Raw genomic sequence first — 55,635 nt, forward strand, 5'->3', positions numbered from 1 at the left:
CCGCATCCCAGACCGAGTCGATGCGTGAGCTGCTCGCGGCCGACCGTGTCGGCACGCTGCAGCAGATGTCCGCCCTGGCGTAGCGTTCCCAACCGGGCATCCCGGCCCCACGTAACTCGGTGAGAGTGACGATGACGAGGTCGAGCGCGGCGCTACGGTGGCGCGCGAACCGGGTCAGATCGGTGCTGGCGTCGTCGGTGACGACCACGTACAGGTCGTGGTCGGAGTACGGGGTGGCCATGCCGTCGTGGGCTTGGGACCCTTTGAGGACGAGGCCGACTACGGCTGGATCAGCGGCGGCGAGTTCCACGAACGCGTCGTAGGTGAGGGGCTGCTGACCAGTCATGGTGGGATCTCCGGTGAGGTAACGACGGGTATGCCTGCTGGGGCGGCCCCGTCACGAGGCGCCCTTGCACTCTGCGGCTGCAGGCGGCTGCCGCCCGGAAGATCAACGCACATCTCCGCCGTTCCAACGCCACCGCGGGCTGACCGAGCAGGCCGCCGACGCCGCCCTCGACGAGGCATGCCGCATGCTGCGCCTGGCGAACCATCCGCGCCCAGTTCCTCAACCCGGCCGAGGCCGCCGCCCGCGACCAGAGGTCCTGTCGCGGGTTTTCCTCGCCGAGCTGCTGATGGCCCAGTGCGACGACCGCGCCCGCCAGCGCTCCGAACGGCGGATCAAGGCCGCCGCCTCCGCGGGAGAAGTCCGCGGCTGACAGACATCGCCGGACAGCTCGCCGGCGTCGCTCTCGACGCCGAAGGGGCCGAACGGGCCGGCCGGAATGCGGCGGCGGGGAAGCCGACCGTGCCCGCAGACACAGCACCCTGACGACCATCCGTAGACCGGAGCCGGCGTCCCCTGCCGTGACGGAGGCCGTCGGCACTTGTGCTCGGAGGCCTATCGAGCTCACCGCTTTTCCTCCCGCCGGGAGCAGGCAGGGTGTGGCCCACATCCGGAGCATAGAAATGTCGGAAATGTTAGATATTGCTCAGCCTCGGCTGAGGCGCATGCACCATGACGCGCATCAGCCCGCCACCCCACACCCACGACGCAGCCTGCCGTGGCTGTCTCAAGAGCTCCGTCAGGGAGCTGCACAGGCACAGCAAGAAGGGACGGCTCATGGACTACAACACCTTCCTCGACACCATCACCCGGCGCGCCCCCGTCCCACCGGAGAAGGCGGAGCCCCTCACCCGAGCCACCCTGGAAACCCTGGCCGAGCGGCTCACCAGGGGTGAGGCGGAGGACCTCGCGTCCGAGCTGCCCAAGCCACTGAAGGAGCCGCTGGTCTCTCCCACTCCAGAGGCCGAGCCCTTCGGACTCGATGAGTTCATCAATCGGGTGAGCAGGCGAGCAGGGGTGAGCCCGGACGAGGCCCGCGAGGGCGTACGGGCCGAGCTGAGCACCCTGAAGGACGCGGTCAGTGACGGCGAGTTCCGCCACGTGATGTCCCAGCTGCCCCGGGACTTCGAGGCTCTCGTCGGCGCCTCGGGCTAGAGGAGCCATGACCGACGAGGTCGGCACCATCATCGAGGAGACGGAACCGGCCGTACTCACGGCGGCCACCGTCACACTGGTCGAGGGGCCGACGTTCTGCGTCTCGGGCACCTCCGCGACATGGAGGCCGAGGTGCCGCAGGGGCTGTTCTTCCGCGACATGCGGGTCATCTCCGACTGGCACGTCCGAGTGGACGGCCACCGGCCGCATCACCTCACTGTGCTCTCCCAGGACCCCTACAGCACGACTTCGTCTCCCGCGTCCCGCCACACGGCTCGCAGAGCGAACTCCTGCTGGAACGTCGGCGCTACGTCGGCGAGGGGATGCGCGAGGACCTCCGGTTGCGCAACATCAGTACGCGTCCGATGACGGTGCCGCTCACACTGCGTGTGGGCGCCGACTTCGCCGAAGTGTTCGCGGTCAAGGAGAACCGCGTACGCCTGGTGGGCGAGGTCACGGCTACGCCCACCGGCGAAGCTCTGGAACTCGTGTTGCACTCGGGTTTTCCCTGCGCGGAGTGCGGGTGGAGAGCAGCGATGCCACCGCGCGGCCGGACGGGCTGGATTTCCTCGCCGAGCTGCCGGCGCGTGGCGAGTGGTGCACCACCGTCCTGGTCCGCCCCAGCGTCGAGGCCGAGGAGGCCGGCAGCGTCTTCCGTCCGGGGGTGGAGCCCGGCGAGTCCGAGCCGGCGCGCCGCCTGCGTGCCTGGCGCGAGAGCGCCCCGCGCATCACCGACAACTGGATTCGCCGCCGGAATGGGGCTCCGCCGGTCTTTTCGGCGTCGTGCAGCGATGATCGTGCTTGAGTACGCGGTGCACGGGCAGGCAGTCCAAACCGGGCGGACCTGCGACAACCACTTCGTCTCAGTGATCACGTCAAGGACCGTAAAGTCACGCACTGGCGGGACTACCTGGACCCCGTCGCAATCTTCAGCGCGATCGGATGGCTGCATGGCGGGCCTGGCGGAATGATCTCTACCCGACCCCGGGGCTGTTCAGGCGTCCGTTTCGCCGGCCTCCAGGACAGCCTCGACGTCGACTACGACATCGACCATGGCGCTGACGACGACTCCCCCCCGGTTGACCACGTCGTTCCAACTCACCCCGAAGTCATGCCGGTTGATGCGCGTCGTGGCGGCGAAACCGGCGCGTCGCCTGGGGCCGAGGTCCCGCCCCTCCTCCCACCAGGGGGTATCCCACTGTCCCAAGTACGTGACCTGGAACGTCAAGGGACGCGTTACGCCGCGTACTGTGAGGTCTCCGGTGATCTCGAACTCCGTTGCGCTCAGCTGATGAACGCGCGACCCGACGAACGTCCACGTCGGGTGGTGCTCGACATCGAAGAAATCGGCACTGCGCAGGTGGGCGTCGCGCTGGGGCTGACCGGTGTACACCTGGGTCGCGTCGATCGTCGCCTGGACGCGGGCCTTCTCCGGCTCGTCGGGATCGACCTCCAGCAAGCCGCGCATGTTCTTGAACTGCCCGCGCACGTAGGTGACCATCATGTGCCTGGCGCGGAACTCCGCGCCCGTATGGCCGGGCTCGAAGAACCATCTGGTCATGGCCATGGAAGCTCCCTGGCAGGCTGCCCCCTTCAGTCAACATGACGACAGAGGGCCACGGGGCTGCGATGGGCGACACGCGCTGCGTGACGCGGGGCCACGGCTTCCCTCAGGCCGGGACGACCGGCCAAGTCACCGGAGCGCGCAGTGCCGAGCAGTGGACTCACGTCACCGGTGCTCGGTCACGCCCTCGATGATGAGGGAGATGCCGATGCCCAGCATCCAGACATCCTTGGCCAGCGGGATTCCCTGCTCAGTGGGGCGCAGGCCGCCTTCTCGGCGCATGCCCGGCGTGCGCAGGTACAGCCCGACCGTGCCGGCGGAGAACGCGGTCAGCGCAGCCCCGGCGACAGCGGCAGGGACCACCGGCAGGAGCAACGCGGCGGCAATGGCGATCTCCCCAGTGGCGAGCAGCCGGGTGAACTGCTGGGCGTCGAGCTTTCCCAGGAACGGGTAGGTGGTGGTGGCGAACTGGTGCAGCCCCTCAGCGGTGGCCTGGTTCGCGCCACGTTTCGACAGCCCCGAGTTGAGGATGAACGTGCCGACGGTGAGCCTGAGCGGCATTTGCCGCGCTATGGATCGCCATGTCGTACCGGATGCCATGCCGAGCCTTCCAATCGGTCGCCCTCTAACCACCCTGACATCCATCCGAAGCATGTCAAACGCACAGCTCCTGTCGCGGCACCGAAGCGCGACTTGTTGCCCCACTCACGGGTTGGTATCCGCCGACCTCAACGGCTCTGATCGGGATGGTTCGCCGGGCGTTGTCACGTTGTTGGGTGTGTGACTGCCTGACGGTGCGTCGGGGCAGGGTTGGTGTGCTTGGGAGCGGGGCCTGTGCTCAGGCTGCGGTGGCGAGGCCGGCGACGCCGGTGATCTGCTTCCAGATTGCGAAGCGGACGGTCATCTCGGCTCGGTAGTCATGGGCGGGCATCAGATGGCGGCGGGGCCGGAAGTGGGGCGAGATACCGCTGAACGCGGACAGGAACCGCTGCGCTCCGCCTGCGGAGCGGAAGCCTTTCATCGCCCGTTCGCGCTGCCTGGTGGGCTGGTGGCTGTTCTCCGCCCGGTTGTTCAGGCCCTTGTGCGAGCGGTGCTCGACGGAGGGCATGACCTCGCGGTGGGCGGCGCCGTAGGAGCGGAGCTTGTCGATGACGATCACCCGCGGCACCATTCGGCTCTTCTTCATCAGCCTGCGGAAGAAGCGCCTGGCCGCGGCCTTGTCCCGGCGGTTCTGCACGAGGATGTCCAGGACGTTGCCGTCCTGGTCGACGGCCCGCCACAGGTATTGCAACCGCCTGTTGATCTTGATGAAGACCTCGTCCAGGTGCCACTTGTCACCGGGCCGGGGCTGCCGGCGGCGCAGCGCGCTGGCGTAGGTCTGCCCGAACTTGGCGCACCAGCGGCGGATCGTCTCGTAGGAGACGGTCACGCCGCGCTCGAGCATCAGCTCCTCGACCTCGCGGAAGCTGAGCGGGAAGCGGTGGTACAGCCACACACAGTGGGAGATGACCTCGACCGGGTACCGGTGCCCCTTGTACGACGGCGACCTGCTCTCCACGGGCACCCCTCCAGCACAATCAACCCGAAGATCATCCCACGCCATCAGCCAACGTGACAGCGCCGATCACCGGCGTCGCCGGCCTCGCCACCGCGGCCTGAGCACAGCCCGCCACCGGGCTCCACCACACCATGACACACCATCAGACACCTACCCACCCAACAACGTGACAGCGCCCCCTCGCCGCTTTGAGGATCTCGTTCGCCCGCTTGAACCTGGCGCTTTCCTTGCGGATTTGCTTCAGTTCCTCATGCTCGGCGGTGGTCAACCCGTCGTCCCGCTCGCCGGGGTCGACCTCGGCCTGGCGGACCCAGCCGCGCGGAACTTGTTTCCGTGCGGCTTCGGACGGCTCAGATCTCCTGGGGCTTGTAGGAGCTGTGGTCGCGCAGGATGACGCGGCGCAGGAGATCGACGGTTTTGGTGACGCCCTCGACGGGGGCCACAAGAACGTCCTCGTGCTCGATGCTCAGGACGTCGTCGTAGCCGGCTCGGCGCAGGGCGAGGCAGAAAGCGCGCCAGAACGCGTCGTCGTGGCCGTAGCCGAGGGTGACGTAGTTCCAGGAGCGTTCCTTGGCGGCCATGACCGGGAGGGTCTCCAGCCTGCTGGTCAGGGCCTGGCGGGAGGGTTCCAGCCGGGTGTCCTTGGCGTGTACGTGGTAGATCGCCTCGCCCAGGGTCTCGATGGCGGCCAGCGGGTCGGCGCCCATCCACATCAGGTGGCTGGGGTCGAAGTTGGCCCCGACCACGGGCCCGACCTCCTCGCGCAGGCGCAGGAGGGTGGGGACGTTGTAGACCGCCTGGTGGGCGTGCATCTCCAGAGCGAGCTTGGGTACGCCCCGGTCACGGGAGTGGGCGACGAGGTCTCGCCAGTACGGGAGTACGACCTCGGACCATTGCCAGTCGAGGATCTGTGTGGTCTCCGGCGGCCAGGAGACCGTGATCCAGTTGGGGTTGGCGTCGCCCGGCCCGCCCGGCAGCCCGGACATCATCACCACGCGGTCGACGCCGAGGAGCGGGGCGAGAGCGATCGTCCTGCGCGCGACCTGGTCGTGCTCGCGGCCGCTGGGCCCGGGGTGCAGGGGGTTGCCTGAGCAGGTGAGGGCACTGATCGTGAGCCCTCGGTCGGCGACCTTGGCCAGCAGTTCGCGGCGCGCGCCGGCGCTGTCGAGAAGCCGGTCGATGTCGATGTGCGGGGCGGTGGACCAGGCGCCGGTGGCGAACTCCACGTGGTCCAGGCCGAGTTCGGCGGCCATGTCCAGGGTCTCGTCGAGCGTGAGGTGCCCGACGCTGTCGGTGTTCAGACCGATTTTCATGAGGCGTCCCGTCTGCGGTGTGGTCGGGCGGGGAGAGGTCGTTCCCCGCTGGTTCGGTGTGCCGGCGGTGGGGGTCAGATGTAGAGGGCTGGGCGGTCGGCGAGTTCCACCTCGACGCGGCGGCCCTCGGTCTGGGCGCGGATGCCCGCCTCGCAGACCGCAGCCACGGCGTAGCCGTCCCAGGCACTGGGGCCGGTGACCTCGCGGCGCCGGGTGGCGTCGATCCATGCCTGGACCTCGCGGTCGTACGCTTCCTCGAACCGCTCGACGAAGCCGGGGGTGACCGTGCCGCCCCAGCGTCCGCCGGTGCTGACGAGCATGTCGTGCCGGTCGCCGATGCGGGCGATGCCGTGCTCGCACACCGCCTCGGCCTGGACCTGGTAGCCGTAGCGGGCGTTGACGTAGATCTCGACGTCGACCAGGGCGCCGCCGTCGGTTTCGAAGACGACGAACTGCGGATCGGCCAGCCCTTCGGGCGCGTTGCCGGAGGGCCGCGGCCGCAGCACCGTGACGGACGTGATCTCCTGGCCGAGCAGCCAGCGGGTGATGTCCATCTCGTGGGTCACGGAGTCGTTGATGAGCATGGCGCTGGTGAAGTCCGGCGGGCAGGACGGGTTGCGGTGCCGGTTGTGCAGCATCAGCGGCCGGCCCAGTTCTCCACTGTCCAACAGCGCTTTGAGCTTGATGTACTCGTGGTCGTAACGGCGCATGAAGCCCACCTGCACCCGGCGGTGCCCGAGCCGCTGCTCGGCCTCCAGCACGCGCAGGGCGGAGGCGGCGTCGGGGGTGAGGGGCTTCTCGCACAGGACGGGCAGGTCGTGCTCGAACGCGGTGAGCAGTGCCGCCTCGTGGGCGACGCCCGGGGAGGCGAGCAGCACCGCGTCAACGTCGGGTGAGGTCATCGCTTCGGCCACGTCGCCGTAGGCCGCGCATCCTTCGACGTCGGCGGCGACCGCCTTGGCGCGATCGATGTCGACGTCGACGACGGCGGTCACATGGGCGCCGCTGGTCACCTCGCTTATCCGCCGTACGTGGTCGGCTCCCATGCGGCCGGCGCCGATCACGGCGACTCCGAGGGAGGTGCGGTAGGTCATGTGGTTCCTTGGCTTGAGGGTGGGCGATGGCGGTGACGGTCAGCGGAGGGTCGGCCGAACCCACATGGGTCCGGCCGTGACCCGGGTCGTACGCGTCACCGTGTTCCCTTGGCCGCGAACGTGGCGACGGCGGCGACATTGGACTTGTCGACGAAGGCCGGGCCGGTCAGCACGGGTGCCACGCCACCGCCGCTGTAGTTGCCGTTGTTCTTGTAGAGCCAGAGGGAGTCGACCGCCAGGTAGCCCTGCAGATAGGGCTGCTGGTCGACGGCGAACTCGATGCTGCCGCCCTGGATCGCCTTCACGAGTTCCTTGTTGAGGTCGAAGGTGGCGACCTTGGCCTTGCTGTCGCCGTCGGACACCGCCTGCGTGGCGGTCAGCGCGATCGGGGCGGCGAGGGCGACGACGTAGTCGATGGAGGGGTCCTGCTTGAGCTTGGCGGTGATGGTCGACTTCACGGACGGCATGTCGGCGCCGTTGACGAACAGGTTTTCCGTCGTGCCCGAGAAGCCCTTCTTGACGCCCGCGCAGCGTGCCTCGAGGGCGACCTGGCCCTGTTCCTGAATGACACAGGCGACCTTCTTGGCACCGAGGGAACTCAGCTTCTTGCCGACCGCCTCGCCCGCGACGGTCTCGTCCTGGCCGAAGTACTGGAGCAGGCCCTGCTTCTGCCAGTCGTCCACACCGGAGTTGAAGCCGACCACGGGTATGCCGGCCTGCACCGCCTTGGCCACGGTGTCCTTCATGGCGTCGGGCTTGGCGAGGGTGACGGCGATGCCGTCGGCCTTCTGGTCGATCGCGTTCTGAACCAGGTTGGCCTGGTTGCCTCCGTTCGGGTCGGAGGAGTAGATCAGCTTGACGTTGTCCTTGGCGGCCGCGGCCTGGGCGCCCTTGCGGATGGTGTCCCAGAACGTGTCACCGGGGACGGCGTGGGTGATCATCGCGATGGTCATGCGGGGCGTGGTGGCCTTGCCGGCAGAGACGCCACCGGCGCTCTCCTCCGACTTCTTGCCACCCGAGTTGCTGGAGCACCCGGCGAGTGCCAGGACTGTACTGGCGGCCACGGCCACCAAGACGGTGAATCTGCGGGAGCGGGACGAAAGCGAGCGGTTCATTTCGGCACCTCACTGTGCTGACTTGCGGGAAGGGGTGATCCACCGGCGGGACGCATACACATCCCGTTGCGGGTCGGGCGGGGAGCTATTGGGTGGCCTGCTGTGTGACTCGGGGTGGGATCAGAGGGTGAACGCGGCGCGGAACCGCTCCATGGCGGTGTGACTGTCGCCGGAGGGCCATGCCTCCAGGGCGACCGTGCCGTCGTAGCCGAGGTCGGTAAGGGCGCGGGCGACGGCCGGATAGTTGATCTCTCCGGTGCCGGGTTCGCAGCGGCCGGGCACGTCGGCGACCTGGATCTCTCCGATCAGGCCGGCGCCGTGCGCGCGGCGGATCAGTTCGATGAGGTTTCCCTCGCCGATCTGGGCGTGGTACAGGTCCAGATTCATCCGCAGACCGGGCCGATCGACTGCCGCGACCAGTGAGAAGACGTCGACGGCCCGCGCGAACGGGACGCCGGGGTGGTCGACGGCGGTGTTGAGGTTCTCCAAGGTGAAGGTGACGCCCGCGCTCTCACCCAGTTCGGCCAGGCGGGTGAGCGTGCGGTGGGCGGTGATCCACATGTCGCCGGTGGCCTCGCCGGTCACCGGCACCACGGGCAGGCCCTCGCCGTCCAGGCCGGTGCCGTGCAGGTTGAGCCGGGGGCAGCCGAGATGCTCGGCGGCCTTGATCGATTCCCCGGCTGTGCGCAGGAGTTCGGCTGCGCCGTCCGGGTCGGTCAGGGTGCCGCGGATGTAGCCGGTCATCGAGGAGAACTCGGCGGGGGTCTGGGCCAGTGCGCTCACGTCGTGCCGGGTCCAGTCCCAGATCTCCACCTGGAAGCCGGCCTCGTGGATGCGCCGGGCCCGCTCCTCGATCGGCAGGTCGCGGTAGACCATCTCGGCACAGACCGCCAACGTGTACATCGCAGCTCCAGACTTATAACGTTCTAAGAGAACAGGAGCAGTACGCCAGGCACCGAGAGGACTGTCAAGGGTTTGTGCGGACATTTGATTTATAACGTTGTAACAACGCTGATCGGTGCGTGTCCTGCTTGGCCCGGTCTACGATCACCTCGAAGAAGCCCCTCGATCAGGAAGGCCGACGGTGCCATCGCGCTCTGCCGTCCCGGACGGAAAGCGGCCGACGCTCAGCGACCTCGCGGCGCGGGCAGGTGTCTCCGTGCCGCTTGCCTCCATGGTCATGCGCGGTGCCAAGGGGCCCAGCGCGGCGAGTCGCGAGCGGGTGCTGCGGGCCGCGCAGGAGATCGGCTACCGGCCGGACAGCAGGGCCCGCCTCCTGCGCAGCAGCCGCTCACACCTGGTGGGAGTGCAGTTCGACCTGCGACAGCCCTTCCACGCCGACATGGTTGAGGCGCTCTACGCCGCGGCGGGGGCGGCCGGCTACCAGATCGCGCTCAGCGCCGTCACTGCGAGCCGCAGCGAACAGGAGGCGGTGGAGATGCTGCTCGCCGACCGCTGCGAGGCGCTGATCCTGCTCAGCCCCCATGCCCCGGCGGCCCGGCTGGCAGAACTCGCGGCGCAGCTTCCCGTCGTCTCCGTAGCCCGCCGGCTGCGTCCGCTAGCCGACGGCGTCGACGTCGTCCGCGCGGCCGACGACGAGGGCGCCCGCCAGGCGGTCGACCACCTCGTGGCACTGGGCCACCGCGACATCGCCCACATCGACGGGGGCAGGGCGCCGGGCGCGGCCGACCGGCGCCGCGGCTACAAGTCGGCCATGCAGCACCACGGCCTCACCGACCGCGTCCGCCTCGTGCCGGGCGGGCTGACCGAGGACCACGGCGCGGCAGCCGCACGAACACTCCTCGCCGAGGCGGCCCGCCCCACCGCCGTCCTCGCCTTCAACGACCACTGCGCCATCGGCGTCCTCGACACCTTTCTGCGCGCCCGTATCCCTGTGCCCGACGAGATCTCGGTCGTCGGCTTCGACGACAGCCACCTCGCCCGCCTGGCCCACGTCCAACTCACCACGGTCGGGCAAGAAGCCCGCCAGCTGGCGCGCCGGGCCGTGAGCCGGGCCGTCGCCCGGCTGGAGGGTGGGGCGGCGGACGACGAACGAGAAGTCGTCGTCACACCACACCTCGTCATACGAAGCACCACCAGGGCACCTTGCCGCTCCTGACCCGCGTTGCTTCAGTCCCGGCCCGATTTGGTTGAAGTGCCGCCCTGACCTGCTACACGAGACGCGCCGGACTCACCACGTGTGATATCGCCTCATTACTGGTGGACCCGTTTTCAGGCGGAGGTGCCCGTGGCTGCGGTGCCGGACTTGGTCAGTGTGTACGTCAGTCGCGTCCCGCTCCAGAAGTGGAAGGTGAGGGTCACAGTGGTGTTGTCGGTGACACCGTCGAAGAAGGCGGTCGGCAAGGTGATCGTGCCTGCGGTGTAGTCCGGTGTGAAGGCCACATTGAACTGCTTGTACGTCGTCCAGGACTGCGGACCGGCGGCAGTGCCGTCGGCGTAGACGGCTTCCATGGTCGCCAACTTGTCTCCGTTGAACGCGGTGGGAATCACCAGCGAGGTCGTCGTACCCTTCGCGCTCGTCAGCACCGGCTTGTCATAGGTGATGACGTTGACGGTCCAAGGACTTCCGTCCGTGAACCGGAGGGAGAGAACGGCATTCGTGCCGTACTCCTGTGATGTGGTCAGTCGGCTGAGCGTCGCCGCTGCGATCGTCAGCGTGTTGCCGCTGACGGTAGTCCACGCCCCGGATCAGGGGGCGGGTGCCGGCATCGATCCTCGTCAGCCTGGTGCCGTTGAGGTTCAGCGTGATCGTCGCGTCCGTCGGGGTCTTGCCCTTGGGCACGAAGAGCTGATCGGTGGAGGCGGTGCCGGAGCGCCCGGTCCAGCTGGACCGTATCTGCGCATAGAGGCTCGGGTCGTTCCATTGCAGGGTGCGGCGGTTGAAGCGACTGCCGTTGTCCCACAGCATCGTGGTCAAGCCCCGGTGGCGCGCGTAGTAGCCGAGATACTCAAGGTACTTGAGCGTCTTGCACGTTCACCCCGTGTCGGCGGTGCTTGATGCCCCTATGTTCGTCAAGCTGCGATCATTAGGGTTGCTGAAGTATGAGGCTGCTGGTGACGCGTGATCATGTCGGCGTGGATCAGGTGGTACACCTCGCGGGCTGCGTAGCGTTTCAGGCAGCGCATGACCTCGCGTTTTCCCTTTCCTTCGGCGGTGCGTCGCTCCAGGTAGAGGCGAGTGCGCTCGTCTTGTCGCATGCGTGTGACCACGATGCGGTGCAGAGCGGCGTTGGCCTGCCTGTCTCCGCCGCGGTTGAGCCGACGGCGTTGGCTCTTCCCCGAGGACTTCTGAACAGGGCTGACACCGCACAGGGCGGCGAAGGATGCCTCGCTGGCCAGCCGTTCCGGGTTGTCGCCTGCGGTGATCAGCAGGGCCGCCGCACTGTCGGGTCTGATCCCGAGCTGCTCCAGCAGGCTGGGCGCAGTAGCCCGGACCGCTATGGTCATCCGCCTTCCGAGCTCGGTGGCTTCCTGCCGAAGCTGCACAACGCGCTTCGCCAGCAGCCGCAGCGTGAAGACCGCCGTGTCGGCTGCCGGATTGCCCTCGCGGGTGTCGGCCAGTCCTGCGCATCGGCGGAGCAGTAGCGAAGTCGAGAGCGGCTCCAGCTCCTCGGGTAGGGCGGACGGAGCGTTGACCAGCACGGACTTGAGCTGGTTGAGCGCTTGAGTACGGGCTTTGACCGCGGAGTTCTTCGCCAACCGGAGCATACGCAGTGCTTCCACGTGCCCGTCGCCGCTCTTCGGTAGCGCCCGTGCCATGCCCGACAGCGCGCCCCGGGCGGCGGCCTCGGCGTCGACGGCGTCGGTCTTGCCGCGGCGGCGCCGGGTGGATCGGTCGGGCTGGTTGACCTCCACCACCGAAACCTGCTGGGTCGCGAGGAAGCGGGCCAGGCCCGCGCCGTAGGAGCCGGTGCATTCCACCCCGGCGCGCAGCACCGTCCCGAATGGCGTGCCCAGTCGAGAAGGTGGCGGTAGCCGGCCGCCGTGGCCGGGAACTCCCCGCTGCTCAGCAGCCTGCCAAGGTGGTCAAGGACGGCGGCGACGTGCACGTCCTTGTGAGTGTCGACGCCGAGCACCACCATGCGCGGCTCGGCCGCAGCCTCGACATCGTGGATGGCAGGAAGGGCAGAAGGCATGCCGAGGGTGGTCACTGTGCTCCTGTTCGACGACGTACCGATAGTCAGCGCCGGTCGGTGGTGCGGTCAGAACTGTGACGGTGCCTTCGAGGCCAAGGCCCCTATCGGGACACGCTCCGCCGGCCCGGTGCCAGTGCGTCTCGTTCCGGTCCGGCTGACAGATCAAACACAAGGCACAAGTGGCCAGTGAGAGTACGAGTCAAGCCGTGGCCAGAACGACACGACCGCCATCCTCACAGTGGGAGTAGTCCGCGCGTGAGTCGCCGACGCGGTCGCATTCCGCCAGGGTGCCGTCGAGCAGGACGTGGTCGGGGTCGGCTTCGCGCAGCGCCCGCAGCAGGCCGGGCGCGCGGTCGGCGAGCAGGTCGACGACGGCTGCCGCGTAGGCGTGGGCGGTGCCCACCGAGATACCGAAGCCGACGGCGATCTGCGCGAGGGTGTCGTGCCGACGCAGGTACACCAGGCCGACGAGCGCACGCTGGTGCGGCGGGAGTTTGCAGCGGCGGTCACCCTCGCGGGTGACGATGAGCATGGTGACCCACTCGACCAAGGCGTGGGGCAGGTCGAGTGCGGCAGGATAGGAAACCAACGCGGCTCCTGTGCCTGTGGGTTGAGACTTCGAACACCTCCCCCAACGGCACGGGAGCCTCGTGCGTTGCGCACCCCGACGGCGTCACCCGATCAGTGGCCGCGCTGAAAAGGCTCACTGGCCATCGAGGCGCTTCCAGCGGCTGTCCCTTAACGCAACGTTGCTCAACACCTCGAAGCGTGAAGAACGGCCGCCCTGTCGTCCCGGGAATGAACCAAGATCAGAGGGTCAGGTGAACGGCCGAGGTTAAACACCAGGCTCAGCTTGACTCTGTTGGGGTTCTTGGATGGTGGGCTCGGCTGCCGAGGTTCGCCAGGACTTTGACCGGGGGATCTCGTTCTGGTCCAGGAAGGTCGGGAAAGCGGTCGGCGGTCTCGGCGGAGAGGCTTCCCCGGTCGCTGGCTGACCGCTGAGGCGTTCGATGTTTCACGGCGATGGCTGTGAGGACGTGTTGGGGAGTAGTCGTCAACGTGGGCAGGTGCTGCTGATCTCCGTACGACGGCACGGGCACCGCGGATTATCCGACAACATCCCGAGGGCCGGCGGCGATGTCGGCGGGAAGCCCGGGCACAGCGAAGGGCGGGCACGGGCACCGGCAGAACGCCGGTGCCCGCCCCTGTGTGCCGCGGAGTGACGGTCAGGCTCGGTGGTCTCCGTAATATCCGCCGACCTGCTCGTGGTAGCCGGGGTCGCCGATGTGCTTGTCCTTGTCGAACTCGGGGGAGTTCTTGATCTCGTCCTTGGTCCGGCCTACGTGGATCGTCTGCCCCGCGACGTCGATGGACGAGATGACACCGGCAGGGAGAAGAACCGTCTTGCCGAAGATCCACACTCCGGTGTCGACCACGATGTACCCGGCCCCGACGTCCTCCGAGTGCTTGTCGACCTTGCCGATCGAACCGTCACTCGCCTCGACCTTGAATCCGGTCAGGTCCGTCCCCGTCTGGTGGCCCGACTCGGCCGGGTAACCCCACATGTTGTCCGTCATACAAACCTCCCCTTGTAGCGCATGAATACCGAGGAAGCCCGTCCGATATTTCGGTGGGCGCCCCTCGGTAGGGCGAGTGCCCATCGTTTCGCGTCCCACACAATTTCTAATTTCGAGTATTGGGAAATATTAGGCGGCAAGAAAGTACCAGAATCAACACAGTCCCTTCCTGCTGCAGCGCAGCCGTCCCGAGTTGCGGCAGTACTCCGCCACGCGTACGGATCGGGGGTTCTGACTGCACCCGGCTGTACGACATGGCACTGCTGAACGTCTCCGCGATGAGCTTCGGCTCGCTGTCGGCCAATACCGTTCTGGCGCTCAACCAGGGTGCCGCGGCAGGCGGTTTCGCGCACGGCAGCGGCGAGGGCCGACTGTCGGAGTACCACCTGCGTCCGGGTGGTGACCTGGTCCGGGAGATCGGTGCCGGCTACTTCGGCTGCCGGACCCGGGACGGGGACTTCGATGGCGGGGAGTTCGTCGAGAAGGCGTCGGGCGAGAGCGTCAGGCGCGTCTTTGAAGCTGTCGCTGGGCGCCAAGCCCGGTATCGGGGGTGTACTGCGGGGGCCAAGGTGAACGCGGAGATCGCCCGGTGCAGGACGTCCTCGAGGGACGGACGGTGGTCTCACCGCCCTACCACTGGGCGTTCTCGACGCCTCGTGAACTGGTCTGTTTCATCGCACGGATGCGGGAGCTGTCCGGCGTCGAGCCGACCGGCTTCAAGCTGTCCCCCGGTTCGCGGTGCCAGTTCCTCGTCGTGTGCAAGGCGATGATCGAGGAGGGCACCGCACCCGACTTCATCTTCGTCGACGGCGCGGAGGGCGGCACAGGCACCACACCGCTCGAATGCGCCGGCCACGTCGGCATACCGCTCAGGGAAGTTCTGATGACCGTGCACAACGCTCTGGTCGGCGCGGGCCTGCGGGATCGGATCCGGATCGGCGCCAGCGGCAAGATTGTCACTGGGACGGACCTCGTCAAACGCCTGATCCAGGGCGCCGACCACGGTAACGCGGCCCACGCCATGACGTTCGCGGTCGGCTGCATCCAGGCCCAGCACTGCCACACGGACACCTGCCCCGCCGGCGTCACCCAGGACCCGCGGCGGGCCCGCGCGCTGGACGTCGGCGAAAAGTACACGCGGATGCATCGCCTCCAGGAGGCCACTGCCGCAGCGCACTGCAGATCATGGCATCCATGATCGGTCGAGTGCCGCCGCGAGGAGGAGGCCGCCTCCGCCGCGAGAGCCCATTCAACGCGACCTCTACGACGGGGTCGAAAGCCGTACGCCCGTCCCGGCCATCATCAGCCAGGTCTCCCTGGCCGAGCCGGGTCTGTGGTGACGGCGGCCTGGCATGCTCCTCGGCGGTCTCATCATCCTCAACTCTGCCGGCTGCTGGTCGAACTCGTCGTCTTCGACAACCGCCGTCTCGCTGATCGTGACCATGCCCGCCCGGGGAGCCTGGCAAGGGAATCCGGGGCGGGCTGTGGTCGTGGCTGATCGCCCGGCCTTCGGGGGATTGGTCAGCGACGGCGCAGAATCATGACGACAACGATGATGATAATGACAATGACGACGGTACCCAGGCCTATGTACACGATTTTCTCTTTCCTCCGGGGACCGGCATCTATCGGTGCCGCAGAAGGCCGAGTGCCCCCATCAATTCTTTTCAGCCCGCTCCGGCGAGTCTGTTGCCCTGCTGTGACATGTATCCGTGACTGCCGGCGACGAGTCCGTACTGGACCTGTTGTCCGCCCGCTGAATTCCTCGGTGTCTGTCAGGGTCTGATCAAGTTCCGTCGGCGCCCCACTCGATCCGGTTCAACGGCCGGTGGATGCGATCGGGACCCGCGTGCCCGGCTTCCTCCGCCAGCGTCCAGCCGTTCTTGCGCTGCAGCGGCGCAACCAGCCCCCGCATATGCGCCAGCGCCGACTGACGCGGCTCCTCCCGGTTGATGCACGAACCGCTCATGCGGAGCGTCCAGTTCACCCGCCCACAACCTGACACCGGCAAGGTCCCCACCCATAACCACACCAACGAGCGAACTGCCCAGCAGCCACGGCAAGCACCGTTGCAGTACCAGGGCGAGCGCCAGGGGCGAGCACGGCGAGGCGTCGGCCGCCGCTCTTGAGGAGGTTGCCCGCGCCACGGCTGTACCGGTCAACCGTGTGACGCGGCCTGATCCGATCCGGTCCTGAGCGACGGGCGCGGCCCGACCGTGTTCCGGCCGGGCCGCGCCCCGCAACCCGGTGATGTGCGACATGGACCTGCTGACGGCTCAGGGGGCGTTGCTCTACCCGGCTTCGGGGTCCCGTCGACGTGGAGCCTGCGCGGCGGGTCCGCCAGTAGACACCGTGGCCGACACCGTCGTACGTGAGGATCACCGCCTCGCGGCCGATCTGACGGGCCGCGTTGGAGGCCCAGTCGTGCGGGGTCGCCGGGCGGTCACCCCTCCCGCCAGGCCCTGCGGTGCCCCGTCACTTTCTTCGCGGTCCCGAAAGAGGGCTGCTGGCCTCCGGGCCCGGCATGACTGTTGCCCCTTGGCCAACGGATGAGAACGGCCGACCTGGGGCCGGCCGGGCCCGGGAGGTGCCGTCGGAGACGCTGACGAGAGGTCCGGCCACCGTCCCTAACCCGCCACCGCCCCCGGCGTGGTGTGGGTGACGCCGGCCGCTGCCGTCAGCCACCGCACCGGAACCGGCTCCTTCGGAGCGGCCGTGTGACAGGCGGGAGTGCCGGAATCAAAGCATCGACGGGTGCCTCTCAAGCGCACCGCGGCCCGGACGGCTCCCTGCACACCGCCGCAATGGACGGGATGGCCCTTGCAAGTGCCCCTGATCTGCGATGCTGCTCCGTTAGAGGACGGTGCTCTCACCAGGACCGGAACGAAGGCGGGTCCACGGACAGTCGCCTACCGAACCAGGCAGGGGCGCCTACTGTCGAACTTCCAGTCAGGAATGAGGTATTGCATCGTGACTGCATCGTCGCGGCCCCCCAACCCCTTTTCCTGGTAGAGATCGTGGGCTGCGAGGAGCCGGTCCATGTCGAGGTGGACGCCCAGCCCCGGCGCGTCCGGGACCGCGATCTCACCACCGGTGATGAGCGGCGGGGCGGTGGTGAGGCGTTCCAGCCCTTCCTGCCATATCCAGTGGGTGTCCAGGGCGTTGTACTCGCCGGGGGCTGCGGCGCCGCAGTGGGTCACCATGGCCAGGGAGATGTCGAAGTGGTTGTTGGAGTGGCAGCCCCAGGTCAGTCCCATCGCGTTGCACAGCTGCGCCACCCGGACAGAGCCCTGCATGGTCCAGAAGTGTGGGTCGGCCAGCGGGATGGAGACCGACTGGAGGGCCAGAGCGTGGGTCATCTGACGCCAGTCGGTGGCGATCATGTTGGTCGCGGTGGGAAGGCCGGTGGCGCGGCGGAACTCGGCGAGGATCTCCCGTCCGGAGTAGCCGTCCTCGGCTCCGCAGGGGTCCTCGGCGTAGGCGAGCGTGCCGACCAGCGGCCGGCACAGTTCGATCGCCTCGCTCAGTGACCACGCGCCGTTCGGGTCGAGGGTGATGCGGGCCTCGGGGAAGCGGTCCTTGAGAGCTCGTACGGCCGCGACCTCCTCGGCGCCATTGAGGACGCCCCCCTTGAGCTTGAAGTCCCGGAATCCGTAGTGGCCGTAGGCCGCCTCGGCCTGACGGACGATCGCCTCGGGCGTCAGGGCCTCCTCGTGCCGGACCCGGTACCACTCAACGGGGGAGTCGGGTTCCCGGACGTACTCCAGGTCGGTCCGGTCTGGGTTACCCACGTAGAAGAGGTAGCCCAGCACCCGTACGGAATCCCGCTGTTGCCCGTCGCCCAGGAGCGCCGCGACGGGCACGTCGAGGTGCTGCCCGAGCAAGTCGAGCAGCGCCGACTCGATGGCGGTGACCGTGTGGACGGTGGTGCGCAGGTCGAAGGTCTGGGCGCCCCGTCCGCCGGTGTCGCGGTCGGCGAACCGGTCGCCGATCTCGCGCAGGACGCGCTTGTACTCGCCCACCTTCGCCCCGACGACCAGCGGTTCGGCGTCGCGCAGCGTCTGCGTGATCTTCTCCCCACCGGGTACTTCGCCCAGTCCGGTGCGTCCCTCGGAGTCGGTGAGGACGACGATGTTGCGGGTGAAGTAGGGGCCGTGGGCGCCGGAGAGGTTCAGCTCCATGCTGTCCCGGCCTGCGACCGGATAGACGGAGAGCGCCGTGACGGTCGGCTGTCCGATACTCATCGGGTGTCCTTCTGCGGGTGAGACGTGCGGGTGATCAGAGGTTTCCGGTTCAGGGGGTTCCGGTTCAAAGGCTGAGGATGTCGAGGGCCCACTCGGCCGCCAGGACGCCGCCCAGGCCGAGCACGGCGAGCACCGTCGTGTAGGTGGTGCGGACCTTGATCGCCTCGACGACGGAGAGGTTGAAATACTCCTTGAACAGCCAGAATCCAGGGTCGTTGACGTGGGAGCACGCGATGGAACCGCAGGCGACGGCGAGCACCATGATCTCCGGGTGGACCCCGCTGCCCGCCAGGAGCGGCAGCACCACGCCGGAGGCCGTGACGACGGCGACCGTCGCCGAGCCGAGCGCGATGCGGAGGATGACGGCGACGAGCCAGGCAAGGACGATCGGCGAGATGGACCAGCCGTCCGTGGCGTCCTTGATGTAGTCGGAGATCCCGCCTTCGACGAGGACGTTCTTGAAGGCCCCGCCGGCGCCGATCACCAGAAGGATCATTGCCATCGCCTTGGCCGCTGAGGTGCAGGAGGCGCCGACGTCGTCCAGGCTGCGGCCGATCCGCGGTCCGAACGCCCACGCCGCCAGGCAAAGGGTCAGCAGCAACGCGATCGGGGCCGAGCCGATGAAGGCGACGGCGTGCAGGAGCGGACTCTCGGTGGAGGTGGCCATGTCGGTCACGGCAGCGGCCACGATCAGCACCACGGGGAAGAGCGCCACGAACAGCGACCAACCCAGCCCGGGCATCTCCTCGTCGGTGAACTCGCGCTCGCTGACCAGTCCCTTGGGGATGGAAGGGTTCATCGCCTTGATGAATGGAAGACGAGGCCAGGTCAGGGCGATGAGCGCACCGGCGGGAACGGCTATGAACAGGCCGTAGAACAACGTGAGCCCGACGGAGGCGTGGAAGGTCGCGGCGACCGCGGTGGGGCCGGGGTGCGGCGGCAGGAAGCTGTGCATGGTGGACAGGGCGATGGACATCGGCAGGCCGACCCACAGCAGCTTCGTTCCGGTGACCCTGACCAGGGTGAAGGCTATGGGCACCACGATGACGAACGCGACCTCGTAGAACATGGTCACGCCGATCAGCATGGACGTGACCACCATGGCCACCTGAACCCCGCGGGGGCCGAAAGCGTCCAGCAGCTTGCCGGCTATACGCTGAGCGGCGCCCGAGTCCCCCATGACGCGGCCGACCATGGCACCTAGTCCGATGGTGAGCATGGTGTCGCCGATCTGGCCCCCGATGCCTTCGGAGAGGACGTCCGGGATGGTCGCCACCGGGATTCCCCGGACCAGTGCTACGCCGACCGCCACGAGCAGGAGGGCCGCGAAGCCGTTGACTTTCAGCTTGGTCATGAGGAGCAGCAGAATCAGAACACTGATCCCGACTACGAGTATGGGCATGACAGTTCCCCTTTGAACTGTTGGCTGGGCAGGCGGACGCCCCGTCGGCTCCGGGCGGCCCGATCGGCGTACGGCGAGAACGGCCGCAAGTCTCGGAAGGCAGAGGGCACTGGCGCGTGGCAGAGCCGGGGGGCGGCCGGGCACGAGAGGTGACCGGGTTCGTCAAGCGGGTCGTCGTACGGCGCCGACCAGGCTCAGACCGTGGTCCAGCACCTTCTCCAGATCGGCGAGGTCGACCGGGCCAGGGTCGGTGAGCGGGGCGCGCACCGGGCCGACCGGGAGGCCACGCAGCCGGGCGGCGGCCTTGACCAGGGAGACGGCGTAACCCGGCACCCGGTCGCGCAGTTCGACCAGCGGGACGTAGAACTCGCGCAGGAGTTTGGTCACGCCCGCATCGTCCCCGTCCCGCAGAGCGGCGAAGAAGGCGTTCGCGATCTCGGGTGCGAAGGCGTGGACGGCCGACGAGTAGGCGGGCACGCCGACGGTGGCGTAGGCACGGGCCTGGATCTCGGCGGTAGAGGCGCCGTTGAAGAAGAGGAAGCCGTCGGGCGCGGCCAGTGTGAGGCGCTGGAGCCGGTCGAGATCGCAGTGTCCGTCCTTCAGACCGATGACGGTGGGGATTTGTGCGATCCGGCGCAGACTGTCGGCGCTGAAGGCGACCTGACCGCGCTGGTACGCGATGAGTGGCAGCCGGGTGCCGTCGGCGATGTGGCGCAGCTGCTCCACCAGACCGTCCTGTGGTGCACCGACCAGGTAGTGGGGCAGTACCAGCGCGGCGTCCGCACCCACTTCCTCCGCGATACGGGCGAAGCGCAGCGCCTGTGCCCAGCCGTAGCCGATGCCCGCGACCACCGGCAACCGCCCGTCGGTGACCTCGACCGTGGTCCGCACGACAGCCCGGTACTCGTCCTCGTCCAGCGAGAAGAACTCCCCGGTCCCGCAGGCCGGGAACACCGCGCCGGGTGCGCTGTCCAACCGGTCGGCCAGGTATGCCCGGTAGGCGTCCAGGTCGAGGCCGCCGTCGTCCCGGAAGCTCGTGAGCGGGAAGGACAGTACCCCGCTCGCCATTCCCTCACGGAGCCGCTGGACGACCCCTGCGACCTCGGTGCTGATTGCTGTCATGCCTGTCGCCTGTCCCTGTATGCAGATGCTGTCTATGTATGCAGATGGAGGCTAGGACCATGAACCTGACGGGTCAATGGGTGCGCAGACACGAATAGACGCGGATTTACGATGAGCGCATGTCAGAGACGAGAGGCGTTCGCGGGGTGAAGTCAGCGGCCCGGACCGTCGTGCTGCTGGGACTCCTCGCCGAGCGGGGTGAGCAGCCCTCGCGCCTGGATCAGCTCGCGGAGGAGCTTGGTGTGCCGCGCAGCAGCATGTACCAGCTGCTCCAGACCCTCGTCGAATACGGCTGGGTCCGCACCGATGCCACCGGCTCCCTCTACGGCATCGGCATCCGCGCGCTGCTCACCGGCACCAGCTACCTCGACGGCGACCGGCGCATCCGCCTGGTCCGCCCGTACCTCGACGAAGCGTCGGACGCGCTCGGCGAGACGATCCACATGGCACGACTCGACGGCACGGACGTCGTCTACCTCGCCACCCGCGAGTCCCACGAGTACCTGCGCACCATCAGCCGGGTCGGCCGTCGCGTCCCGGCCCATGCGGGCGCGCTGGGCAAGGCGTTGCTCGCCGAGCGCGCCGACGACGAACTGCCCTTTACGGATGGGCTGTTGACCACCCTCACGAAGAACACGCACACCGACCGTGCCGCACTGCTCGCCGACCTGTCCCAGGTGCGCGAGCGCGGCTACTCCATCGACCGCGAGGAGACGGTGCCCGGTATCGCCGGCTTCGGCTTCGCCCTGCGGTACGACACACCGGCCACCGACGCCATCAGTTGCTCGGTGCCGGTGGCCCGGTTGACCAGGGAACACGAGGCCCGCATCATCTCCGTGATGCAGGAGATGCGAGCGAAGATCGAAACCCGCCTGCCGCCCGTCTCCGGCGTACCCGACTGGCGCTGAGGCCGCGAGCATACGCCCGGCACTTCGTCGTTGAACCGCCGGCGTTCCACCGACCGGACACTCGCCCGCAGTTCCTTCGCTGCCGACGGGGTCGGCCGGGCCACGAGCAGGAAGTCGAGCAGCCGGTCGCCGCCCCGGCCGTCGGCGGTGCCGATCCGGGTCGTCAGGGCGGGCCTGGTGGCCAGGGAGTTCCCGTCACGTCCGGTCAGGGCGAGACCGCCCACGACCGCGCCGGCCAGGGCGCAGGCCGGCGCGGGCAGCAGGGACGACCGCCCGGCGTGGGAACGGGTTGCGGCGGGGTGTGCCAGTGGCCGTACGCAGGTCTTGGCGGATCCGGACCGTCATCTGCTCCTTGGGGAACTGGTGGCGGCCCGCCGGCAGATCCCGCTCCACAAAGGGCAGATGACGGTCCGGCGCCGGTCGTCCAGCCGCCCGGCGATCTCCTCCGCGTGGTCGGCGACCTCCGCGACACCCGTCCCGGCCGCCGCGTCCGCGGCTGCCCGGTACCGCCGGTTGCCGCGCTCGTGGGAGCGAGACGTACTTGGCGATGCCGAGCAGCCAGGGCCGCAGCGAACCGCCGTCGGTCAGCTGGAAAGACGTGGTTGCACACCGAGCGAGCGCACTCGTCGTAGAGCTCCGCGAAGGGCGTCCGGATCCCTGGCGCGTATCCGGGTTCGCACATCTGTGGTCACGCTCGCAACTGCCTTTGGGGATCAGTGGGTTCCAGTGGCGCGCATCACATTCTCCCCGCATGCCCCCGCTAATGTTGTGCACTTTCTTTACGGTAGTCAGCAGGCAGCCTAATTTCATGGTGTCCTTCCCCCGCTCAAGGGAGAGCACGATGCCTCCGGCCCCCACCGCGTCAGAACGCACCCTCCAACTCCGCCGAGTCGCCCTCTCCGGCATGCTCGGCACCGCCGTCGAGTTCTACGACTTCCTCGTCTACGGCACGGTCGCCGCACTCGTGTTCGGCGAACTGTTCTTCCCCGGCGCCGACCCCGCCGTGGGCACGATCGCCGCGTTCGGCACCTTCGCCGCCGGATACGTGGCCCGCCCGATCGGCGGCATCGTCTTCGGCCACTTCGGCGACCGCCTCGGCCGCAAGAACATGCTGCTGCTCACGATGGGCCTGATGGGCGGTGCCAGCTTCCTCATCGGCGTACTGCCCACATACGACACCGCCGGTGTCTGGGCCCCGGTCCTGCTGATCACCCTGCGCGTGGTGCAGGGCATCGCCATCGGCGGTGAGTGGGGCGGCGCGACCCTGATGGTCGTGGAGCACGCGGGCGAGCGCCGCCGCGGCCTGTGGTCGAGCTTCACCCAGATGGGAGCCCCGCTCGGCTCCCTGATCTCCGCCTCCGTGGTCGCCCTGGTCTCCACCCTCCCCAAGGACCAGTTCGCGGCCTGGGGCTGGCGCGTGCCGTTCCTGCTGAGCGTGTTGCTGCTCGGCGTCGGCCTGTTCGTCCGCCTCAAGGTGGTCGAGAGTCCGCTGTTCGCCGAGGTGAAGAAGGACCGCGCCGAGTCGAGGCTCCCCATCCTCGACGTCCTGCGCCGCCCGAAGCCCGTGCTGCTGGCCTGCTGCGTCGGCATCGGCGCCTTCACCGCCCAGTCCCTGCTGACCAGTTACCTGATCGCGTACGCCACCGGCATCGGCTATCCCCGCCCGCAGGTGCTCACCGCGCTCACCGTCTCGGCCGCGGTCGCCCTGGTGGTCCTGCCCTGCGCGTCCGCGCTCTCCGACCGGATCGGCCGCCGCCCGGTCGTCCTCACCGGCGCGATCCTGTCCGCGGCCACCGCCTTCCCCGTCCTCGCGCTGGTCGACTCCAGGTCGTCGGGAGCCCTGATCCTGGCCGTCGTCATCGGCCACGGCATCTCCCAGTCGCTGATGTACGGCCCGCTGGGAGCCCTGTTCAGCGAGATGTTCGGCACCCGGGTCCGCTACACCGGCGCCTCCCTCGGCTACCAGGGCGCGACCCTCGTGAGCGCCGGATTCTCCCCGTTGATCGCCGGCAGCCTGGTCGCGAGCAGCGGCAACGGCACCCCCGTCGCCCTCCTGCTGTGCGGCGGCTCGCTGATCACCGCGCTGACGGTGTGGTTCGTCCGCGAGACGAGCCGTACCTCACTCGGCGACGAGCCCACCCCCGAACTCCCCACCACCCCCCACCACACCGAGGAGATCACCGCATGAGGCACGGCACCCGCATCGCTTGCACGGCAGCCCTCCTGCTCTGCCTCACCACCGCACCCGCGGCCACGGCGGCGGACGCGGACCCCACCCACGTGGACGGCAGGCTCCCCTCCGGGGCCACGTACATGATGGACGTCCCGGCCACCTGGAACGGCACCGTCCTCCTCTTCAGCCACGGCTACAACGCCGGCCCCGCCAACCCCGCCCAGGACGCCCCGGACGCCCCCACCAAGGCCCTTCTCCTCCAGCAGGGTTACGCCCTCATCGGCTCCTCGTACGCCAGCACCGGCTGGGCGGTCACCGACGCGGTCCCCGACCAGCTGGCCACCCTGAAGGCCTTCACCACCCGCTTCGGCCAGGCCTCCCGCACCATCGCGTGGGGACGGTCGTACGGAGGCCTGGTCACCACCGCGATAGCCGAGCGCGCCCCAGACGAGATCGACGGCTCGCTCTCCATGTGCGGCCTGGTCCATGGTGGCGTGGCCAACTGGAACAACACCCTCGACCCGGTGTTCGCCCTCAAGACGCTCCTGGGCTCCGACGTCCCGCTGGTGAACCTCCCCAGCCAGGAGGCGGCCACCGACGCGGCGAACACCCTCACCGCCAAGGTCGACTCCGCCCAGTCCACGGCCGAGGGCCGGGCCCGTATCGCCCTCGCCACGGCCCTGCACAACATCCCGGTGTGGAACGCGCCCACCCAGACCCGCCCCGCCGCGAACGACTGGGACGCCCAGCAGGCCAACCAGTACGACGCCGTCAAGGGCCTGCTGAAGATGGCCGCCTTCAACCGCCGCCAGGAGGCCGAGGTGCGGGCGGGCGGCAACATGTCCTGGAACACCGGCGTCGACTACGCACGGCTGCTCGGGAAGTCCTCCGTCCGCAAGGAGGTCACCGCGCTGTACAAGAAGGCCGGCCTCTCCCTGACCAAGGACCTCGCCGCCCTCAACCGGGCCCCGCGCGTCACCGCGGACCCGGCCGCCGTCGCCTGGATGGGCACCACCAGCAGCTTCACCGGCAAGCTGGCCAAGCCCCAGCTCTCCATCCACACCATCGGCGACCCTCTGGTCCCCGTCCAGACGGAAAGCGCCCTGCGACGAGCCGTGACGGCCGCCGGCGCCGCCCCCCTCCTTCGCCAGGCGTACGTCGACAACGCCGGCCACTGCACCTTCAGCCCCGCCGAACAACTGGCCGCCCTCCACACCCTGGAGGACCGCCTGACCATCGGCAGCTGGCAGGGCACCGACCCGGCGTCCCTCAACTCCCGCGCCACCGAGGCCGACCCCACCACCCCCACCCGTTACATCACGTACCGTCCCACCCCCTACCTCCGCCCCTACGACCTTGCCCACCCCGCCGACCGCCGGTGACCTCGTACGACCGCCTGCCGCACGGTCGGCGGGCGGTCGTACCCTTGCCCCCGTGGAGGACGACGACATCCTGGACACCGCGGAGGGGCCGCAGCCGCGCCCGCAGTCGCTCATGCTCACCTTCTTCGGCAATCACGTCCTGGAGGAGGGGGACCTGGGCGTCTACTCGGGCAGCATCATCGACGTCCTGGGCCGCGTGGGCGTGGGTGAACAGGCCGTACGCTCCACCCTCACCCGCATGGTCAACCGAGGCCTGCTCCAGCGTCAGCGCGAGGGCCGCAAGATGTTCTTCGGCCTGACCCCGCAGGCCGGCCGCGTCCTGATCGACGGCCGCACCCGCATCTGGAAGCAGGGCGCCGTCAACGACGACTGGGACGGCTCCTGGACCCTGCTCGGCTTCTCCCTGCCCGACGCCTGGAAACGCCAGCGCCACGACCTGCGCTCACGGCTCAGCTGGTCCGGATTCGGCGCGCTGTACAGCGGCCTGTGGATTGCCCCCGGGCACGTGGGCGTCTCCAGGGTGGTCACCGACCTCGGTCTCACGGCCCACGTCAAGATCTTCCACGCCCAGGCCGCCGAGGTGACCGACATCGAGCAGATGATCTGCGGCACCTGGGACCTGGAGTCCATCGCCGCCCGCTATGTCGCCTTCGACAAGCGCTGGAGCGCCCACCTGGGAAACGGCACCGACCACGACCCGATCGGCACCCGGCTCCGCCTGGTGAGCGACTGGCTCCGGACCATCCGCGCGGACCCGAGACTCCCGGCCCGCCACCTTCCCCCGGCCTGGCCGGCCCGCCCCGCCCAGGAAACCTTCCACCGCGTCGCGCAACAGACCCACCCGGCGCTGACGGCAGCCCGAGCGACTCTGGAGACGACACATCTCCGCAGCTAGTCCAGTGCGATGAGGTGGCGGATCTCCGGGACGGTCAGGTCGATCAGGTCGCTGCTGCGCACTGAACGGTTCGGGTCGGTGTTCCGGACGGGCTTCGCGCTGACGGCGACGGCGGCGAGGAAGGCCAGCGCTGGCATCGCCAGGGTGAGGTGGCGATGCCAGGAGGTCCAGTGGCGAACCTGGATGCCCTCGTCTTGGCCGGGCGCGTGCTCACGTAATCGACTGCAGCGATGAACATTCAGATCCTCGCGGGGGACGCCGAGGGTGAAGGTGGCGTCTCCCTGGTAGATGTCGTCGATGCGGGTGGCGTCGAGGAGCGCGTGGTCGCCGACGGACATGATCACGCGGAGGCGGTTGGCGTTGTCGCTGGTGGAGCGGCCGTCGAGCGTGTAGGTGCGGTTCGTGCGGGACACCTGGCCGTTGGTGGTCACGGTCTGGTGGTCGCTCCACATACCGGTCTGGTCGTCGGTGTTCTCGTCCGGCGTCTACTGGTGGTCGATCGCGGTCGTGACGGTCCGCTCGACCGTCGTCGTGACCCGGCCGTGGGAGGTGTCCAGGTAGCCGGTGACCTTCAACCGGTCCTTGCCGTCGGTCACCAGGTGGCGCAGCGAACCGTCGGTGGGTCTTGATGGGCGCCTTGCGGGCCCACTTGCGTCTGACCCAGTAGGGGTCGTAGGCGTCGAAGGTGGTGAGCTTGATGTCCTCGATCCACTTGCACGCGGAGACGTAGCAAGCCGTGGTCGAAGGGCAGCGGTTCGTCGTTCATGCCGACGGCGAGCAGCGCGTCGCGGCCGTCCATGACGTCCTCGAGCGGGCTGCCGATGGTCATGCCGTCCACGGAGCGGGCCACGAGCTGATCGGCGGGCCCTCCCCTGGAGGGAGGCTGAATTCCGCACTCGGCCAGCAGGTCGGCCAGGCGCACGCCGATCCAGCGGGCGTTGCCCACGTAAGGGCCGCCGACCTCGTTCGACACACACGTCAGCGTGATGTCCCGCTCGACCAGCTCCCGCCTCAGCAGGTCCTCGAAGGACAACGTCACCGGGCGGGCGACACCGTGCCCATGAACGCGCAGGCGCCACGCGCTCGCATCCACCTTCGGCACGACCAGGGCGGTGTCGACCCTGTAGAAACCCTTGCCGGACGTCATGAAGGAGCTCACCCGGGGGATCCGCAGCTACGCGCCCGCGGGCACCTCCGCAGCCGGCGATGCCGGAGCGGGCACCTCCGCAGCCGGCGATGCCGGAGCGGGCAGGTGCAGTTTTCTGCGTGAGGTCACCGCGTCGCGGCCGCTCGCCCCGTTCAGGACCCGGCCGAACACTCCTGCACCCGCGGATGCGGCGGCTGCAGCGCTCGCCGCGAGGACGAACCCCCGCCGGTCCCACCCCTGCTGCCCGAGCGTCGCGAAGGCATACGGTGGCCCGATGCGCCGTCGTCCGGCTGATGCGCGACCTTGGCCTTGAGGGCGCCCGACGAGGGAGGAAGATCCGCGCCACCATCCGGGACGACGGCCACGGGCGGTGGGTGGCCGACTTCACCCAAGTGGCCACCTGGTCCGGGATCGTCTACGTCGCGTTCGTCGTCGACGTGTTCTCCCGGGCGATCGTCGGCTGGTCCACCGTCACCAGCAAGCGGGCCAAACTCGTCCTCGACCTACCTGTGGGGGCGGGACCGCGCCGGGACTCCCGTTGTTCCGGGCCGGTTCATCATTTGAATGCGGGCAGTCAGTACACGTCTTTCGCCTTCACCGCCCACCTCCTCGAGGTCGGCATCGAAGTCTCGATCGGCACCGTCGGGGACGCCTTGGAGAACACCCTCATGGAATCCCGGATCGGCCTCGTCGGCGTACGACGGCACGTGGAAGCGGCTCGGCTCACGTCTGGCGCGGCACCTCGCAGGCGCACTGCGTGAAGTCGCCCGCTGTACGCGGTGGCCCCGCGTCTGCCGTGGTTGGCGGGCGCGGGGCCGTTGGCGGGTGTATCAGCGGGAGGTGAGATTCCAGAGGTGGTCGGCGGTGCCGTTGTCGGTCCACTGGATGACCTGGGCGCCGGAAGTGGTGCTCATGTTGGTGACGCCGAGCAGACGGCCACTGTTGTAGTTGGCGATCTTGTAGTAGCCGCCCGGTGCCGGGATGACCTGCCAGAGGTGGTCGGCGGTGCCGTTGTCACCCCAGATGAGGGCGGTGCCGCCGTCGCTGGTGCCGGCGTTGGTGATACCGAGCAGCAGCCCGCTCTTCTGGTTGACGATCTTGTAGAGACCCGAGCCTGCGGACACGAGGGTCCAGTTCTGGTCGGTGCCCGTGGTGGACGTGGACTGCACGACCGAGGTGCCCTGAGCGGTGCCCGCGTTCTGTGTGTCCAGGGCGAGTCCGCTGTTCTTGTTGGTGATCTGGTAGCGCCCGGCCAGGGAGGTGTCGGTGCCGCTGGGGGTGATGACCAGGTGGTAGCCGTCGGAGGCGTTCATCGCCACCGGAACGGTGATCGAGCCGTTCGTGACCGTGTAGTCGGCGTCGGAGACGGTGATCGGACCGGGGGAGGCGGTCGTACGGCCGGTGTTCGGGCTGTACTCCAGCTTGACGTGGACCGTGGAGCCGAAGGCCGACAGGGACGACAGACCGTTGACCGTCACCGCGCAGGAGCCGCTGCAGCCGCCGGCGACGACGCTGATCTGGTTGCCGGAGCCGTTGAGGGAGGCGATGCCGTCGATGCCGGTCTGGGCGGGAGGCGTGGTGACGAGCATGTTCCCGGACATGTCGCCGTACCACTTGTACGTCCAGTACGAGCCGTTGGGCGAGCCGCCGGTGTCGGTCAGGGTGTCGCCGAGCGTGCCGTAGTGGTTCCAGAAGGCGAGTTCGGCGTCACGTACGCCGGCCCGCTCGAACTTCGCGGCGTAGCTGATGAGCGCGCCGGAGTTGCCCATCTCGGACGGCGTGCCGTACTCCTCGATGTCGATCGGGCGCGGGCTGAGGCCGAGGCTGGACTCCAGGGCGCGGTAGTCGGCGATGTGGGCGGCTATGTTCGCGCTGCTCTGCAGCTCGTGCCAGGCGATGACGTCAGGCACGGTGTTGTTGGCGATGGCGTCCTGGAGGAACGTCTGCATCTTCGCGCGGGTGTACGTCGCGAAGCTGGGACCCTGGATTGGGGTGGTGGTGTCCTTGGAGCGGATCTCCTTGTACGTCGTGCTCCATGCGGCGTCGAACGGGCCGGCGTGGGTGGTGTCCCAATTCGCGTCGGGCTCGTTCCAGATGGCCCATGCCGAGATGTTGGTGACGTTGGAGGCCTTCACGGCGGCGATCTGCTTGTCCACGGCGGACAGCCAGTCGCTCATGCTGACCCACTTGTAGGGGAAGTCCGGGTACCAGTCCGGCATCCGTGCGACCACCTTGGCGCCGGCGCGGGCCGCCTTCGGCGCCACGACCAGGGCGTCACCGGCGGGCTTGGGCTCGCCGTTGGGCAGCTGGGAGCCGCCCGGTGCCATCTGTACGAAGGTGTTCGGCTTCAGCGCCTGGACCAGGCTGTCGGCAGGGGTGGTGTCGTCGGCGAGGCCGTAGAGGCTGCCCGTGCCGACGTGGGTGACCGGGCGCAGGGTCTGGTTGGCGTTGACCACCAGAGTGGTGGAGGAGGTGGGGGTGGCCTGGGCGGAGGTGCCCGTCAGGACGACGGCCGTTGTGGCCAGGGCCGTGGCGAGGGCGGCGGCGGTGGCGCGGCCGAGGGTGGCTCTGCGGCGGTGACGGGAGCTCAGGTATGACATCAGCGGCTCTCCTGAGTGCTGGATGGGAGGTGCTGGTGGCGGGGTGCGCCGGGGTGGGGCGGCTCGGGGGATAGGCCGGACCGATCGCAGGGGACGTGAACCCATGTGACGGGTGGCAGTCCTACGTGGTGTACGAGCGAGGCGGCGGAGCACGGCCCCGCCTGGTTGGTGGGGCGGGGGCGGTGGGCACGGGTGCTCAGTCCTTGACCGCGCCCGCGGTCACGCCGGCGGCCACGTAGCGCTGGGCGAGGACGAGCAGCACCGCGGCCGGCAGGGACGCGACGACGGCGGTGGCCATGATCGCGTTCCACTCCTGGTTGTTGTTGCCGATGTAGTGGTAGATACCGAGGGTGATCGGCCGCCAGTCGCCGCCGCCGTCGAGGGTGTTGGCGAAGACGAAGTCGGACCAGGCCCACAGGAAGCTGAAGAGCGAGACCGTGACGATGGCGTTGCGGCTCACCGGCAGGACGACGGACCGGAAGGTGCGCCAGGTGCCGGCACCGTCGATGCGGGCCGCGGCGATGAGTTCGCCGGGGATGCCCGACATGAACGCCGTGAAGATCATGACGCCGAAGGGCACGGCGATGGTCGAGTCCGCGATGATCAGGCCCCACCAGGAGTTGAGCAGGCCGAGGTCGAGGAAGATGCCGTAGAAGCCCATCGCCATGACGATGCCGGGGATCATCTGGGCGACCAGCAGCACCAAACCGAGGAACCCTCCGCCGAAAGGCCGGAGCTTGGCCAGCGCGAAACCGGCCGGGGCGGCGAGGACCAGGGTGAGGACGACCGTGCCCAGACCGATGAGCAGGCTGGTGCCGAGGTAGGGCATCTGGTCGTTGAGCACCGCTCGGTAGCCCTCGAAGGTGGGATGCAGCGGCAGCAGATCGGGTGGACTCTTGCGCATGTCCTGCTGCGGGGTCAGGGACACGTTCAGCATCCAGTACACCGGGAACAGCATCACAGCGGTGAGCACGAGCCCGATGACGGTGTAACGGCGGGATCCGGTACGTGACTTCACGCTTCCTGCCTCCTCTGGACACGGATGTACAGCAGGCCGAAGACGAGGGCGATGAGGATGAGGATGTTGCCGACGGCCGCGCCCGGGCCGAACTTCGGCAGCAGGGTGCCGAATCCGAGCTGGTAGGACCAGGTGGCCAGGGTGGACGAGGCGTCACCCGGGCCGCCCTTGGTCATGATCCAGATCAGGTCGAACACCTTGAGGGTGTAGACGAGACCCAGCAGCAGCGTGATCGCGGACACCGGGCGCAGCAGCGGGAAGGTGATCCGCCGGAACTGCTGCCAGGCGCTCGCCCCGTCCAGGGACGCGGCCTCGTACAACTCACCGGGGATGTTCTGCAGGCCGCTGTAGAGGATGACGAGGTTGAACGGGATGCCGATCCAGATGTTGGCGATGATGACCGAGGGCAGCGCCCAGTCCGGTGAGTTGAGCCAGTCGACCGGGGCCACGCCCACGAAGTGGAGGGCGTAGTTGAGGACACCGGACTCGCTGTTGAACATCCACGACCAGGTCGACGCCGACACGATCAGCGGCAGCAGCCAGGGGATCAGGAACAGCGCGCGGAGGGTGCCGGCCAGCCGGAAGTGGCGGTTGAAGAAGACCGCGAGGGCGAGGCCGGCGGCGTACTGGAAGGCGATCGACACGAAGGTGAAGATCATGGTGTGGCGCATCGCTGGGCCGAACGTGGGATCGTCCAGGACGGTCCTGAAGTTGTCCAGCCCCGAGAAGGGCGCGTCGCCCGCCACGAACGAGCGAACGGTGTAGTCGCGCAGGCTCAGGTCGAGGTTGCGGTACAGGGGATAGACGTAGAACGCGGCGAGGTAGACGGCCAGCGGCGCGAGAAACGCCAGTGCGGTCAGCCGGCTCTTGCGCCGCTGGCGGCGCCGGAGCGCCGACACGTCCGTCGGGTCGGCGGTGCCGGTCGACCCGGACCTGACCGGGGACCGCTGTGCGCGGCGGTCGACGCGGGCGATGGTCATGCGAACTCCTGTGTGCGGGTGGCCTGCCCGGGGCGGTGGCGGTGTCCGGACGGTTCGGGTGTCGTGCGGTCCTGCCGGAGGATGCCCTGGGTGTCCACGAGGACCTCGAGTGTCAGCTCTTGCCCTTGTCGGCGGCCTTCTGCGCGGTCTCGAGAGCGGCCTGCGGGCTCTGGCCGCCGGACAGGGCGCTCTGCACAGCGGTCCACATCGGCTGGGAGATGGTCGGGTACTTGGTCCCCAGACCACCACTGGTGCGACCACGCGCCGCGGCCACCGCGTCGACCCACGGCTTGAGCTTCGGGTTCGCCGCGACCTGCTTGGCCTGCACCGCCGCGGTCGGGGCGACGTACGCCAGCGTGGTGTCCGTGGACAGCAGGTTGGCGGAGTTGGTCAGGCACGTGACGATCTTCTTGCTGACGTCGTAGCGTGCGCTGTCCTTCTGCACGGGCACCGTGACGAACTCGCCGCCGGTCGGTACCGGAGCCGCACCGCTGTTCTGCGCCGGGATGCTGATGACGCCGTAGCCGAAGCCGGCCTTCTCCGCGTTGCCGAGCTGCCAGGTGCCGTTCTCGCCGAACGCGTAGTCACCGGTGGCGAACTCCTGCCAGCTGGTGGTCTGGGTGTTCTGCAGAACGTCCTTGGGCGCGTACCCGGCGTCGACCCACTGCTTCCACAGGGACAGCGCGGCCACGCCCTTCGACGAGTCGAGCTTGGTCAGGTCACCGCCGGAGCCCCAGAACCACGGCAGGAACTGGAAGCTGCCCTCCTCGGTATTGATCGCGGAGAAGGTGATGCCCTTCTTGCCGGCGTCCTTGACCTTCTTCAGGGCCGCCGTCAGCGAGGCCCAGTCCTTGATGGAGGCGGGGTCGACGTGGGCGGCGGAGAGCACCTTCTCGTTGTAGTAGAGCGCGAGGGTGTTGGCGCCGATCGGCACGCCGTAGGAGGCGCCGTCGATCGTGCCCGCGCCGAGGATGTTCTTCTGGATGGGCTTCGTGTCCAGGCCGAGGTCGCTCGTCTTGTTGAGGATCCCCGCCTCCACCAGCGTGGAGACGACGGGGTTGTCGACGAGCATCACGTCGGGGGCGTTGCCCTGCTGGGCGGCGAGCAGGGCCTTGTTGCCCAGGTCGGTGGTGTCCATGCCGGTGCGCTTGATCTTGACCCCGGCGTCGGTGCCGCACTTGGTGACGAGCTTGCCCCAGGCGGAGGAGGCGTCGAACTGCGGGTACGGGTCCCAGAAGGTGTACGTTCCGCCGGCGTGGCCGGACCCGGAGGCGGACGAGTCGGAACCACCGCCGCAGGCGGCGACGGAGGTGAGCGTGCCGACGGCGGCAATGGCGGCGATCAGGGTACGGCGGGAGTTTCTCACGGTGACCTCGTTGTCTTTGGGGCGGCTCGTAGGGAGCGGTAGGAGGAGGAAGAAGGAGGGGAAGCGGAAGAGGAGGACGGGGAGGGGTCAGGAGGTCGGCAGCCAGATGCGCATGCTGCCGTCCTCGCGGTTGGCCCAGGCGTAGTAGGGGATGGCGGTGAGTTCGACGGGGTCGCCGTCCGTCTCGGGGGCCGCGCTGTCGGCGGAGGCGTACGGCCACCAGCCTGCGTCGGGGATGTGCCGCCGTCGGCCGGTCGCCGCGACCGTGGTGACGCCGCCGAGCAGGTCCGGGCGGTGCTGCACCGCGAGGGGGCGGGTGGTGTCGAGGACGATGTCGTCCAGATCGCCGCCGGGGTGGTCGACCCCTTCCAGGCAGTACACGAGCGGTCCACGCTCGATCGCCACGCAGCCGCGTACGGCGTCCACCCGGGGGTCCGCGGCGGTGAGGCGGGGCTCCAGGGTGAGTTCGAGGACGACCTGGTCGCCGGGCGCCCAGGTGCGCTCCAGCCGCATCCAGCCGTCGCTGACCGGCGCGTCACTCTGGTCGTACGCCGTGTCCCCGCACCGGACCCGGAACTCGCGGCACCACTGGGGGATGCGCAGCGAGAGGGTCCAGGGACGGTCGGCCGGGGTCTCCTCGACGGTCAGGCCGATCGTGCCCTGCCAGGGGTAGTCGGTCTCGGCGCGCACCGCGACCGGGGTCCCGTCGAGGTCGCCGGCGTAGCGCCCGGTGGCGTACTGGTGGATCTGCAGGCCGCCTGCGTCACTGGAGGCGAGGTAGTGCTCCAGGGAGGCCAGCAGCCGCATCACGTTGGGCGGGCAGCAGGCGCACCGGAACCAGCGGGTGCGGCGGGCCGACTGGTCGCCGCCGGGGTCGGTGTGCCCGTCGCGGACCTGGAGCGGGTTCACGTACAGCCAGCTCTCGCCGTCCAGGGAGACCCCGGCCAGGAAGCCGTTGAACAGGGTGCGTTCGATCAGGTCGGAGTAGCGGGCCTCGCCGGTGAGCAGGGCCATGCGGCAGTTCCACTGGATGGAGGCGATGGCGGCGCAGGTCTCGCAGTACGCGCGCTCGTTGGGGAGTTCGTACGGGTCGCCAAAGTCCTCCTCGTCGTGGTGTGCGCCCAGCCCGCCGGTCACATGCGTCTTCGTGGCGGTCATCGCCGACCACAGCCGTTCGGCGGCGGCGCGCAGTTCGGCGTCCTCCGTCTCGGTCGCCAGATCGGTGGCGGCGGCCAACAGGTACAACTGACGTACGGCGTGCCCCTCGACGTTGGTCGCCTCGCGCAGGGGGACGCGGTCCTGGCAGTACGCCTCGCTGCCGAGCAGGCCGTGGCCGAAGCGGTCGACGAAGTAGCCGGCGAGGTCGAGGTAGCGGCGTTCGCCGGTCTCCCGGTACAGCTCCACCAGGGCGGTCTCGACCTCGGGGTGGCCGTCGATGCCGTCGATGGGCTTGCCGCTGCCGGGCAGGCCGAAGACCGAGTCGATGTGGTCGGCGAACTTCACGGCCACGTCGAGCAGTTCGGTACGGCCGGTGGACCGGTGATGGGCCACCGCGGCCTGGATGAGGTGACCGGCGCAGTACAACTCGTGTCCCCAGCGCAGGTCCTGGTACCGCTCACCGCCCTTGAGCAGCTGGAACCACGTGTTCAGATAGCCGTCGGGCTGCTGCGCGTCGGCGACGAGGGCGACGATCTGCTCCACGTCCGCGGCGAGCGGGCCCTCGTCCTCGGGTGTCCGCCGGGCGAGCTGCCAGGACGCGGCCTCCAGCCACTTGTAGACATCCGAGTCCACGAACGGGTACCCGCCCTGGAACTCACCCTCGGCGATGCCGGCCGCGATCCGCAGGTTGTTCAGGTTTCCCGCGGACTCCAACAGATTTGGGCCCTGCGGGATGGAGGTACGGGCGTTCACTGCACGCCGGGTGCCCCAGAAGCCGGCACGCATCTCGACGGTGGCGGGGACCAGCGCGGCCTTGGCGCCCGGACCGAGGCGGACCGGACCCGTGGGGCTGCCTCCCGCATCGGACGAGGCCGAGGACGGGGAGGAAGACACGGCTGAACGTGGGCGGGGCATGGCTCTCCGAAGAGGTAGAGGGGGAAGCGGGTGGGGCCGGCGCACGGTGGGTGTCATGGCGTCCCGGGAAGACCGCGTAGGCGGTGCTCCGCCTCTCGGACCCGCCTGAGAAATCGTTTTTCTGTCGGAAACGTAGGTAGCCGACGAGCGTGAGTCAAGGGGGTACGGCAACTATTTGCCGTACCTCGTCAAAGCTGGTCAGTGGGTGCGAACAATGCCAGTATGTGCATCGCCGACGTCATCTAGGAAAAGGATTGCGCGTGACCGTCGTTCCAGGGTCCCCTTCAGCCGGTCGGGCGAAGCTCGCCGACGTTGCCAAGCTGGCCGGTGTCAGCGTCGGTACGGCCTCGAAAGCGCTGAACGGCAACGGCAGGATGCGGCCCGAGACACGGCAGCGCGTCCTGGCAGCCGTGGAGGAGCTCGACTTCCGCCCCAACCAGCATGCGCAGAGCCTGCACACCGGCCGCAGCTGGACCGTGGGGCTGATGACCACCGACGGCATCGGCCGCTTCAGCACTCCTGTCCTGCTCGGCGCCGAAGACGCGCTCGGGGCCGGGAAGATCTCCGTGCTGCTGTGCGACACCCGTGGCGACGCCATCCGCGAACAACACCACCTGCGCAACCTCACGGACCGCCGGGTGGACGGCATCATCGTGACCGGCCGCCGCACCGACCCGCGTCCTCCGCTCAAGGGCATCGATCCGATACCGACGGTCTACGCGCTCTCCCCGTCCACCGATCCGGACGACATTTCCGTCGTCTCCGACGACCGGAGCGGAGCGCAGCTCGCCGTCGATCATCTGCTGGCGACGGGCCGCACCCGGATCGCGCACATCACCGGCCCCGCACACCACGCGGCCGCCCGCGACCGCGCCCACCACACCGTCGAGCTGCTCGAACGCGCCTCGCTCGAACTCTCCACCGGCCGTGTCCACTTCGGCGAGTGGAGCGAGGCATGGGGGCGCCGCGCCGCCGAGGCGGTCCTGCGTACCGCGCCGGACACGGACGCCGTCTTCTGCGGCAACGACCAGATCGCCAGGGGCGTCGCCGACACCCTGCGCGAGAACGGCCTGGACGTTCCCGGCCGGGTCGCCATCGTGGGCTACGACAACTGGGACGTCATGGCCCTGGCCTGCCGCCCGCCCCTCACCACGATCGACACGGACCTCGCCGAGATCGGCCGACAGGCCGCCCTGCGGCTGCTGGACGCCATCGGCTCGGAGCCGGAGCCCGGCCTGCACACCGTTCCCTGCCGACTCGTCGTCCGCGAGTCCAGCTGAACTCCGCCTCAGCGGCTCGTGCGGGGCTGAGTAGGGCGGGTGCGGCTTGGCGGCACGTGGCGCCACGTAGGTGTCGCCACTGATCAAAGGCGGTAGATCTGGCCGAGCTGTGCGCCTGATGCGCCGTCGACGGGAGTCCTGCTATGTGAGTTGCCGTTGCCACTGACGGATACAGCAGCGGTGATTCCGGTGTCGGCGCGACTGTGATCATCTCCGCAGTCGAACCGGACTCGGCGGTGCACCGCACCGTCTCGGGACCCCGGCCGCGTGGCGACGTTCGAGACCGGTCTCGTCGGCGTTGAGCACGGGCCATCGGTGCGAAGGCGTTCGGCGTCCCAGCGGGCGTACCACGGTAGGTGCTGCTTCGGCCCCAGCCGGGTACGGTCGCCTGCTCGGTATGACGTGTCCGCCGTGTCTCTACGGGTGCCGCGGCCGTCGAGGAAGCGGAGCAGCACAGCAGCCTCCGCGCGGAGCTGCGCGACTCCGATATCCCCCACACCGCACTCGCTCGGCTCACAGTGTGCTGCCTCAGTGACACCGGAACTGCCTCAGCGTTATTCAGTGCGGTGAGTGTGGTGCGCAAGGCGCTCGCCATGGCCTTGTCGCGCGCGCATCCCTTTCGGGAGGGCTTGACGCATAGCAACACGATGAGACATGCCCGGACTCTATGGCCGCGCTCCTGGTCCGACGACGCGTGCGCGACCGCAACCGATCCAGGAGACCGGCCCGATGACACCCGAGGCGGCCCCGCCGACCGTGGTAGGTCGGCGGGGCCTACTCCCAGAATTACGAGACTCGTCAAACGGGCGCAGTGATGTCCTGTTCCGGGTTGCCGTAGTAGGCATCGGGGCCGTGTTTGCGCGTGTAGTGGCGGGTCAGGAGGTGTGGGGGTGGCGGTGCGGTGGGGTTGAGGGACAGGGTGTGGAGGGCGATGTCGGCGACGGCTTCGCAGATGATCGCGTGTTCCAGGGACTTGCGGGCGGTGGCGCCCCAGGTGAAGGGTCCGTGGTTGGCGACCAGCGCGGCGGGGACCTCGACGGCCTTGTGGTCGTCTCCTTCCCACAGGTCCACGATGACGCGGCCGGTGTTGTACTCGTAGTCCTTGGCGCACTCCTCCTTGGTGAGGTCGCGGGTGACGGGGAGGGGGCCGTTGAAGGTGTCGGCGTGGGTGGTGCCCAGCACCGGTATCTCGCGGCGCGCCTGGGCGAAGGCCACCGCGTGGGTGGAGTGGGTGTGGGTCACGCCGCCGATGGAGGGGAAGGCGAGGTAGAGGCAGCGGTGGGTCTCGGTGTCGGTGGAGGGACGCAGGTCGCCCGCGACGACCGCTCCGTCGGACAGGCGGACCGTCACCAGGTCGTCGAGGGTGAGGTCCTCGTAGGCGACGCCGGAGGGCTTGATGACGAAGACCCCCGCGTCCCGGTCGACTCCGCTCACATTGCCCCATGTCAGGGTGGCGAGGCCGACCTGCGGGATGGCGAGGTTCGCGTCCAGTACCTCTTGCCGCAGACCGTCGCGGACACTCGTGGTCATCGGTGTGCTCCTTGTACCGGCGGTCACAGGGCTAGGGCGAGACGGTGATAGGCGGCGTTCCACCGGACTTCCTTGGCGAACTGTCCGGTCGTGGTGTTCTCGTCGATGGTGAGCAGTTCGACGCCGGCCATCTCCGCGAAGTCGGTGAGTGTCTCGCTGTCCACGGCGGAGCTGAGGACGGTGTGGTGCGGGGCGCCGGCGAGCAGCCAGCTCTCGGCGGACTCAGCCAGGGAGGGGCGGGGCTTCCACACGGCGTGGGCCACGGGCAGGCGGCCCAGGGGTTCGCTGGGGGCGACGACGTCCACGGTGTTGGCGGTGAGGCGGAAGCGGTCACCCAGGTCGGACAGGCCGACGACCACCGCCGGGCCGGGGGCGGCGTCGAAGACCAGACGGACCGGGTCCTCGCGGCCGCCGATGGACAGGGGGTGGATCTCGCAGCGGGGGCGGGCGGCGGCGATGGACGGGCAGACCTCCAGCATGTGGGCGCCGAGGATGCGCGGGGTGCCCGGGCCGAGGTGGTAGGTGTAGTCCTCCATGAAGCTGGTCCCGCCGGGTCGGCCGAGGCCCATGGCCTTCATGGTGCGCAGCAGGGCGGAGGTCTTCCAGTCGCCTTCGCCGCCGAAGCCGTACCCGTCGGCCATCAGGCGTTGCACGGCCAGGCCGGGCAGTTGGCGAAGTCCGCCCAGGTCCTCGAAGTTGGTGGTGAAGGCGGTGAAGCCGCCCTCGGTGAGGAAGGCGCGCAGGCCCAGCTCCTGGCGGGCGGCGTACAACAGGGAGTCGTGGCGGATGCCACCGGGACGCAAGGCCGGCACCACGTCGTAGGACTCGACGTACTCGGCGGCGAGTTCGGCGGCGGCCTTGTCCTCGACGGTGTCGACGACGGCAACCAGGTCGTTCACGCCGTAGGTGTTCACGGAGAAGCCGAACCGCATCTGTGCCTCGACCTTGTCGCCTTCGGTGACGGCGACGTCCCGCATATTGTCGCCGAAGCGCGCCAGGCGCAGAGTGCGCGCCGCTTGCCTGCCGACGGCGGCCCGGGCCCAGGCGGCGACGCGCCCCACGACGCGGGGGTCGGTCGCGTGACCGGCGACGACCTTACGGGTGATACCGAGCCGTTGCTCGATGTGCGCGAACTCGCGGTCGCCGTGGGCGGCCTGGTTCAGGTTCATGAAGTTCATGTCGATGCTCGGCCAGGGCAGCGACAGGTTGTACTGGGTGTGCAGGTGCAGCACGGGCCGGTCCAGGGCGCTGAGTCCGGCGATCCACATCTTCGCCGGCGAGAAGGTGTGCATCCACAGGATCACGCCCGCGCACCGGTCGGAGGTGGTGGCCTCCAGGCACAGGCGGCGGATCGAGTCGGCGTCGGTGAGGACCGGCTTCCACACGATGCGCAGGGGAATCTCGTTCGCCGCGTCGAGGCGCTCGGCGATCTGCCGGGACTGGTGGGCGACCTGCTGCAGGGTCTCTTCGCCGTACAGAGCCTGGCTGCCGGTGAGGAACCAGATCTCCTGGTGGTCGTTGGTCGAGGCTGGTGTGGTCATGACGGGGACCTGTCTTTCGTGTCTGGGGGGCTTTCTGGGGGGGGGGGCGTGGCGCTCAGGCGGACGCTTCGGCGCGGAGGCGGCGCAGGCGGTGCATGACGTCGTTGGCGCCGCGGCCGAAGTAGTCGTGCAGCAGCCGGTACTCGGCGTACAGGCGGTCGTAGGCCGCGGCCTGTTCGGGGTCGGGCTGGTACACGCCGCGGTGGACCTTGCCCATCGCGGCGGCCGCGGCCCCGATGTCGCGGTACGCTCCGGCGGCGACCGCGGCGTGCATGGCGGCCCCGAGAGCGGGGCCCTGGGCGGAGCCGATGACGCTGAGCGGACGGCGGGTGACATCGGCGTAGATCTGCATGAGCAGGGTGTTCTTGGTCAGGCCGCCCGCGATGACGAGTTCGGTCACCGGCACGCCGGCCGTCTCGAAGGCCTCGATGATGGTGCGGGTGCCGAAGGCGGTGGCTTCCAGCAGTGCTCGGTAGACGTCTTCCGGGCGGGTGGACAGCGTCAGTCCGACCAGCACGCCGCTGAGGTCGTGGTCGACCAGGACGGAACGGTTGCCGCTGTGCCAGTCCAGGGCGATCAGCCCGTGCTTCCCCACTTTCTGCTCGGCCGCGAGGGCCGTCAGGTGTTCGTGCGCGTCGCGGCTCAGCGCGGCGGCTTCCTGGGCGTACGACGCGGGGAACCCGGTGCGGACGAACCAGCCGAAGATGTCGCCGACGCCGCTCTGTCCGGCCTCGTAGCCCCACAGCCCCGGCAGGATGCCGCCGTCCACGACCCCGCACATGCCCGGCACCTCGGCCTGCTGGTCGGAGCTCATGACATGGCAGGTCGAGGTCCCCATGATGGCGACCATCTGCCCCGGCTCCACGGCCGCCGCCGCGGGCGCCGTCACATGGGCGTCGACGTTGCCCACGCACACCGTGATGCCCTCGGGCAGTCCCGTCCAGGCGGCGGCCTCGGCCGTCAGCGTCCCGGCCGGCTCGCCCAGCTCGCCGATCGGCTGGTCCAGTTTGTCGGACACGAAACCGGCGAAGTCCGGGTTCAGTGCCGCGAGGTAGTCGCGGGAGGGGTACGCGCCGTTCTGGAACTGGCCCTTGTAGCCGGCGGTGCAGGCGTTGCGGACGTACGTTCCGCACAGCCGCCACACGATCCAGTCCGCCGCCTCCACCCACCGCTCGGTGCGGCCGTAGACCTCCGGGTCCTCCTCCAGCAGCTGCAGCGCCTTGGCGAACTCCCACTCCGAGGAGATCTTCCCGCCGTAGCGCGCCAGCCACGGCTCCTTGCGCTCCGCCGCGAGCGCGTTGATCCGGTCCGCGTGGGCCTGGGCGGCGTGGTGGCGCCACAGCTTGACGTAGGCGTGCGGCCGGCCGGCGAGACCGGGCAGTTCGCACAAGGGGGTGCCGTCGGCGAGGACCGGCAGCACCGTGCAGGCGGTGAAGTCCGTGCCGATGCCGATCACCTGCTCCGGCCGCACTCCGGCACGGGCCAGCGCCTCAGGTACGGCGGTGCGCATCACGTCGATGTAGTCGGACGGCACCTGGAGTGCCCAGTCGGGCGGCAGCCTGGTGCCGTCGGGCAGTTCCCGGTCCAGGACCGCGTGGGTGTACGCGTGTTCTGCCGTCCCCAGCTCCGCCCCGTCGCGGACGCGGACCACCACGGCCCGCCCGGACAGGGTGCCGAAGTCGACTCCTACGACGCAGGGTTCGAGGTGTGCGAGGTCATCGCGGTCTGTGGCCACAACGGCTGTCCTTCTGGTGAGGTGATCATGCTGGCGGCTACCCAGGGTCGATGTTCGTAATATCGACCATCGTTCGACATTGCGAATAAAGGTGAGGGGCCTAGCAGTGGACGCCAGGCCCCGGCTTTGAGTGCGATCACCCGCAAGTGGCACTACGGGTGATCGCATACGATAACCGTTCGAGACTGGAAATCAAGGTCGAGCGGGACGTGAGTTTTCAAGCTGGTAGCTGTCGTGGCGGTCCGCGAGGCCCCGCGGACCCGGCGCACCCTGACCCCGCAGGCAGCCATGCCGGGGTCGGTCGGCGCATTCCAGGGAGACCACGACCTCGGCGTGCCAGGGCGGGCAGTCGTGGCACGCATGGATCTCGTACGAGTTGCCATCGTCGTCAAACGCCTTGAGGTCGACGGAGCCGACGGGCGCCCGGTAAGTGACGTCCTGCTGCGAATCGGAGTGTTCTGCCATGTCGGTCAGTATCTACGCGCTCTAGTACTGCAACGGTGTTTGTTCTGATTGCTGGGCAGTTTTCAGGGGCTGTGTCCGCGTCTTTTGTGGTGACTCAGGCGGGCTTGGTGTTGGCGTCTTCTGCGCCAGGTCGACCGGTGCAGGATGTGGTCGACCGGGGTGGGTCGGCGGTTGGTGAGGCGGGTGATCAGTCGTCTGATCTCGGCGAGGCTGAGGTGGATGAGCTGGGAGGATCCGTTTCTGCTTTGTCCGTGTCGAGCTGGCGGGCGCGCAGGACGGTGAGGCAGGCGTGGGCGGCCATGGCGAGGGTCATGTGGCGGTGCCAGCCGGGGTAGCGGCGGACCTGGTAGTCGTCCAGGCCGCATTCCTGCTTGGCGGTCTGGAAGCATTCCTCGACCGCCCATCGGCTCCCGGCGATGCGGATGAGCTCGTCCAGCGTCGTGTCGGCGGGGCAGTAGGCGATGTAGTAAGAGATCTGCTCGGGCCTGCTGACACTGCGGCGGGCGAGAACCCAGTGGCGGCGGTCTTCGCGGTGCCAGGGCCTCACCTCGACGCGTGCCCAGTCGTAGATCCGCCGGCCGTGGGCTCCCTCGCCGCAGGAACGGCGTTTCCATTTCTGCCGGGGCAGGCCGGGGAACAGGTCGTGGACGGGGTGGTCGAGTGCCCAGCGGGTGACGACGGTGTCGTGCCTCGTTGTGGCCATGACGTGGAAGACGTCGGCCTGCTCGAGTTCGTATCGCCAGCCCTTGCTGAAGCCGTAGGCGGCATCCGCCGTCACCCAGGCGAACGGGATCTTCTCGGCGATCGCCTTGCGGACCATCGCCTTGGCCATGGCCACCTTGGTCTCGAAAGCGACCTCGTCGCCGATTCCGGCCCGGCGGCAGCGTTCCCGGTCGTCCGTCCAGGACGTGGGCAGATACAGGCGCCGGTCGATCAGGGTGCGTGCGCGGCCGGTGGCGTAGGCCAGGAAGACGCCGACCTGGCAGTTCTCGGTGCGGCCGGCAGTTCCGGAGTACTGGCGTTGCACGCCGGCCGACCGCACTCCCTTCTTCAGGAAGCCGGTGTCGTCGACGATCAACGCGGCATCCCTCTCGCCGAGGTGTTCCACGACATAGGCGCGTACGTCGTCCAGGACCTCATCGGCATCCCACTCGATCCGGTTCAGCATCCGCTGGATACGGTCGGGCCCGTCATGCCCGGCCTCCTCGGCCAGCGTCCAGCCGTTCTTACGCTGCAGCGGAGCAACCAGCCCCCGCATATAGGCCAGAGCCGACTCACGCGGCTCCGACCTGCTGAAACGGTGCACAAAGCGCCCATGCAGAGCGGTCAGTTCACCCGCCCACAACCTGACATCAGCAAGGTCCCCACCCATAACCACATCAACGACCGACCTGGCCAATAGTCACGGCAAGAACCGTTGCAGTACTAAAACACGGCTCAGACCCCGCAGTCTCGGCAGCAGCCGTGGTCGCACCGGAGCACGTGGTGGATAGCATCGCAGGCCTTCCCGGCGCTGCTCCGCGCGGCGGCCGGGTGAGGCGTTACGTCAGGCGGCGTGCGAATTGCGCTGGTGTTGCATGGTATTGCTTCTTGAAAGCGCGGATGAAATGGCTGCTGTCAGTGAAATGCCAACGCGCGGCGGCCTCGGAGACGGTGAGCCGTGACCCGGAGGCGGTGAGTGCCTCGGCCGCTTCCTCCAGGCGTCGGCGGCGGATGTAGGCGCTGAACGACTCGTCCAGACTCCCGAAGGCCCGCTGCAGGGTCCGGACGGAGACATGCAGTTGCGCGGCGACCGTGGCCGGCGACAACTCGGCGTCGGTGAGCCGGGCATCTGCCAGGTCCTTGGCCGCCTGCGCCAGTGCCGGGGTGAAGGTGGGCTCGCGGTCGTCGAAGTGGTCGAGGATCAGCCCTTTGGAGAGTTCTAGCAGGGCGTTGCGGGACGCGTGCGCGCCCGCCGGGCCGAGGTCGCTCACGGTCCGCTGCACCATGCTCGTGTGCGCCATGAGGATCTGCGCCGCAGGCGAGGTGGCCTGGCCGGTGCGCGGTTTCCCGGCGACCAGGGGCCGCAGGGCGTCGCCGGGAAAGATGAAGATGCGGGTGCCGATCACGGGCGTGGTGTGGAAGTGATTCTCCGTCACGACGTGGTGCATGAAGTAGGTGCCGGCCGAGACGTACGCGTCACCGCCCTGATCGTGCGGGTCCTGCAGGGCCACCGCGCCGCGTAACCCGACGTACAACCTGATCTCATCGTGCTCGTACGCCCCGACTGCCCGGGTGCTCACGGGTGAGGATGCCCAGAGCTCGTTGACGGCGGTGTCTTCCAGGGCCACCGAGCGCATCGTTCCCTGAAAGCCGTCGACCGTGGAAACGCTGAATTCCGGCAGCGGGTACAGGTCTCCCATACGGTCGTTCCAGGTGTCGATGAACGGCTCCCACGTTCCCCGACCGGTGCCGGTGGAGTCCGCGTCGACGCTGAACGTGCCCATCTTGCCGCCAGGGCCACGGAAACTCGGCCTGCTCGTCATGTGTCCTCCGCCCTCATGAGGATGTCGCCGGAATCCCATTCCGTGTCGCGAAGGTACACCCGTACTGCGTACACCTGTTCGTACGCTGGTGAAGCTTCACCCTCCACAATGATCTACCGCCCGCCGGCCGTGCCCGGCGCCGCAGCCACCGTGTCTTGCGTCTTGACCTCGCGCGCGGCGCAGGGCGACCGCGACCCCGCGGGCGAAAGTGAGAAGAACTATGAAGGCAGTGCGCTTCCACCAGTACGGCGATGCCGACGTCCTGCGTTACGAGGACGTGGAGCAGCCGGTCCCCGGCGCCGGGCAGGTGCGGGTCCGAGTCGCGGCGACGTCGTTCAACCCGGTCGATGCCAACATCCGCGCCGGTTTCATGCAGGGGCCGATCCCTGTGACGCTGCCGCACACCCCCGGCATCGACGTCGCCGGCACGGTCGACGCGCTCGGCGAAGGCGTGACCGGCATCCTGGCCGGGGACCAGGTCATCGGCTTCCTGCCGATGGCGGGGGCCGGCGCCGCCGCGGAGTACGTCCTGGCACCGGCCGAGGCCCTGACGCCCGCCCCCAAGAGCGTCGCGCTGTCCGACGCGGCCGCGCTGCCGCTGGTGGGCCTGACCGCATGGCAGGCGCTGTTCGAGCACGCCGAGCTGACCGCCGGGCAGCGCGTGCTGGTCAACGGCGCGGGCGGAGCGGTCGGCGGCTACGCCGTGCAGTTGGCCAAGCAGGCCGGCGCCCACGTGATCGCCACGGCCGGCCCGCACAGCAGCCGGCGCGTCACGGACGCGGGCGCGGACGAGGTCATCGACCACACGACCGCCGACGTCGTCACGGCGGTGAGCCAGCCGGTCGACGTCGTGCTCAACCTCGCGCCGGTCGAACCTGCACAACTGGCCGCGCTCCTCGGTCTGATCCGCCCGGACGGTGTCCTGGTGAACACCACCGTGTGGATGCCCGCGCCCACCGACGAGGAGCGCGGCGTACGCGGCATCGACCTGTTCGTCCGCAGCGACGCGGAGCAGCTCTCGCACCTGGTGGAGCTGATCGACGGCGGCGAGCTGCGCGTCGAGGTCGCCCGGCGGGTGCCGCTGGCCGAGCTGCCGGCGCTGCACGCCGACGCTGCCGCGGGCGCACTGCCCAGCGGCAAGGTCGTCGTCACGCCCGGCGCCTGACGCCCACCCGACTGACCTGTGAAGGAAACGACCACGATGATCCCCGACGACGATCCGTCCCGCTCGCTGACCGTGGCGGACCCCGACGACCCCGCCACGACGTACATCTCACTGGTGGGCAACACCTACGGCATGCTGGTCACCGGCGAGCAGACCGACGGCCGATACTGCCTGATCGACATGCACGTCCCCGACGGCGGCGGCCCGCCGCCGCACCGGCACGACTTCGAGGAGATGTTCACGATCCTCGAAGGCGAGATCGAGTTCACCTTCCGCGGCGAAAAGCACACCGTACGGGTCGGGTCCACGATCAACATCCCGGCCAACGCACCGCACAACTTCCGCAACGCATCGGGTGCGCCGGCCCGCATGCTGTGCATGTGCACCCCCGCCGGCCAGGACGAGTACTTCACGCGCATCGGTGACGTCGTCGCCGGCAAGGACGCACCGCCCCCACAGTTGTCGGACGACGAACTCGCCGAACGCCGCCGCCGGGCCGCCGAGTTGGCGTCGACCTACCGGAGCGCGTTCCTGTAGCTCGGCTGGTGCGTTGACCATGAACGTTCGCCGGGTCTGAGTCTCGGGATCTGGACCGATCACGACGCCGACGTGCACCGCCTGGTCGCCCTGACCCGGTTCGCTCGATCCGGCGATGGCACCACACGTGTCGCATCCGCTACTGTCGACGACAGTAGCGCTGAGCTGCACCAAGCCATCGAACTTCGCCTCGCGCCACACCGTTACACCCAGAGAACTCCTGGCCGTCGGGGAGGACCACGGTGATGGGTGCGGCTCCGGCTCGGGTGGCGTGTCCGCCACGGCTACGCCGCCTCCTGGCCCTCGCGGTCCTCGCATGCGAGGACGTGCTTGAGCTGGGAGCGGGCATCGAGCCGTTCGGGTCCGGTGACGTCGTTCCAGAAGGCGTGCGTGATGATCGCAGCGGTGAGGTCGGCGGCCCTCAGCCGCAGTTGCTCACGCCGTTCCTGCTCGGCGGGCGTGTACCCGCCCCTCTGCGCGTACCGCATGAACCCGCCATACCGCAGGGATCAAGACCGTCACACCCTCTCGGTGTCCACGACTTCAACCTGAGTACTGAACCAGTGAGGTCGTTTCGTGACTACTGGCCGGGGTGCAGTCCAGCCGGGGGCCTCCCCCTGAGTGGTGGACACGCTGATACTGGATCTGCTTGATCCGGAGGAAGCGAGAAGACCGCCGATGGCGATGAAGGACTATTCGGACGAGTTCAAGGCCGATGGCGTGGCTTTGTACGAGTCCACACCCGGGGCGACCTACAAGAGCATCGCCGCCGATCTGGGCGTCAACCGGGCGACCCTGCGGGAGTGGGTGCTGCGGGAGCGCGAACGTCGCGGCGTCACCGCCACAGCTGCAAAGACGGCCGTCCAACCGGGGGCGGCGATGCCGTCGGATGCTCCGGACGAGCGGATCCGCCAGCTGCAGGCGCGCGTGGCAGAGCTCGAGGCGAGCGCGCGGAAGCTGGCGACCGAGCGGGACATCCTCCGCAAGGCGGCCAAGTATTTCGCCGGGGAGACGAACTGGTGATGAGCCGCTTCCAGTTCGTTGACGACCACCGGGACACCTACGAGGTGAAGCGGCTCTGCCACGTCCTGGACGTGAACCGGTCCAGCTACTACAAGTGGCTCGCCGGCGCCGAGGCCCGGGCCACCCGGCAGCACCAAGGCCGATTCCTGGCCGAGGAGATCCGCGAGGTCCACGTCCAGTCCGGCGGCGCCTACGGCTCCCCGCGCGTGACCGCCGAGCTCCGCGAGAAGGGGCGGCGGGTCAACGAGAAGCGGGTCGCCCGGATCATGCGGACGTTCTCCATCACCGGGATCCGTCTGCGCAGACGCGTGCGCACCACCGTCCCGGACCCGGCCACCTCACCGGTTGCGGACCTGTTCCAGCGGGACTTCACCGCCGCCGAACCGGGGCGCAAGTACATGGGCGACCTCACGTATCTCCCGCTCGCAGGCGGGGAGTTCCTCTACCTTGCGACCGTGCTGGACTGTTTCAGCCGCAAGGTCGTCGGCTGGTCCATCGCCGACCACATGCGCACCAGTCTGGTCGCCGACGCACTGCGGATGGCGGCCTTGACCCGCGGCGGTGTCAAGCAGGAGTGGTGACTGGTAGATCGCCAGGACCTGTCCGACATGCTCCAGGCCCATTGACGCGATCCGCACGCCCGTCGCCATCGTCATCCGGAGGCGGGGATGCCGGGCTCGGCGAGCAAGGCCACGTACCCGGTGACTGACAGCGCAGACCAGAACCCTCAGCGCTTGGCAGGCCAAAGGCGAAGCCGTGCCGGCGGGACGTCTGGTTATCGACCTGAGTCTTCAGGGCTCCTCCCCGATGTCCGTCCTCATTCATCGGATGGACATCGGGGTCGTCAAGCGCAGACCGGCGCTCCGGGGCCCCCACTATCAGCTCCAGGCCGGCGGACTCGCACCGAGCCGCCTCATCTCCATCGACCTCGACGCTCCGCGCCCGAAAGCGGTACCCGAGATCGGCCCCAACAGCACGGTGCCGAACGAGAGTCCGGGCCCGGTGAACTTCCCCTTCTTCGTGTCGGAAGAGGAGTTGGAGCATTTCGTCATCATCGCCACAGCCGAACGGTACGACTGCGAGTGGAAGGCGACGATCCACTGGACGGTGGCAGGAAAGCAGGGGTCCACCGAGCTGTCGAACCAGGGCCAGCCGTACCGCCTCACCGGCACCTCAGCCGCCACCAGCGAAAAGCTGTACAACGAGTGACGGTTTGACCTTGATACCGGAATCCCGGCGACCCCGAACCGGACCCGGCGAAGTAGGCCAAACCCGCCACGCGCCTTGCCGGAGGTCGCATCGCCGACGCCCCGCACAACACCTGTGCCGGTTTTCTCCGCGAGACCGCCAAACTCCGCGGCTATCGCCGCCTCCTGCTCCTCGCGGTGTGCCCGCACACGGGGTGGGCGAAGGAGAGATCCGGTAGCCGACGCACTCCCGACAGCGCGGTGTGGTTGGTGATGTTCTCCTCCCACTCGTGTCCGGCCGGACATCGCCACCGAACAACCGCTCCACCTGGGCGCGGTCCGTCAGGTCACAGCCGATGCCCGTGTGTCCGGCGCCGGGCAGCTCCGGGGCTACGTTCCTGGCGCGGATCTCGTCGATGTCGACCACGACGCACCGGGCGCCGCCGGAGGCGAAGCGACGGCACAGCGCACTGCCGATGCCACCCGCTCGGCCGGTCACCGGCATGACCTTGTAGGTGAAGTCGAACCCGCTGGGGCTTCCGTTCCGTGTTTCCCCCGAGCCGGGACGGGAGCCCGCCCGAGCGAGCGGGCGCGGTTCAGGGCGTCCCAGAACATTGGTTTTCTGGATCTGGTGTCCTGTCAGAGGCCGGTGCCGCCGGTGGCGTCGATGGTTTGGCCGGTGATCCAGCGGGAGTCGTGGGAGGCGAGGAAGGCGGTGATGTCGGCGATGTCGGTGGGGTGGCCCATGCGGGTGAAGACGGAGTGTTGGGCGTGGGTGTGTTCGTTTTGGGGGGTGTTCCAGCGGTGTTTGTTGAGGTCGGTTTTGGTGTAGCCGGGGGTGATGGAGTTGGCGGTGATGTGGCGGGGGCCGAGTTCTTTGGCGAGGGTGCGGGTGAGGGCTTCGAGTGCGGCTTTGGCCATGGTGTAGGCGAGGGAGGTGGGCAGGGCGATGCGGGTGGCGGCGGAGCTGATGTTGATGATGCGGCCGTGGTCGCGTAGGCGGGGGAGGGCGTTCTGGGTGAGGAAGAGGGGGGTTTTGGCGTGGATGTTGATGAGTTGGTCGAAGTCGTGGGGGGTGACGTCTTTGATGGTGCCGTGGATGTTGAAGCCGGCGTTGTTGACGAGGATGTCGAGGTGGGTGGTTTCGTTGTGGTGGGTGAGGGTGGTGTCGAGGCGTTGGTAGAGGGTGTTGATGTCGTGGGGGGTGTTCAGGGGGGCGTGCAGGGGGAAGGCGCGGCCGCCTTCGTCGGTGATGAGGCGGCAGGTTTCGCGGGCGGTGGTGTGGTTGGTGTTGTAGTGGACGGCGACGAGGGCTCCGTCGGCGGCGAGGCGGCGGGCTATGGCGCGGCCGATGCCGCGGCCGGCGCCGGTGACGAGGGCGGTTTTGCCGTGGAGTGGGTGCATGGTGGTGTTTTCCCCCGGGTGGTGGGCGGGTGTGGGTGGTGGGCGGGCGGGGGCCAGTCTGCTGGGGTTTGGGGGGTGGGGGGAATGGGGGTGGGGTGGGGGTGGGGTCTCCGTTGAGGGGTGGGGGGGATTTCCGTTGAGAAAACCGTCTGACCGGTTTATTCTTGGGGGGTGGTGCCGTGCGGCCGGGGGGCTGGGGGTGTCACGTCCATGACGGGTGCTGTGCGGCTCGGGGTGCGTGCGGCTCGATGCGGGGGGTGGTCTTGATGGGTTTTCGGCAGCTGGCTCTGATTGCGGTGAACATCGACGGGGTGTTGCTCAGTGACACGTTCGCTCCGGTGATCCGACGGTTCGTGGCCGCGCGGGGGGGTGTCTATACCGCGGAGCTGGAGCGTGAGGTGTTCTCGCAGTCCCAGCTGCGGGCGGGTGCGGTGCTGGCGGGTGCGGGGGAGAGTCCCGAGGAGGTGGTGGCGGCGTACTTCCGTGAGCGGGAGGTGTATCTGCGTGAGCATCCGGTGGCCGTGGACGGGGGCGCCGGTGAGCTGCTGGGGCGGCTGCGGGCCACCGGTGCGCGGGTGGTCTGTTACGGAGGGCTGGGCCGCGCGCATTTCGAGCGTCATCTGGGCGCCTACAGTCACTGCTTCGACGGGCCGCGGTATGTGTGCACCGATGCTTTCCGGCCGGGTGTGCGGGAGGTGGCCGAGGATGTGTTCGGCCTGGCCTGCGAGCAGGTCCTCTTCATCGACGACGTGGCGCGGGTGGCGGAGGCCGCGCGGGCGCTGGGCGCGGCGTTCATCGGCCGTCCGGCTCCTCGCGGGCACGGTTTCCAGCGCGTCCTGATGGAGCGGGCCGGGGTGCGTCACCTGGTCGCCTCGCTCGAGGAGGTGGACGCCCAGCTGCTGCGCACCGTCGATGCCGAGGCGGCCGCCGGTGCGCTGTGGCCGGGGCCGGCTTTGGCCCCGGCCCCGGCTTCGGCTTTGGCCCCGGCCCCGGCCCCGGCTCCGGCTTTGGCCCCGGCCCCGGCCCCGGCTCCGGCTTTGGCCCCGGCCCCGGCCCCGGCTCCGGCTTTGGCTCCGGCCCCGGCCCCGGCTTTGGCTCCGGCTCCGGCTTTGGCTCCGGCTCCGGTTCCGGCCGGTCCGGCTGCCGCCGGAGGGCGGGTGGCGGCGGGCGTGTGAGGGGCGGGCGGCGGCTGCCTGCGGCAGGGGGCGGCTGCCGCCCGGGGGTGTGTGGCGGCGTGTGGGGTGGGGGAGGCGTGGATGCGGCGGGGGCGGCTTGCTGCGGCTGGTCGTGGCTGGCGGGAGCGGCCGTCTGCGCCGTGCTCGTTTTTGGTGGTGGCGCCGGGCTGGCGGGTGGCTGGAGTGGTGCTGGGGCGCGGTGCGAGGTTTTCGGCATCTGGTGCTGTGAGGATGTCGAGATCGTGCCGCCGGTTTCGTCCCGGGGGTGTCAGCGGCCGTCACCGGCCGTGCGGGGATGAAGGAGGAACTGGTATGGCGGTTCAGCGGATGGACAACGTGGGCATTGTCGTGGAGGACTTGGATGCCGCGATCGCGTTCTTCGTGGAACTCGGTATGGAGCTGGAGGGCAGGGCGCAGGTCGAGGGCCTCTTCGCCGACCGGTGCACCGGACTGGACGGCGTTCGCTGTGACATCGCGATGCTGCGGACCCCGGACGGTCACAGCCGGCTCGAGCTGGCGAAGTACCGCAGCCCCGCGGTGATCGGCGCCGGGCCGCGCGAGCGGCCGCACAACATTGTGGGCACGCACCGTGTCATGTTCGCCGTCGACGACATCGAGGACACCGTTGCCCGCCTGCGTCCTCACGGCGGTGAACTCGTCGGCGAGATCGCCCGGTTCGAGGACAGCACTCTGCTGTGCTATCTGCGCGGCCCGGAGGGCATCATCGTCGCGCTGGCCGAGCAGCTGCGCTGAGAAGGACCGAAGCACGCCGGCCCCGTCCAGGCCGCCATCGTCAGTGTCGCCGGCCCCGTCCAGGCCGCCATCGTCAGTGTCGCCGGTCCCGTTCAGGGCGCCATCGTCAGTGTCCTCGGACCTGCCGCTGTCACCGGAGGCTGCCCCGCCGTCACCGCTGTCGGGTGACGCCTGGGCATCGCGCACGTGCCGCCCGACGGCGGTGAACTCGTCGGCGAGATCGCCCGGTTCGAGGACAGCTCTCTGCTGTGCCATCTGCGCGGCCCGCAGGGCATCATCGTCGCGCTGGCCGAGCAGCTGCGCTGAGAAGGACCGAAGCACGCCGGCCCCGTTCAGGGCGCCATCGTCAGTGTCGCCGGCCCCGTTCAGGGCGCCATCGTCAGTGTCCTCGGACCATCGATGGCCGGCCACCCGCGTTCATCCTCAGCGGACGCGGGGGCATGCTTTCGGCGGCGTCCGAACGTGTGCGGCCGCAGCTCACGGTGACGGGTGGCACGGATGTCGGGCCGTTGTCCGCGGCGGCTGTCGCGCAGCGTACAAGCGCCGCCGTTCCGCTTCGGGGTTCGCTCGCCGGCCACCCTGTCGGACCGCTTTGGCCTGCCCTCTTGAGCGGCGGCCCCGACGGCGGCCTGCGGCCTGCGTCCTGCGGCCTGCGGTTCAGCTTCGGCCTGAGGCCGGTGAACCTGTTGGTGACGTGCGGCAGGGCCTTCGCGGCAGCGGGCACCGCGGCGGTGCCTGCGGCGGTGCCCGCGGCGGTGTGTCCGTTCAGCGGGCGGGGGGCTGCTGTGGGGTGGCGGGTCTCTGTGGTGGGGGCTGCTGCCGGGTGGCGGGCGTCTGTGGTGGGGGGGGGGGCTCTGTGGTGGTGGGTGGGTGTGGTGGTGGGCCTGGGGGCTTGTGGCTGATACGGAATCCGGAATCAGGGGCGCCGGGCGGTTTCTGTGGGGTCGTTGCGGGGGCCGGCCGGGGTGGTGCCGTCTGTCCGGGGCGGGTGTGAGGAATTACCGCGGAGGGCGTGAACGACTGCCTGGACCAGGCATGTTCGGAGTCCGGCGGGGGCCGTTGTGCCGCTTTGCGGGCAGGTGGGGGAGTGGCTGAACGGGGGCGTGAAACGCTGGCGCAATCACGGGCGGACAAAGTAAGGTACCTTCTGGACGGTTTTTTCTTGGTGAACTGGTGAACTTTGCGCTGCTGTGGAGCGCGGTCGGTATGAAGGAGAGCTCCGATGGCCCAGCAACAACGAGCGGTCAGGACCCGCCGTGCGGTACTGGAGGCGGCGGCGGAGGTTTTCGCCGAGCACGGGTACACCGCGGCGACGGTGGCGGACATCCTCAAGACCGCCGGGGTGACCAAGGGGGCGCTGTACTTCCACTTCGATTCCAAGGAGGCCCTGGCCAGGGGGGTGCTGGAGGTCCAGACGGACCAGCGGCTGCCGCCGCAGGCCATCAAGCTCCAGGAGATGGTGGACGTGGCGATGTCGGTGGCCCACCGGCTGGTGCACGATCCGCTGCTGCGGGCCGGTGCCCGTCTGTCCTCGGACCGTGTGGGGCGCAGTCACTACGGCAGTGCGTGGCCGCTGTGGGTCGGCATGCTGACGGAGATCCTGACCGAGGCCCAGCAGCGGGGGGAGACCCTGTCGCACGTGGTGCCGCGCGAGGTCGCCGAGATGGTGGTGAGTGCGTTCAACGGGGTGCAGCTGTACGCGCAGCTCGAAACCGATCTGGCCGAGGTCGAGTACCGGGTCTCGGTCCTGCTGAAGCACCTGCTGCCCTCCATCGCCTCGCCCCCGGTGCTGATGCGGCTGGACGTGGCCCCGGACCGCGGCGCCCGGCTGGTCCAGGAATCGGCTCCCCTGTCCGCGTCGGCCTGACGCGGGCGGGTGTGCGCGGACGTGGCGCCTGCGGGCAGCGGCCGCCCGTCACCCGCGACGGGACAGACCGCTCCAGGTGAGCCCCCCCGCCCGAACGCGCCCGCCGCACCCCGCGTGAAGCCGCCCACCGCACCCCGCCCGAACGCGGCCGCCGCGCCGGCGTGAAGCCGCCCACCGCACCCCGCCCGAACGCGGCCGCCGCGCCGGCGTGAAGCCGCCCACCGCACCCCGCCCGAACGCGGCCGCCGCGCCGGCGTGAAGGCGGCCACCGCGCCGGCGTGAAGGCGGCCACCGCACCTTCCAGGTGAACGCGCCCACGGTGCCTGGCCGCGAACGCGCCCCTGCGGTGCCTGGCCGCGAACGCGCCCACCGCGCTTCCGCACGGGGGCAGCCCGCCGCGTCTTCATGCGAAGGCGCCTACCGCGTCTTCCTGCGGACGCGCCTACCGCGTCTTCCTGCGGACGCGCCCGCGCGGCTGGCCGTGAAGCGTCCGGGGATCCTCCGCGTGAATGCGCCCGACGGGCTGCCGGCCGGGTGGTCGTGAGCGGCCGGGCGGCGCCGCGTGCGGTGTCCGGCGGAGCCGGCCGCGGGAGCGCGCCCGGCAGTGGTGGACGTTCGGTGTCCGGCGGAGCCGGCCGCGGGAGCGCGCCCGGCAGTGGTGGACGTTCGGTGTGAGGTGCTGCGCCCGTGCGGTGACGTGGCGTGGGAGGCCCGCCGCGGCCGGCGTGTGCCGTGGGCGCGCCGCGCGTCTTTCCTGGTGTGGGGTGTGGGGTGTGCGTCCGGCCCGGGAGCGGGGCGCGGTGTTCCTTTGGCGGGTGGTGCGTGGTGGCGGTGGCGGGGCCTGCCGGGGAGGGTGGGTGTCCTTCGCGGCAGGCCGCTGCGGTGTGCGGGTGGCCGGGAGGTGGCCCGGCCATCCGTGGTGGTGCTCATCCGGTGGTGGCCCCGGTGCCCGGTGCCCGGTGCCCGGCGCCCGGCGCCCGGCGCCCGGTGTGCCCAGTGCGTGGTGCCCGGTGCGTGGCGGTGGCGGGGAGGTTCTGGGCGGTGTGCGGCCGGGGCGCTGGTGTGCCCGGAGCCGGGCCCGGCCCGGCCCGGTGCGGGGGTGCCCCGTGTGGGGGTGGGCGGTCAGGCGGTGGTGGGTTCGGTGGTGACGGCGCAGGTGAAGACGGTCTGGTTGTGCTGGCGGCCGGTCACCTGGACGCGGTTCTCGCCGGCGGTGGTGCCGGGCAGGGAGCGGACTTCCAGCAGGCAGGGGGTGTCGAGTTCGGCGTAGCGGGTGAAGTCGCCGGTGATGGCGGTGGGCAGGCAGGGGTGGCCGAGGAAGGCGGTGGCGGCCTGGCGGGCGGCTTCCAGCAGCACCATGCCGGGTACGTGGTCGACGGGGTGGTCGAAGAGGACGGGGTGGCGGGTGTCCACGCGCAGCTGCCAGCAGTGCGTTTCGTGGGCGGGGCCGCCCGTTGCGGCCGGTCCCGCCGCGGGGGACAGGACGACGTCGGTGGGGGAGAGGCGGCCCACGTCCTGCGGTGCGGTCGGGCTGGTCAGGGGCAGCGGGGCGGGGACGCTCTCGCCCATGCCGGCCGAGCGCAGGCGCCGGTAGAGGGCGGGGGAGGCGCAGGTGAAGGTGGCGGCGCCGGTGGCGGCGATCTGGCCGTCGCGGCGGATCACCGCGTCGAAGTGGAGTCCCGCGAGGTTCGCGCCCCGGCGCTTGACGTCCGTGCAGGCGATCTCGATCTCGAGGGCGGCCGGTGTGCCGGCGACGAGCAGGTGCTCGGGCCGGACGTCGATGGCCAGGTCCCACATCAGGAACTGGTGGCCGAGCGGTACCGCGAACTCGGCGTGTGCCAGGAGCAGGCCCGCCTGCCGGACCGTCTCGGCGATCATGAGCGGGTCGTGGCAGCCGCCGACGTGGGCGAAGAAGGCGTGCCGGCGGGGCAGTTGGGCGCTCACCGTGAAGTGCAGGTCGTCGACGCGGTCCCAGTCCGTCAGCAGCACCTCGGCGATGCTGGCCCGGTGGACGAACTCCTTGGGCACCGTGGTGGTCAGGGACGGGTAGCGCAAGGCGGCCGCCCCGGCGGAGGCGGCGGTGCTGTCGGTGCCGTGCTGTGTGTGGCGTGCCACGCGTTCGAGGCGGAACGTGCTCGCAGACATGTGATCCCCCTGGGCCCTGCCGGTGTGAAGTGAGGTGTGTTCGTCAGGTGAACGAAGATACATACCAGCCGGTTTAATTTCTAGGGCGGCAGCCACTCTCGTCGCACGAGATGAGGA

The 55,635-nt window shown here is 69.2% G+C and carries 47 protein-coding genes and 11 pseudogenes; 22 read left to right on the forward strand and 36 right to left on the reverse strand.

All coding sequences use genetic code 11. The features are described from left to right. Positions 1-70: 70 nt before the first annotated feature. Positions 71-346, reverse strand: a pseudogene (locus ACIPFH_RS35470) (hypothetical protein); the annotation flags it as partial. A gap of 139 nt (positions 347-485) precedes the next feature. Here ACIPFH_RS35470 and ACIPFH_RS35475 point away from each other — a divergent pair. The 5 genes and pseudogenes from ACIPFH_RS35475 to ACIPFH_RS35495 form a co-directional block, all read left to right on the forward strand. After that, positions 486-708, forward strand: a pseudogene (locus ACIPFH_RS35475) (AAA family ATPase); the annotation flags it as partial. 412 nt (positions 709-1,120) lie between these two features. Next, positions 1,121-1,498: a DUF2267 domain-containing protein gene (locus ACIPFH_RS35480; protein WP_401833150.1), complete on the forward strand. Its 378-nt coding sequence runs from the start codon at positions 1,121-1,123 to the stop codon at positions 1,496-1,498. 120 nt (positions 1,499-1,618) lie between these two features. Further along, on the forward strand, positions 1,619-1,867 hold the full coding sequence (locus ACIPFH_RS35485; protein WP_401833153.1) for a glycogen debranching N-terminal domain-containing protein: 249 nt from the start codon (positions 1,619-1,621) through the stop codon (positions 1,865-1,867). Beyond that, positions 1,780-1,974, forward strand: a pseudogene (locus ACIPFH_RS35490) (glycogen debranching N-terminal domain-containing protein); the annotation flags it as partial. The gene ACIPFH_RS35485 and the pseudogene ACIPFH_RS35490, both read left to right, overlap by 88 nt. Positions 1,975-2,021: 47 nt before the next feature. Next, complete coding sequence (locus ACIPFH_RS35495) at positions 2,022-2,303, forward strand: hypothetical protein (RefSeq protein WP_401833156.1); 282 nt, start codon at positions 2,022-2,024, stop codon at positions 2,301-2,303. 189 nt (positions 2,304-2,492) lie between these two features. Here the strand turns inward: ACIPFH_RS35495 and ACIPFH_RS35500 are convergent, their stop codons facing one another. From ACIPFH_RS35500 to ACIPFH_RS35530, 7 genes are all read right to left on the reverse strand, one after another. Next, entirely contained in the window at positions 2,493-3,065 is a 573-nt protein-coding gene (locus ACIPFH_RS35500) for a YceI family protein (RefSeq protein WP_401833158.1), read from the reverse strand. A 162-nt stretch (positions 3,066-3,227) separates the two neighbouring features. Further along, the gene (locus ACIPFH_RS35505; RefSeq protein WP_401833159.1) at positions 3,228-3,623 is read right to left on the reverse strand and encodes a hypothetical protein; all 396 of its coding nucleotides are present in this window, start codon (positions 3,621-3,623) and stop codon (positions 3,228-3,230) included. 277 nt (positions 3,624-3,900) lie between these two features. Next, a complete protein-coding gene (locus tag ACIPFH_RS35510; RefSeq protein WP_401833162.1) occupies positions 3,901-4,620 on the reverse strand; it encodes an IS6 family transposase in 720 nt (239 codons plus the stop codon). A 350-nt stretch (positions 4,621-4,970) separates the two neighbouring features. Then, positions 4,971-5,933: a sugar phosphate isomerase/epimerase family protein gene (locus ACIPFH_RS35515; protein WP_401833165.1), complete on the reverse strand. Its 963-nt coding sequence runs from the start codon at positions 5,931-5,933 to the stop codon at positions 4,971-4,973. A gap of 74 nt (positions 5,934-6,007) precedes the next feature. Then, a complete protein-coding gene (locus ACIPFH_RS35520; RefSeq protein ID WP_401833166.1) occupies positions 6,008-7,027 on the reverse strand; it encodes a Gfo/Idh/MocA family protein in 1,020 nt (339 codons plus the stop codon). A gap of 95 nt (positions 7,028-7,122) precedes the next feature. Continuing rightward, positions 7,123-8,142 (reverse strand): sugar ABC transporter substrate-binding protein, encoded by a 1,020-nt coding sequence (locus tag ACIPFH_RS35525; RefSeq protein ID WP_401833169.1) that lies wholly within the window; start codon positions 8,140-8,142, stop codon positions 7,123-7,125. A gap of 120 nt (positions 8,143-8,262) precedes the next feature. Then, positions 8,263-9,045 carry a TIM barrel protein gene (locus tag ACIPFH_RS35530; RefSeq protein ID WP_401833170.1) on the reverse strand — a complete coding sequence of 261 codons (783 nt, stop codon included), beginning with the start codon at positions 9,043-9,045 and terminating at the stop codon, positions 8,263-8,265. Positions 9,046-9,226: 181 nt separating this feature from the next. Here ACIPFH_RS35530 and ACIPFH_RS35535 point away from each other — a divergent pair, with 181 nt between their 5' ends. Next, the gene (locus tag ACIPFH_RS35535) at positions 9,227-10,261 is read left to right on the forward strand and encodes a LacI family DNA-binding transcriptional regulator (RefSeq protein ID WP_401833173.1); all 1,035 of its coding nucleotides are present in this window, start codon (positions 9,227-9,229) and stop codon (positions 10,259-10,261) included. Positions 10,262-10,374: 113 nt separating this feature from the next. Here the strand turns inward: ACIPFH_RS35535 and ACIPFH_RS35540 are convergent, their stop codons facing one another. From ACIPFH_RS35540 to ACIPFH_RS35560, 5 genes and pseudogenes are all read right to left on the reverse strand, one after another. Beyond that, positions 10,375-10,689 carry a hypothetical protein gene (locus ACIPFH_RS35540; RefSeq protein WP_401833174.1) on the reverse strand — a complete coding sequence of 105 codons (315 nt, stop codon included), beginning with the start codon at positions 10,687-10,689 and terminating at the stop codon, positions 10,375-10,377. Between the two features lie 7 nt (positions 10,690-10,696). After that, positions 10,697-11,080 (reverse strand): hypothetical protein, encoded by a 384-nt coding sequence (locus ACIPFH_RS35545; protein ID WP_401833177.1) that lies wholly within the window; start codon positions 11,078-11,080, stop codon positions 10,697-10,699. 95 nt (positions 11,081-11,175) lie between these two features. Then, positions 11,176-12,299, reverse strand: a pseudogene (locus ACIPFH_RS35550) (IS110 family transposase). Between the two features lie 205 nt (positions 12,300-12,504). After that, positions 12,505-12,888: pseudogene (locus tag ACIPFH_RS35555) on the reverse strand (transposase family protein); the annotation flags it as partial. Between the two features lie 637 nt (positions 12,889-13,525). Continuing rightward, positions 13,526-13,876: a PRC-barrel domain containing protein gene (locus ACIPFH_RS35560; protein ID WP_401833179.1), complete on the reverse strand. Its 351-nt coding sequence runs from the start codon at positions 13,874-13,876 to the stop codon at positions 13,526-13,528. A 278-nt stretch (positions 13,877-14,154) separates the two neighbouring features. Between ACIPFH_RS35560 and ACIPFH_RS35565 the strand changes: the two are divergent. Beyond that, positions 14,155-15,074 (forward strand): annotated as a pseudogene (locus tag ACIPFH_RS35565) (glutamate synthase-related protein). A gap of 597 nt (positions 15,075-15,671) precedes the next feature. Here the strand turns inward: ACIPFH_RS35565 and ACIPFH_RS35570 are convergent. The 5 genes and pseudogenes from ACIPFH_RS35570 to ACIPFH_RS35590 all read right to left on the reverse strand — a co-directional run. Beyond that, positions 15,672-15,900 (reverse strand): annotated as a pseudogene (locus tag ACIPFH_RS35570) (IS701 family transposase); the annotation flags it as partial. Next, positions 15,860-16,303: pseudogene (locus ACIPFH_RS35575) on the reverse strand (hypothetical protein); the annotation flags it as partial. The pseudogenes ACIPFH_RS35570 and ACIPFH_RS35575, both read right to left, overlap by 41 nt. Positions 16,304-16,785: 482 nt before the next feature. Then, positions 16,786-18,114 (reverse strand): enolase C-terminal domain-like protein, encoded by a 1,329-nt coding sequence (locus ACIPFH_RS35580; RefSeq protein ID WP_401833350.1) that lies wholly within the window; start codon positions 18,112-18,114, stop codon positions 16,786-16,788. A gap of 70 nt (positions 18,115-18,184) precedes the next feature. After that, on the reverse strand, positions 18,185-19,522 hold the full coding sequence (locus ACIPFH_RS35585; protein ID WP_401833182.1) for a gluconate:H+ symporter: 1,338 nt from the start codon (positions 19,520-19,522) through the stop codon (positions 18,185-18,187). A 162-nt stretch (positions 19,523-19,684) separates the two neighbouring features. Then, positions 19,685-20,644, reverse strand: a complete 960-nt coding sequence (locus tag ACIPFH_RS35590; RefSeq protein WP_401833185.1) for a 5-dehydro-4-deoxyglucarate dehydratase — start codon at positions 20,642-20,644, stop codon at positions 19,685-19,687. A 119-nt stretch (positions 20,645-20,763) separates the two neighbouring features. Between ACIPFH_RS35590 and ACIPFH_RS35595 the strand changes: the two genes are divergently transcribed. After that, complete coding sequence (locus tag ACIPFH_RS35595) at positions 20,764-21,552, forward strand: IclR family transcriptional regulator (protein ID WP_401833186.1); 789 nt, start codon at positions 20,764-20,766, stop codon at positions 21,550-21,552. 410 nt (positions 21,553-21,962) lie between these two features. On the opposite strand, the pseudogene ACIPFH_RS35600 reads toward ACIPFH_RS35595, so the two are convergent. Further along, positions 21,963-22,244 (reverse strand): annotated as a pseudogene (locus tag ACIPFH_RS35600) (RNA polymerase subunit sigma); the annotation flags it as partial. A 149-nt stretch (positions 22,245-22,393) separates the two neighbouring features. Between ACIPFH_RS35600 and ACIPFH_RS35605 the strand changes: the two are divergent. Genes ACIPFH_RS35605 through ACIPFH_RS35615 form a run of 3 tightly spaced genes read left to right on the forward strand, consistent with a single transcriptional unit; the run spans position 22,394 to position 26,002 of the window. After that, positions 22,394-23,740: an MFS transporter gene (locus ACIPFH_RS35605; RefSeq protein WP_401833188.1), complete on the forward strand. Its 1,347-nt coding sequence runs from the start codon at positions 22,394-22,396 to the stop codon at positions 23,738-23,740. After that, positions 23,737-25,107, forward strand: coding sequence for a prolyl oligopeptidase family serine peptidase (locus ACIPFH_RS35610; protein WP_401833191.1), 1,371 nt, complete (start codon positions 23,737-23,739; stop codon positions 25,105-25,107). Before ACIPFH_RS35605 ends, ACIPFH_RS35610 begins: the two co-directional genes overlap by 4 nt. A gap of 52 nt (positions 25,108-25,159) precedes the next feature. Beyond that, positions 25,160-26,002, forward strand: coding sequence for a PaaX family transcriptional regulator C-terminal domain-containing protein (locus tag ACIPFH_RS35615; RefSeq protein ID WP_401833194.1), 843 nt, complete (start codon positions 25,160-25,162; stop codon positions 26,000-26,002). Here the strand turns inward: ACIPFH_RS35615 and ACIPFH_RS35620 are convergent. Both ACIPFH_RS35620 and ACIPFH_RS35625 read right to left on the reverse strand, forming a co-directional pair. Next, entirely contained in the window at positions 25,999-26,433 is a 435-nt protein-coding gene (locus ACIPFH_RS35620; RefSeq protein WP_401833195.1) for a hypothetical protein, read from the reverse strand. The two genes, ACIPFH_RS35615 and ACIPFH_RS35620, sit on opposite strands and share 4 nt — an antisense overlap. A gap of 169 nt (positions 26,434-26,602) precedes the next feature. Continuing rightward, positions 26,603-27,389, reverse strand: a pseudogene (locus ACIPFH_RS35625) (molybdopterin-dependent oxidoreductase); the annotation flags it as partial. Positions 27,390-27,442: 53 nt separating this feature from the next. Here ACIPFH_RS35625 and ACIPFH_RS35630 point away from each other — a divergent pair. Next, positions 27,443-27,910 (forward strand): DDE-type integrase/transposase/recombinase, encoded by a 468-nt coding sequence (locus tag ACIPFH_RS35630; protein ID WP_401833197.1) that lies wholly within the window; start codon positions 27,443-27,445, stop codon positions 27,908-27,910. Between the two features lie 69 nt (positions 27,911-27,979). Here the strand turns inward: ACIPFH_RS35630 and ACIPFH_RS35635 are convergent, their stop codons facing one another. The 5 genes from ACIPFH_RS35635 to ACIPFH_RS35655 all read right to left on the reverse strand — a co-directional run bounded on the left by ACIPFH_RS35635 (position 27,980) and on the right by ACIPFH_RS35655 (position 35,186). Beyond that, the gene (locus ACIPFH_RS35635; RefSeq protein ID WP_401833199.1) at positions 27,980-29,749 is read right to left on the reverse strand and encodes an RICIN domain-containing protein; all 1,770 of its coding nucleotides are present in this window, start codon (positions 29,747-29,749) and stop codon (positions 27,980-27,982) included. Between the two features lie 196 nt (positions 29,750-29,945). Continuing rightward, positions 29,946-30,767, reverse strand: a complete 822-nt coding sequence (locus tag ACIPFH_RS35640; RefSeq protein ID WP_401833201.1) for a carbohydrate ABC transporter permease — start codon at positions 30,765-30,767, stop codon at positions 29,946-29,948. After that, a complete protein-coding gene (locus tag ACIPFH_RS35645; protein ID WP_401833203.1) occupies positions 30,764-31,747 on the reverse strand; it encodes a carbohydrate ABC transporter permease in 984 nt (327 codons plus the stop codon). Before ACIPFH_RS35645 ends, ACIPFH_RS35640 begins: the two co-directional genes overlap by 4 nt. A 112-nt stretch (positions 31,748-31,859) precedes the next feature. After that, positions 31,860-33,113 (reverse strand): extracellular solute-binding protein, encoded by a 1,254-nt coding sequence (locus ACIPFH_RS35650; RefSeq protein ID WP_401833204.1) that lies wholly within the window; start codon positions 33,111-33,113, stop codon positions 31,860-31,862. An 87-nt stretch (positions 33,114-33,200) separates the two neighbouring features. After that, the gene (locus ACIPFH_RS35655; protein WP_401833206.1) at positions 33,201-35,186 is read right to left on the reverse strand and encodes a glycoside hydrolase family 127 protein; all 1,986 of its coding nucleotides are present in this window, start codon (positions 35,184-35,186) and stop codon (positions 33,201-33,203) included. A 260-nt stretch (positions 35,187-35,446) separates the two neighbouring features. Between ACIPFH_RS35655 and ACIPFH_RS35660 the strand changes: the two genes are divergently transcribed. Continuing rightward, positions 35,447-36,466 (forward strand): LacI family DNA-binding transcriptional regulator, encoded by a 1,020-nt coding sequence (locus ACIPFH_RS35660; RefSeq protein WP_401833207.1) that lies wholly within the window; start codon positions 35,447-35,449, stop codon positions 36,464-36,466. Positions 36,467-37,264: 798 nt separating this feature from the next. On the opposite strand, the gene araD is transcribed toward ACIPFH_RS35660, so the two are convergent. The 6 genes from araD to ACIPFH_RS35690 all read right to left on the reverse strand — a co-directional run bounded on the left by araD (position 37,265) and on the right by ACIPFH_RS35690 (position 44,262). Further along, positions 37,265-37,996: an L-ribulose-5-phosphate 4-epimerase AraD gene (gene araD, locus ACIPFH_RS35665; protein ID WP_401833209.1), complete on the reverse strand. Its 732-nt coding sequence runs from the start codon at positions 37,994-37,996 to the stop codon at positions 37,265-37,267. 23 nt (positions 37,997-38,019) lie between these two features. Then, positions 38,020-39,537 (reverse strand): L-arabinose isomerase, encoded by a 1,518-nt coding sequence (gene araA / locus ACIPFH_RS35670; RefSeq protein WP_401833211.1) that lies wholly within the window; start codon positions 39,535-39,537, stop codon positions 38,020-38,022. 55 nt (positions 39,538-39,592) lie between these two features. Continuing rightward, positions 39,593-41,272: a ribulokinase gene (gene araB, locus ACIPFH_RS35675; RefSeq protein WP_401833214.1), complete on the reverse strand. Its 1,680-nt coding sequence runs from the start codon at positions 41,270-41,272 to the stop codon at positions 39,593-39,595. A 192-nt stretch (positions 41,273-41,464) separates the two neighbouring features. Then, positions 41,465-41,737 (reverse strand): hypothetical protein, encoded by a 273-nt coding sequence (locus ACIPFH_RS35680; RefSeq protein WP_401833216.1) that lies wholly within the window; start codon positions 41,735-41,737, stop codon positions 41,465-41,467. A gap of 187 nt (positions 41,738-41,924) precedes the next feature. After that, positions 41,925-43,109: an IS701 family transposase gene (locus tag ACIPFH_RS35685; protein WP_401833219.1), complete on the reverse strand. Its 1,185-nt coding sequence runs from the start codon at positions 43,107-43,109 to the stop codon at positions 41,925-41,927. Positions 43,110-43,278: 169 nt separating this feature from the next. Then, positions 43,279-44,262 (reverse strand): helix-turn-helix domain-containing protein, encoded by a 984-nt coding sequence (locus ACIPFH_RS35690; protein ID WP_401833221.1) that lies wholly within the window; start codon positions 44,260-44,262, stop codon positions 43,279-43,281. Positions 44,263-44,482: 220 nt separating this feature from the next. On the opposite strand from ACIPFH_RS35690, the gene ACIPFH_RS35695 reads away from it, so the two are divergent. Next, positions 44,483-45,427, forward strand: coding sequence for an NADP-dependent oxidoreductase (locus ACIPFH_RS35695; protein ID WP_401833223.1), 945 nt, complete (start codon positions 44,483-44,485; stop codon positions 45,425-45,427). 36 nt (positions 45,428-45,463) lie between these two features. Continuing rightward, complete coding sequence (locus ACIPFH_RS35700; RefSeq protein WP_401833225.1) at positions 45,464-45,964, forward strand: cupin domain-containing protein; 501 nt, start codon at positions 45,464-45,466, stop codon at positions 45,962-45,964. 284 nt (positions 45,965-46,248) lie between these two features. Here ACIPFH_RS35700 and ACIPFH_RS35705 read toward each other — a convergent pair whose 3' ends face one another. Then, complete coding sequence (locus tag ACIPFH_RS35705; RefSeq protein WP_401833227.1) at positions 46,249-46,452, reverse strand: nucleic acid-binding protein; 204 nt, start codon at positions 46,450-46,452, stop codon at positions 46,249-46,251. A 136-nt stretch (positions 46,453-46,588) separates the two neighbouring features. Here ACIPFH_RS35705 and ACIPFH_RS35710 point away from each other — a divergent pair, with 136 nt between their 5' ends. From ACIPFH_RS35710 to ACIPFH_RS35720, 3 genes are all read left to right on the forward strand, one after another. Then, positions 46,589-46,987 carry a transposase gene (locus ACIPFH_RS35710; protein WP_401833229.1) on the forward strand — a complete coding sequence of 133 codons (399 nt, stop codon included), beginning with the start codon at positions 46,589-46,591 and terminating at the stop codon, positions 46,985-46,987. Beyond that, positions 46,987-47,568 carry an IS3 family transposase gene (locus tag ACIPFH_RS35715; RefSeq protein ID WP_401833232.1) on the forward strand — a complete coding sequence of 194 codons (582 nt, stop codon included), beginning with the start codon at positions 46,987-46,989 and terminating at the stop codon, positions 47,566-47,568. The genes ACIPFH_RS35710 and ACIPFH_RS35715 overlap by 1 nt, the downstream gene beginning before the upstream one ends. A 226-nt stretch (positions 47,569-47,794) precedes the next feature. Beyond that, positions 47,795-48,196: a hypothetical protein gene (locus tag ACIPFH_RS35720; protein ID WP_401833234.1), complete on the forward strand. Its 402-nt coding sequence runs from the start codon at positions 47,795-47,797 to the stop codon at positions 48,194-48,196. Here ACIPFH_RS35720 and ACIPFH_RS35725 read toward each other — a convergent pair. Continuing rightward, on the reverse strand, positions 48,161-48,679 hold the full coding sequence (locus tag ACIPFH_RS35725; RefSeq protein ID WP_401833236.1) for an SDR family NAD(P)-dependent oxidoreductase: 519 nt from the start codon (positions 48,677-48,679) through the stop codon (positions 48,161-48,163). The genes ACIPFH_RS35720 and ACIPFH_RS35725 overlap by 36 nt on opposite strands. Positions 48,680-48,813: 134 nt before the next feature. Next, on the reverse strand, positions 48,814-49,578 hold the full coding sequence (locus ACIPFH_RS35730) for an SDR family oxidoreductase (RefSeq protein WP_401833237.1): 765 nt from the start codon (positions 49,576-49,578) through the stop codon (positions 48,814-48,816). A gap of 266 nt (positions 49,579-49,844) precedes the next feature. Here ACIPFH_RS35730 and ACIPFH_RS35735 point away from each other — a divergent pair, with 266 nt between their 5' ends. The 4 genes and pseudogenes from ACIPFH_RS35735 to ACIPFH_RS35750 all read left to right on the forward strand — a co-directional run bounded on the left by ACIPFH_RS35735 (position 49,845) and on the right by ACIPFH_RS35750 (position 53,373). Continuing rightward, positions 49,845-50,753, forward strand: a complete 909-nt coding sequence (locus ACIPFH_RS35735; RefSeq protein ID WP_401833239.1) for an HAD family phosphatase — start codon at positions 49,845-49,847, stop codon at positions 50,751-50,753. A 312-nt stretch (positions 50,754-51,065) separates the two neighbouring features. Continuing rightward, complete coding sequence (locus tag ACIPFH_RS35740) at positions 51,066-51,506, forward strand: VOC family protein (RefSeq protein WP_401833242.1); 441 nt, start codon at positions 51,066-51,068, stop codon at positions 51,504-51,506. 204 nt (positions 51,507-51,710) lie between these two features. Continuing rightward, positions 51,711-51,812: pseudogene (locus ACIPFH_RS35745) on the forward strand (VOC family protein); the annotation flags it as partial. 916 nt (positions 51,813-52,728) lie between these two features. Beyond that, on the forward strand, positions 52,729-53,373 hold the full coding sequence (locus ACIPFH_RS35750) for a ScbR family autoregulator-binding transcription factor (RefSeq protein ID WP_401833245.1): 645 nt from the start codon (positions 52,729-52,731) through the stop codon (positions 53,371-53,373). A 1,122-nt stretch (positions 53,374-54,495) separates the two neighbouring features. On the opposite strand, the gene ACIPFH_RS35755 is transcribed toward ACIPFH_RS35750, so the two are convergent. Then, the gene (locus ACIPFH_RS35755) at positions 54,496-55,518 is read right to left on the reverse strand and encodes a ScbA/BarX family gamma-butyrolactone biosynthesis protein (RefSeq protein WP_401833248.1); all 1,023 of its coding nucleotides are present in this window, start codon (positions 55,516-55,518) and stop codon (positions 54,496-54,498) included. Between the last annotated feature and the right edge of the window lie 117 nt (positions 55,519-55,635).

Source organism: Streptomyces sp. NPDC088157 (genome assembly GCF_044741545.1).
Lineage (GTDB): Bacteria > Actinomycetota > Actinomycetes > Streptomycetales > Streptomycetaceae > Streptomyces.

What these genes read in the sequence shown, in the direction of transcription:
- ACIPFH_RS35480 (WP_401833150.1), top strand. Translation starts at nt 1,121, where the DNA reads ATGGACTACAACACCTTCCTCGACACCATCACCCGGCGCGCCCCCGTC.
- ACIPFH_RS35485 (WP_401833153.1), top strand. Translation starts at nt 1,619, where the DNA reads ATGGAGGCCGAGGTGCCGCAGGGGCTGTTCTTCCGCGACATGCGGGTC.
- ACIPFH_RS35500 (WP_401833158.1), bottom strand. Translation starts at nt 3,065, where the DNA reads ATGGCCATGACCAGATGGTTCTTCGAGCCCGGCCATACGGGCGCGGAG.
- ACIPFH_RS35505 (WP_401833159.1), bottom strand. Translation starts at nt 3,623, where the DNA reads ATGCCGCTCAGGCTCACCGTCGGCACGTTCATCCTCAACTCGGGGCTG.
- ACIPFH_RS35515 (WP_401833165.1), bottom strand. Translation starts at nt 5,933, where the DNA reads ATGAAAATCGGTCTGAACACCGACAGCGTCGGGCACCTCACGCTCGAC.
- ACIPFH_RS35520 (WP_401833166.1), bottom strand. Translation starts at nt 7,027, where the DNA reads ATGACCTACCGCACCTCCCTCGGAGTCGCCGTGATCGGCGCCGGCCGC.
- ACIPFH_RS35525 (WP_401833169.1), bottom strand. Translation starts at nt 8,142, where the DNA reads ATGAACCGCTCGCTTTCGTCCCGCTCCCGCAGATTCACCGTCTTGGTG.
- ACIPFH_RS35530 (WP_401833170.1), bottom strand. Translation starts at nt 9,045, where the DNA reads ATGTACACGTTGGCGGTCTGTGCCGAGATGGTCTACCGCGACCTGCCG.
- ACIPFH_RS35560 (WP_401833179.1), bottom strand. Translation starts at nt 13,876, where the DNA reads ATGACGGACAACATGTGGGGTTACCCGGCCGAGTCGGGCCACCAGACG.
- ACIPFH_RS35585 (WP_401833182.1), bottom strand. Translation starts at nt 19,522, where the DNA reads ATGCCCATACTCGTAGTCGGGATCAGTGTTCTGATTCTGCTGCTCCTC.
- ACIPFH_RS35590 (WP_401833185.1), bottom strand. Translation starts at nt 20,644, where the DNA reads ATGACAGCAATCAGCACCGAGGTCGCAGGGGTCGTCCAGCGGCTCCGT.
- ACIPFH_RS35595 (WP_401833186.1), top strand. Translation starts at nt 20,764, where the DNA reads ATGTCAGAGACGAGAGGCGTTCGCGGGGTGAAGTCAGCGGCCCGGACC.
- ACIPFH_RS35605 (WP_401833188.1), top strand. Translation starts at nt 22,394, where the DNA reads ATGCCTCCGGCCCCCACCGCGTCAGAACGCACCCTCCAACTCCGCCGA.
- ACIPFH_RS35610 (WP_401833191.1), top strand. Translation starts at nt 23,737, where the DNA reads ATGAGGCACGGCACCCGCATCGCTTGCACGGCAGCCCTCCTGCTCTGC.
- ACIPFH_RS35630 (WP_401833197.1), top strand. Translation starts at nt 27,443, where the DNA reads ATGCGCGACCTTGGCCTTGAGGGCGCCCGACGAGGGAGGAAGATCCGC.
- ACIPFH_RS35635 (WP_401833199.1), bottom strand. Translation starts at nt 29,749, where the DNA reads ATGTCATACCTGAGCTCCCGTCACCGCCGCAGAGCCACCCTCGGCCGC.
- ACIPFH_RS35645 (WP_401833203.1), bottom strand. Translation starts at nt 31,747, where the DNA reads ATGACCATCGCCCGCGTCGACCGCCGCGCACAGCGGTCCCCGGTCAGG.
- ACIPFH_RS35655 (WP_401833206.1), bottom strand. Translation starts at nt 35,186, where the DNA reads ATGCCCCGCCCACGTTCAGCCGTGTCTTCCTCCCCGTCCTCGGCCTCG.
- araD (WP_401833209.1), bottom strand. Translation starts at nt 37,996, where the DNA reads ATGACCACGAGTGTCCGCGACGGTCTGCGGCAAGAGGTACTGGACGCG.
- araA (WP_401833211.1), bottom strand. Translation starts at nt 39,537, where the DNA reads ATGACCACACCAGCCTCGACCAACGACCACCAGGAGATCTGGTTCCTC.
- ACIPFH_RS35680 (WP_401833216.1), bottom strand. Translation starts at nt 41,737, where the DNA reads ATGGCAGAACACTCCGATTCGCAGCAGGACGTCACTTACCGGGCGCCC.
- ACIPFH_RS35685 (WP_401833219.1), bottom strand. Translation starts at nt 43,109, where the DNA reads ATGGGTGGGGACCTTGCTGATGTCAGGTTGTGGGCGGGTGAACTGACC.
- ACIPFH_RS35690 (WP_401833221.1), bottom strand. Translation starts at nt 44,262, where the DNA reads ATGACGAGCAGGCCGAGTTTCCGTGGCCCTGGCGGCAAGATGGGCACG.
- ACIPFH_RS35695 (WP_401833223.1), top strand. Translation starts at nt 44,483, where the DNA reads ATGAAGGCAGTGCGCTTCCACCAGTACGGCGATGCCGACGTCCTGCGT.
- ACIPFH_RS35700 (WP_401833225.1), top strand. Translation starts at nt 45,464, where the DNA reads ATGATCCCCGACGACGATCCGTCCCGCTCGCTGACCGTGGCGGACCCC.
- ACIPFH_RS35705 (WP_401833227.1), bottom strand. Translation starts at nt 46,452, where the DNA reads ATGCGGTACGCGCAGAGGGGCGGGTACACGCCCGCCGAGCAGGAACGG.
- ACIPFH_RS35715 (WP_401833232.1), top strand. Translation starts at nt 46,987, where the DNA reads ATGAGCCGCTTCCAGTTCGTTGACGACCACCGGGACACCTACGAGGTG.
- ACIPFH_RS35720 (WP_401833234.1), top strand. Translation starts at nt 47,795, where the DNA reads ATGTCCGTCCTCATTCATCGGATGGACATCGGGGTCGTCAAGCGCAGA.
- ACIPFH_RS35725 (WP_401833236.1), bottom strand. Translation starts at nt 48,679, where the DNA reads ATGCCGGTGACCGGCCGAGCGGGTGGCATCGGCAGTGCGCTGTGCCGT.
- ACIPFH_RS35730 (WP_401833237.1), bottom strand. Translation starts at nt 49,578, where the DNA reads ATGCACCCACTCCACGGCAAAACCGCCCTCGTCACCGGCGCCGGCCGC.
- ACIPFH_RS35735 (WP_401833239.1), top strand. Translation starts at nt 49,845, where the DNA reads ATGGGTTTTCGGCAGCTGGCTCTGATTGCGGTGAACATCGACGGGGTG.
- ACIPFH_RS35740 (WP_401833242.1), top strand. Translation starts at nt 51,066, where the DNA reads ATGGCGGTTCAGCGGATGGACAACGTGGGCATTGTCGTGGAGGACTTG.
- ACIPFH_RS35750 (WP_401833245.1), top strand. Translation starts at nt 52,729, where the DNA reads ATGGCCCAGCAACAACGAGCGGTCAGGACCCGCCGTGCGGTACTGGAG.
- ACIPFH_RS35755 (WP_401833248.1), bottom strand. Translation starts at nt 55,518, where the DNA reads ATGTCTGCGAGCACGTTCCGCCTCGAACGCGTGGCACGCCACACACAG.